The organism is Streptomyces adelaidensis, from assembly GCF_016598475.1.
Taxonomy (GTDB): domain Bacteria; phylum Actinomycetota; class Actinomycetes; order Streptomycetales; family Streptomycetaceae; genus Streptomyces; species Streptomyces adelaidensis.
On sequence record NZ_JAEMUX010000006.1, the window covers coordinates 1 to 55,102 of the forward strand.

The following is a 55,102-nucleotide window of genomic DNA, read 5'->3' on the forward strand; positions in this document are numbered from 1 at the left end:
TGTGGCTGGGGCCACCTTCCTCAAGAAGGTGGCCCCAGTCGCGTATCGACGTATCCGGATGTCAGTCGGTGATCGACGGCTTCTCGCGGCGGTCGGAGCCGCCGTCGTTCCGTCCGCCCGAGCCGCCCGAACCACCGCCCGGGTTGCCGAAGTTGCCGAAGTTGCCCATGGCGCCGGAGAGGCCCTTGAGGGCGTCGCCGATTTCGCTGGGGACGATCCAGAGCTTGTTGGCGTCGCCCTCGGCGATCTTCGGGAGCATCTGGAGGTACTGGTAGGAGAGGAGCTTCTGGTCCGGGTCGCCGGCGTGGATGGCCTCGAAGACCGTGCGGACCGCCTGGGCTTCACCTTCGGCGCGCAGGGCCGCCGCCTTCGCCTCACCCTCGGCCCGCAGGATCTGGGACTGCTTCTCACCCTCGGCGGTGAGGATGGCCGCCTGGCGCGTACCTTCGGCGGTGAGGATCGCGGCACGCTTGTCACGGTCGGCGCGCATCTGCTTCTCCATCGAGTCCTGGATGGAGGTGGGCGGCTCGATCGCCTTCAGTTCGACGCGGTTGACGCGGATGCCCCACTTGCCGGTGGCCTCGTCGAGGACGCCGCGCAGGGCCGCGTTGATCTCCTCGCGGGAGGTCAGGGTCCGCTCCAGGTCCATGCCACCGATGATGTTGCGGAGCGTGGTGACGGTGAGCTGCTCGATCGCCTGGATGTAGCTGGCGACCTCGTAGGTGGCCGCGCGGGCGTCGGTGACCTGGTAGTAGATGACCGTGTCGATGTTCACGACCAGGTTGTCCTGGGTGATCACCGGCTGGGGCGGGAACGGCACGACCTGTTCGCGCAGGTCGATGCGGTTGCGGATGGAGTCGATGAACGGGACGACGATGTTGAGGCCCGCGTTGAGCGTGCGTGTGTAGCGGCCGAAGCGCTCGACGATCGCGGCGCTCGCCTGTGGGATCACCTGGATGGTCTTGATCAGGGCGATGAAGACCAACACCACCAGAATAATCAGGACGATGATGATCGGTTCCATCGTTACTCCCCGTGCCCTTCTCCGCCGTGGCGCTTCCTGAAGATCTTATGCCTGTTCGGACTGTTGAAGATCTTGCTGGTCGAGTCTGGCAGAACAGGGCCTGCCAGGTGGGTCGTTCAGTCAGTTCTTCGCATCGTCTCTCGCGGGATTCGCCGAGGTCACATGACGATCGCCGTGGCTCCCTCGATCTCCACCACGTCCACTTCCTGACCCACCTCGTAGGCGAGTCCGGTGTCGAGGGCGCGGGCCGACCAGACTTCGCCGTTGAGCTTGATACGGCCACCCGCGCCGTCGACCCGTTCCAGGACGACTGCGTGTTTGCCTTTCAACGCGTCGATCCCGGTGGCGAGTTGGGGCCGCTGGGCTCTGTGCCGGGCCGCGATGGGCCGTACGACGGCGATGAGGGCGACAGAGACGACCGCGAAGACGACCACCTGGAGTACGACACCACCACCCAGCCCCGCGGTCACCGCGCCGGCGACGGTGCCCAGGGCGAGCATTCCCAACTCGGGCATCGCGGTCACGACGAGGGCGATCCCGAGCCCGGCCGCGCCGATCAGCCACCACACCCATGCGTCGATACTGTCCACATCGTCGATGGTAGAACCGCGATCGTCCTGCCGAACAGAGCGCACGGTCAGAGATCGCGTACAGAGGGCCGCCAAGTCAGGTACGCCCGGGCCGGGTTGTGGATCAGTGGAGCCCGACCGGCGGAAGATCGGGAGAACTTGGCGATCAGGTGAGCGGCAGGCCCTGGGCGGTCCAGCGATCGCCGCGCTGCTCGACGACGAGCGGGAGGCCGAAGCAGAGGGAGAGGTTGCGCGAGGTGAGTTCGAGTTCGAGCGGGCCCGCGGCGAGGAGCTTGCCCTGGCGGATCATCAGGACGTGGGTGAAGCCCGGGGGGATCTCCTCGACATGGTGCGTGACCATGATCATGGAGGGGGCGATCGGGTCGCGGGCGAGGCGGCCGAGACGGCGTACGAGGTCCTCGCGGCCGCCGAGGTCGAGGCCGGCGGCGGGCTCGTCGAGGAGGAGCAGTTCGGGGTCGGCCATCAGGGCGCGGGCGATGAGGGTGCGCTTGCGCTCGCCCTCGGAGAGGGTGCCGAACTTACGGTCCACGTAGTCGGTCATGCCGAGGCGGTCGAGGAAGGCGCGGGCGCGCTGCTCGTCGATCTCCTCGTAGTCCTCGTTCCAGGTGGCCGTCATGCCGTACGCGGCGGTGAGCACGGTCTGCAGGACGGTCTGGCGCTTGGGGAGCTTCTCCGCCATGGCGATGCCGGCCATGCCGATGCGGGGGCGCAGTTCGAAGACGTCCACGTGGCCGAGGGTGTCGCCGAGGATCGTGGCGGTGCCCTTGCTGGGGTAGAGGTAGCTGGAGGCGATGTTCAGGAGGGTGGTCTTCCCGGCGCCGTTCGGGCCGAGGATGACCCAGCGCTCGCCCTCCTTGACCGACCAGGAGACCTGGTCCACCAGAGCCCGGCCCTCGCGGACCACGGATACGTCCTCCAGCTCCAGAACATCGCTCATGAGCGCGCTGTCTCCCCTTGCAGTGTCGGCCTGTCTCGGCTGTCGCGTACGCCTGTGGTTGGAGCCACCGCCGGGTGGGCGCAGCCCTCGAGGAAATCTACGCCACCGGTCGGGCCGTCCATTCCATCGGTCGGTCCTTAGGGTGGGGGCATGCTCTCGGAACCACGCTCAGGACGCCTTGCCGCATGGGGAAATGCCCTTTTGGCCGGACTTGTCTCGCCGGATGACGCGGTGGTCGCCGTCGTCGGGGAGGACGCGGTGCACCGGGTGGAGGGGTTGCCCGGCGAGTCGGGGCCCGTCGGGCTGACGCTCGCGCTGGGGCGGCTGCGGGCGCTCGGGGTCACCGGGCTGCGGGTGGCTCTGCCGGCGCCGGGGCATCCGCTGGGGCTCAGCGGGCCGCCGGAGTTCAACAAGCGGGCACTGGAGGCGGAGGAGGCGGTCGTCTGCCACGGGGGTGCGCTGGGGCTGGTGCCGGAGGTGTATTCGGTGGGGCCCGCCGGTGATGTGCATGTCGAGGTGGTGTGGCACTGCCTGGAGGTGCGGGAGGCGCCGCCCGCCGATGTGCCGTCCCTCGGGGAGGCCGAGCGGGAGCTGGCCGAGGCGTTGCGCGAGGCCACGGCGTTGTTGTCCCGGCTGGACGTGGCGGCGTCCGGGCCCGTGACCGAGGCCGCGATCGACGCGTACCGGGCTCGGGCCGAGCAGGGGCGGGAGGTGCTGGCGCCCGGATATCCGCCGCGCGCGGTACGGGTGCTGGAGCTGGCGCAGCGGGTCGGGCTGCTTGTCTCCGTGGCCCACGAGAACGGGGAGGGTGGCGCCGTGAGCGCCTCCGAGATGGCCTCGCGGACGGCCGCGCTGCGCCCGGTGGAGCGGACTGCTCGGCGGGCGCAGGTGGCGGCGTACAACGCGTTCGTGGAGGAGCGGGAGCGGGGCTGAGGTCTTCGGCGGCGTGGAAGGGCCCCGCGAACCTCCTGGGTTCGCGGGGCCCTTGCACGGCGTGTGGTCAGTGGTGAGCCGTGACGTTGTAGGTGGGGTTGAGCAGGGCGATGAGGCTGGCGCTGAGGCCCTGGACGGTGAGGGGGACGTCGACCGGGACCTGGACGTCGAGGCCGGAGGCGACGCCCGGGGAACCCACGGCAGCGCTGTCGGCGACCGAGTCGGCGACGGCGGCGCCGGACGATGCGCCAAGCGGCGAGACCGGCGACGGTGACCGTCAGGGCGGCCTTCTTGGCGATGTTCATGAACTGCGTTCCTCCTGCGTCGTACGGGTCCGACCCGCCCGCGGGCCGTGCGCTGATCAACGCGGGGCGGACGGGTGGTGGCACGGAGGAACGGCGGGAGCTGCCTGTTCGACGCATTCCGGCGATGAGGCGATGGATCGATAGAGCGATGGGACGACGAAAGCGGGGGGATGAGGAGACGGTGACGAGCGGGAGGTGATGAGGGGAAAGGGTGCCCGGAAATACCTGACCGGCCTTCCGGAGGTGGCTGGAAGGCCGGTGGTCACTGGTGCTCCGGGGCGGGAACGTCAGTGGTTGAGCCCCAGGTTGCCGAAGGCCGGGTTCAGGATGCCGACGACGTTGACGCTGTTGCCGACCGCGTTCACGGGGATGTGGACGGGGGCCTGGACGACGTTGCCCGAGAGGACACCCGGCGAGCCGATGGCCTTGCCGTCGGCGTGCGCACCACCGTCGGTGGCGGAGGCCATGCCGGCACCGGCGGCGACGAGGCCACCGGCCACCATCGTGACAGCGGCGGCCTTCTTCAGGTTCTTCACTTTGAGCCCTTCATCGCGATCACTGCGGCGGTCGCACGCAGCACGCACTGAAGAACGCCGGAGGTCCGGCAAGGATGCGCCGTCCGGGTGACATACACCCGACGGTATGAATCTCAGTCCGGAGCGGAACCCTCCAGGTTGCCGGACAATCTGCCCATCATCCGGTCATACCGTGGCGTACGGACCACAGGGCGGCCTGGGTTCGGTCCGCCAGGTCCAGCTTCATGAGGATGTTCGAGACATGGGTCTTGACCGTCTTCTCGGACAGGACGAGCGCACGGGCGATCTCGCGGTTGGATCGGCCGTCGGCGATCAGGCCGAGCACCTCGCGCTCTCGCTCGGTGAGCGAACCGCCTCTCCCCTGACCGGAGTTGGCCCCCTCCTGGGACAGGAGCACGCCGGCGACCTCCGATTGGAGGAGGATGTGTCCGGCGTGCACCGAGCGGATGGCGCCGGCGAGCGCGTCGGGGTCGACGTCCTTGTAGACGTACCCGGCGGCGCCGGCTCGCAGGGCCGGGACGACCGTGCGCTGCTCGGTGAAGCTGGTGACGATGAGCACGCGCGCGGGGTTGTCGAGTTCGCGGAGCTTGCGGAGGGCCTCGATGCCGTCCATGCCGGGCATCTTGACGTCCATGAGGACGATGTCGGGCTTCAGCTCCTCGGCACGGGCGACGCCCTCGGCGCCGTCGGCGGCCTCTCCCACGACCTCGATGTCGTCCTGCACCTCCAGGAAGGTGCGCAGGCCTCGGCGGACCACTTGGTGGTCGTCGACGAGCAGCACTTTGATTACGTCAGCCACCGGGGACCTCCAACTCGATCGTGGTGCCCTTTCCGGGCGCCGATTCCACGGTCAGCCGGCCGCCGACCCCGCTCGCCCGGTCGCGCATGGAGACCAGGCCCAGGTGGCGGCCCGCGCGGCGTATGGCATGGGGGTCGAAGCCGCTGCCGTCGTCCGTGACCCGCAGGACGGCTCCGCCGCCGTGCCGGTCGAGGGTGACGTCGACCCGCTCGGCTCCCGAGTGCCGCAGGGCGTTGTGCAGTGCTTCCTGGGCGACGCGCAGCATGGCCTCCTCCTGGGCGGCGGGCAGCGCGCGGGCGCCGCGCCCGGAGAAGGTGACGCGGGCGCTGTGTGCCCGGTCCAGGACGTGGACCTGGGTACGCAGGGTGGCGACCAGGCCGTCCTCGTCGAGGCCCGCGGGGCGCAGCTCGACGACGGCGGCGCGCAGCTCCTCCGCGGCCTCGGCGGCGAGTGCGGCGACCTGATGGAGTTCGCCCTTGGCGCGCGAGGGGTCGCGGTCGACCAGGGTGGCTGCCGCCTGGGCGGTCAGGCGGAGGGAGAAAAGCTTCTGGCTGACGGCGTCGTGGAGTTCGTGGGCGAGACGGGAACGCTCCTCGGCGATGGTCAGCTCGCGGCTGCGCTCGTAGAGGCGGGCGTTGGTCAGGGCTATCGCGGCGTGCTGGGCGAGGATCGACAGCAGTTCCTCGTCGTCCTCGGTGAAGCCGCAGCCGCCCTGTGGCTTGGGGCACCGCTTGTTGGCGAGGAAGAGGGCGCCGATGACCTCGTCGCCGTCTCGGACGGGCAGGCCCAGGAAGTCGACCAGGTCGGGGTGGGCGCTGGGCCAGCCCTCGAAGCGGGGGTCCTCGCGTACGTCGGCCAGGCGCTCGGGGGTGGCCTCGCGGAGCATCGCGGCGAGGATGCCGTGCTGGCGCGGGAGGGGGCCGATGGCCTTCCACTGCGCGTCGCTGACGCCGTCGACCACGAACTGGGCGAAGCCGCCGTGGTCGTCGGGGACGCCGAGCGCGGCGTACTCCGCGTCGAGCAGCTCACGCGCGGAGGCGACGATGGTCTTGAGGACGTCGCGCACCTCCAGGTGCCTGCTCATGGCCAGCAACGCGGCGCTCACCGCCGCGAGGCCGGACCGTGGACCTTGACTCATGGCCTCACCGTACCGGCGGGGTCCGACAACGCGGATCGGACCGCCGGAGGCCTCGGCCGGGCCGTCGGACGTAGGCCGCAGACCTACGACCCGGACCTAGGTCTCGTGGTCCGGCCCGCGGCCTAGGGCGAAGGGACCCGGCGCTCTGCGGCCCCCGTACGAGGCGGCGGGGGCGGTGCCGTTCCTACGTTGGGATCACCGTCGGCCCGGTCGGGCGGCGGTCGCGGACGAGGGGACGGATGTCATGCCGGTGGCGATCATCACGGGGGCTTCGAAGGGGCTGGGCCGGGCGCTCGGTGCGGCTCTGGCGGAGCGTGGCTGGGATCTGGTGCTCGATGCCAGGACCGCCGAGGTCCTGGGCGAGGCGGCGAAGGAGCTGTCGGCGTACGGGACGCGGGTGGAGGCCCTGCCGGGGGATGTCACGGACGCCGGGCACCGGGCCGGGCTGGTGGCGGCGGCACGCGGGCTGGGCGGGGTCGACCTGCTGGTGAACAACGCGAGCGCGCTGGGCGCCGAGCCGCTCGTACGGCTTGAGGGGCTGGCCCTGGACGGGCTGCGGCGGGCCCTGGAGGTCAATGTGGTGGCGGCGCTGGGGCTGATCCAGGAGGCGCTGCCGCTGTTGCGGGCGTCCGGGGCGGGCGCGGTGATCGGCGTCAGCTCGGACGCGGCGGCCGAGGCGTACGAGACGTGGGGCGGGTACGGGGCCTCGAAGGCGGCGCTGGACCACATGTCGGCGGTGCTGGCGAAGGAGGAGCCGGGGCTTCGGGTGTGGGCCGTCGATCCCGGGGACATGGGCACGGATCTGTACGCGGCGGCCGTACCGGAGGACGACGATCCGCGGCCGAGCCCGGCGGGTGTGGTTCCGGCCTTTCTGCGGCTGCTCGACGAGCGGCCGGCCAGTGGGCGCTACGGGGCGCCGTCCCTGTTGGAGGGGCGATGACGACGGCGGCGGTGGAGGTACCGGAGGAGTTGCACGCGCGCGTGCCCGCCGAGCAGCGCGGGCCCGGCCTCGACCGGGACGCCGTACGGCTGCTGGTGTCGCGCGGTTCGGAGGTGTCGCATCACGCGTTCGTGGCGCTGCCGCGGTTGCTGCGGGCCGGGGATCTGCTGGTCGTCAACACCTCGCCGACGCTGGCGGCGGCGGTGGACGGGACGGTCGGGCACGCGCGCGTGGTGGTGCATTTCTCGACGCGCGGCGACGACGGACGCTGGGCCGTCGAGCTGCGGGATCCGGACGGACGGGGCACCACGCGTGCGCGTGCGGGCGGTCCGGCGGGGACGGAGGTGCGGCTGCCGGGCGGTCTGCGGCTGGTCCTGGAGGAGCCGTTGAGCGAGCGGGGTGAGCGGCTGTGGTGGGCGCGGGTGTCCGGAGGGGAGGTCGTCGGGGTGCTGGGGGAGCACGGGCGGCCCATTCGTTACTCCTACACGGAGCGGGATCAGCCGTTGGCGGTGTACCAGACGGTGTTCGCGCTGCCGTCGGCGGACGGGGCCGGGAGTGCGGAGATGCCGAGTGCGGGGCGGCCGTTCACGGCACGCCTGGTGGCGGAGCTGGTGAGCCGAGGGGTGCAGTTCGCGCCGGTCGCGCTGCATACCGGGGTGGCGTCGGCGGAGGCGCACGAGCCGCCGTATCCGGAGCGGTTCGCGGTGCCGGAGGCGTCGGCGCGGCTGATCAACGCGGCGCGGGCGAATCAGAAGAGGCGCGAAGCGCTTCCTCGGAAGGGTGGTGGTGGGAGACGGGCGGGCGGGCGGGTCGTGGCGGTGGGGACGACGGCGGTGCGGGCCGTGGAGTCGGCCACCGGGCCCGACGGCGTCGTACGGGCGCGGGAGGGCTGGACGGAGCTGGTGGTGACCCCGGAGCGCGGGGTGCGGGTGGTCGACGGGCTGCTGACCGGGCTGCACGAGCCGGAGGCCTCGCATCTGCTGATGCTGGAGGCGGTCGCGGGGCGGACGGCGATCGGCCACGCGTACGGCGAGGCGGTCGGGGGGCGCTACCTGTGGCACGAGTTCGGCGATGTGCATCTCATCCTGCCGCCGGAGGTGCCTCACACAGGGCATTGCGGCAGCAACTGCGGGTGAGCCCGCCGTCCGCGCGATGTGAGCCCACCCATAGGGTGTGCATCACTTACGAACCTCCTTAGGAGAGGCACACGGGTGGCATGAGCGGGAGTGATGGGTTGGTCTGTCCCATTTTGCCGCTTCCGGTGCAACTACCTGGGATCGTACGTCACACCTTTGCCACACGATTTTGCGGCCGCTAAGAATGGCAGCCGTCGCTCGACGCCGCGGGTTCCTCCCGCGGCGTTTGTGCTGGAAGAGCTGTGTCCCCCACCCGGCACGAGAGCGACCTCCGCCCTATTCGAAGAGGTCCCTCACTCATGTCCAAGAACGCCAGCACCCGCAGTCACAGTCTCACGCTGACCAAGGCCCACAAGCTCTCGTTCGCCTCAGTGGCCGCCTTCGGCGCCGCCGCCCTGGCGTTCTCGCTGGTGCCGGCCGAGGCTCAGACCGCCACGAAGACGGTGTCCGCGGCTCCGGCGGCGTTCAGCCAGAGCCCGGCCCAGAGCGTCAAGGCGAGCATCGCCGACCAGGCCGCCGCCGCTGAGAAGAAGGCGGCCGCGGACGCGGCTGCGAAGAAGGTCGCACAGGAGCGCGCGAAGGAGGAGGCGGCGAGCCGGTCCGCCCAGCGCGCCAAGATCGCAGCGGCGGCCAAGGCCGCCGCGGTGAAGACGTACCCGAACAACCTCGACGGCTGGATCCGTGAGTCGCTCGACATCATGAAGAAGCACAAGATCCCGGGTACGTACCAGGGCCTGCACAAGAACATCATGCGGGAGTCCTCGGGCAACCCCAAGGCCATCAACGACTGGGACATCAACGCCATCAACGGCGTCCCGTCGATCGGTCTGCTGCAGGTCATCAAGCCGACCTTCGACGCCTACCACGTCCCGGGCACGGCCTGGAGCCAGTACGACCCGGTCGCCAACCTGACGGCCGCCGCGAACTACGCGGCCGACCGCTACGGGTCGATCGACAACGTCAACAGCGCGTACTGAGGCCGGCGCGGACCTCTCGGACGTACGCCGAAGGGCGGCACCCCGGCCGGGGTGCCGCCCTTCGGCGTGTGCCGGTGGAGGCTACTTCCGCATGACCTCCGGCTCGTGGCGGCGCAGGAAGCGGGCCACGAGGACACCGCAGATCACGCCGAGCACGATCAGGGCGATCATGTCGAGGCTGTACGCGCCGGCCGTGTGGTCCCACAGCGGGTCCGTGTCGCCCTTCTCCTTGGGCGGGCTGATGTTGTTGAAGTCCAGCGTGGCGCCCGCGGCGGCGACCGCCCAGCGTGACGGCATCAGGTACGAGAACTCGTTGACGCCGGGGCTGCCGTGCAGGGCGAACAGGCACCCGGTGAACACGACCTGGACGATCGCGAACATGACCAGCAGCGGCATGGTCTTCTCGGAGGTCTTCACCAGCGAGGAGATGACCAGGCCGAACATCATCGACGTGAAGCCGAGGCCCATGATCGGGATGGAGAGTTCGAGCATGACGGCGAACTTGCCGTCCCCGAAGATCAGGCTCTCGTCGGGGATGGTCCGGCTGGCGAAGCCGATCGCGCCGACCATGGCGCCCTGCAGCACGGTGACCGCGCCGAGGACGATCACCTTGGACATCAGGTACGCCGAGCGCGACAGGCCGGTCGCCCGCTCCCGCTCGTAGATCACCCGTTCCTTGATCAGCTCACGGACGGAGTTGGCGGCGCCCGCGAAGCACGCGCCGACCGCGAGAATCAGCAGGACCGTGGTGGCCGTGCCGTTCGGCACGGGCATCTGGGACTGCGGATTGATGCCCCTGACCAGCAGGTCCTTGTCCGGGTCGATGAGCAGGCTGACCGCGCCGAGCACGGCCGGCAGGATCACCGTCAGCGCCAGGAAGCCCTTGTCGGACACGATGACTGAGACATAGCGCCGGACCAGTGTGCCGAGCTGCGAGAGCCAGCCCTGCGGCTTCGGCGGGCGCATCGACTGCGGCGGCGGCATGTGCACCGACTGCGGGGCGACGGCGTCGATGTCCGCGGCGTACATCTGGTAGTGCTGCGAGCCCTTCCAGCGGCCCGCCCAGTCGTAGTCGCGGTAGTTCTCGAAGGCGGAGAAGACGTCGGCCCAGGTCTCGTAGCCGAAGAAGTTCAGGGCCTCCTCGGGCGGGCCGAAGTACGCCACCGAGCCGCCCGGCGCCATCACCAGGAGCTTGTCGCAGATCGCCAGCTCGGCCACCGAGTGGGTGACCACGAGGACCGTACGGCCGTCGTCGGCGAGGCCGCGCAGCAGCTGCATGACGTCGCGGTCCATACCCGGGTCGAGGCCGGAGGTCGGCTCGTCCAGGAAGATCAGCGACGGCTTGGTCAGCAGCTCCAGGGCCACGGAGACGCGCTTGCGCTGGCCACCGGAGAGGGAGGTGACCTTCTTCTCCTTGTGGATGTCCAGCTTCAGCTCGCGCAGCACCTCGTCGATGCGGGCCTCGCGCTCGGCGGCCGTGGTGTCGGCCGGGAAGCGGAGCTTGGCCGCGTACTTGAGGGCCTTCTTGACGGTCAGTTCCTTGTGCAGGATGTCGTCCTGCGGGACCAGACCGATGCGCTGGCGCAGCTCGGCGAACTGCTTGTACAGGTTCCGGTTGTCGTAGAGGACGTCGCCCTGGTTGGCGGGGCGGTAGCCCGTGAGTGCCTTCAGCAGGGTCGACTTGCCGGAGCCCGAGGGGCCGATGACCGCGATGAGCGACTTCTCCGGGACACCGAAGGAGACGTCCTTCAGGATCTGCTTGCCGCCGTCGACGGTGACCGTCAAGTGGCGTGCGGAGAAGGAGACATCACCGGTGTCGACGAACTCTTCGAGACGGTCGCCGACGATGCGGAACGTCGAGTGGCCGACGCCGACGATGTCGTTCGGGCCCAGTAGTGCCGTGCCGCCCTTGGCGATCGGCATACCGTTGACGAACGTGCCGTTGTGCGAGCCGAGGTCACGGATCTCGAAGCGCCCGTCGGGCGTCGCGTGGAACTCGGCGTGGTTGCGCGACACCTGGAGGTCGGAGACGACCAGCTCGTTCTCCAGGGCACGGCCGATGCGCATGACGCGGCCGAGGGCCAGCTGGTGGAACGTGGTCGGGCTGCGGTCGCCGTAGACCGGCGGCGCCCCCGCGGCACCACCGGGGCCCTGTTGCGGGAAGCCCTGCTGTTGCGGGACCTGTGCCTGCGGCGGCTGCTGCCAGCCCGCCTGCGGCGCCTGCTGCTGCGGGACCTGAGCGGCGTATCCGGCGCTCGCGCCCTGCGCCGCGTACGGCTGCTGCTGAGGCTGCGCGACGGCCGCGGCACCGGAGAGGCTGAGTCTCGGGCCGTCGGTCGCGTTGCCCAGATGCACGGCCGAGCCGGGGCCGATCTCCAGTTGATGGATCCGCTGCCCCTGCACGAACGTGCCGTTGGTGCTGCCGTGGTCCTCGATCACCCAACTACGGCCGCTGAAGCTGATCGTGGCGTGACGCCAGGACACCCTGGCGTCGTCGAACACGATGTCCCCCTGCGGATCACGTCCGAGGGTATATGCGCTGGACGGATCGAGCGTCCAGGTTTGTCCGTTCAATTCCAGTACGAGTTCCGGCACTCCATGCCCCACTGAGTTGTCCCCCGAAATACCCCCATCGCAGGGAGTCTAGGGATGTCGAACATCGGGGGGAACTATTTCAGGCTCGGCCCCCTGACCGAAAGTCGGGCCTTGTGAAGAGTACGTACGGGGGCATCCCGCGGTCCCGTTGACGGGGTGGAAACCGGGCCGGAGAGTGGTAATCCCACACGAGGGGGACATCGACGGTGCAACGCCGCGATGCGGATCGGGGGGTCCGACCATGAGCAATCAGTACTCCGGCCATGGCAGGAGCGTGCCATGGGGGGATGTCCTGTTCTCCGCGATCGCCGCCGTGAGCTGGGCGTTGATCGGGATGGCGGGTACGGCGGCGCTCGGTCTGCATCTGCTGGAGGCGGACTCGGCGGGCGAACTCGGGTCCATGACGGCGGCTGTTGTGGCGCTCGGGGCGGGTGGTTCGGTGACGCCGTCCGGCGATGTGTCCGTCTTTGGCCTGGAAGGGGCGCAGGCGACGACCGCCATCGAGATCACGCCACTGGGTGTGGGTCTGGTGGGGGCGCTCTTGTTGTCGTGGTTCTTCCTGCGGTCCCTGCGGGGCGCGGGCGTGGTGCTCGCGCCCGCCGAACTCGGCGCGCGCGCGGGCACGGTGCTCGCGCTCTTCGTCGCGCTGATGGGCGGCCTGGCCTGGGCCGGGAACTCCGTCATCACCCTCGACGGGAGCCAGTTGGGGGTCGATGAACTGCCCGGCGGCGGTGACCTCGGCAGTGTGGAGATCCCCGGGCTCGGCGACGTCGGGGACATCGGCGGCGGGCTGCTGCCGGACCGGCTCGGGGACCTCTCCGACGCGAACGCCGCGGTCGGTTTCACCGTCGACGCCGTTCCCACCCTGCTCGGCGGCCTGCTCTGGTGCGCCGGCGTGCTGCTGATCGCCCTGTTGGCCTCGCGCCGCACTCCCCTGCCGCGCGGCCTCGACGCCGTGCACCGGGTCGTACGGCCCGCCGTGTCCGCGGTGGTCAGCGTGCTCCTGATGGCGGTCCTGGCCGGGCTCGCGGCGGCGGTGTACGCGGCGATCAGCGACCCCCACCCCAAGCGGATCGCCGGCGCCGCCCTGCTGGGGGCGCCCAACGGCGTCTGGCTGGGCGTCCCGCTCGGCCTCTTCGTCCCCTGGGACGGCAAGGCCACCGGCGCACTGGCCGACCTGCTCCCCGACCCCCTCGACGAACTGCTGCGCATCGACGCGACCGAACCCGTCACTCTCGGCCGCCTCGCCGAACTGGACGGTCGTGTCTGGCTGTTGGGCCTCGCGGCGGCGCTGATGATGTTGTACGCGGGGGTACTGACCGCCGTACGTACGCCTTTTGTACGGGAATCCGCTGCCACCGCTGCCGGGGGTGTGCCCGGTGCGGATGTACGGGGCGGGGGTGCGCTCGCCTTCCTGGGGCGCTGCGCTCTTCGGCTCGGGGTCGCGACGGCGGTGGCACTGCCGCTGCTTGTGTGGTTGACGGAGGTGTCGGTGGACGCCTCGCTGGCCGTGTTCGGAATCGACGCGTTCGACGCGGGCATCGAGTTGCGCGGGCAGGCGGCGATGGCACTGCTGCTGGGCGCGCTGTGGGGCGCGGGGGCGGGGGCCGCGGGGGCGCTGCTGGCGTGTGCGACCGGGGCGGCAGGGCGGGGGGCCTCTCCGTGGGCGTGGGGTGGGGGTGGCCTGGGGGGCGGCCCGGTGGCGTCGGCTGCCGCGAGCTCCGGGGCCGGCTTAGGAGGCGATCCGGGGGCGGGCTCCGCCTCGGGGCCGTACGCGCCGGGTGCGCCTTATCGGCCGCCGAATCCGGACACCAATCCGTATCTGCGGGTGCCGGACGAGTTGCTCAGGCGGCGGGAGCCGGGGCCCGGAGGGAGGCGGCCGCGCGATGTGCCGCCTCCCTCGCCACCGCCACCGCCGCCCCCGCCTCCGCCGCCCGGGCCGCCTCCCGGGCCCCGGAGGCGTTGAGGCACACGGTGAGGGCGCGGTCCGCGAGGAGAACGAGGAGGTCGTGGAGGGGGTGATGCGGGGGCACTCCGGGCCGTCGTACACGATCCGGGTGCGCTTAAATCGCTGGTAACCCAGTGTTCTCCGTCCGCTGGGGGGGACCTCAGGGGCAAAAGGCGCGGGGCGCCGGATACGGTTGGTCCATCATGAGCGCTTCGCAGACCTCCTCTGACGTCCCCACTCTCCTCGTCAAGATCTTCGGCAAGGACCGGCCGGGCATCACCGCCGGACTGTTCGACACCCTCGCCGCGTACTCCGTCGACGTGGTCGACATCGAGCAGGTCGTCACCCGTGGCCGGATCGTCCTGTGCGCGCTCGTGTCCGAGCCGCCCGCCGGGCAGGAGGGCGACCTGCGGGCGACCGTCCACGGCTGGGCGGAGTCGATGAAGATGCAGGCGGAGATCATCTCCGGCCTGGGCGACAACCGGCCGCGCGGCCTCGGCCGCTCGCACGTCACCGTCCTCGGCCACCCGCTGACCGCCGAGTCCACGGCCCGGATCGCCGCGCGGATCACGGCGACCGGCGGCAACATCGACCGTATCTTCCGGCTCGCCAAGTACCCGGTGACAGCGGTCGAGTTCGCGGTGTCCGGTACGGAGACGGAGACGCTGCGGACGGCGCTGGTGACCGAGTCGGTGGCGCTGGGCGTGGACGTGGCCGTGGTCGCGGCCGGGCTGCACCGGCGGGCCCAGCGGCTGGTGGTCATGGACGTGGACTCCACACTCATCCAGGACGAGGTGATCGAGCTCTTCGCCGCGCATGCCGGGTGCGAGAAGGAGGTCGCCGAGGTGACAGAGGCCGCGATGCGCGGGGAGCTGGACTTCGAGCAGTCGCTGCACGCGCGCGTGGCGCTGCTGGAGGGCCTCGACGCCTCGGTGGTGGAGAAGGTCCGCAACGAGGTGCGGCTCACTCCGGGGGCGCGCACGCTGACCCGTACGCTGAAGCGGCTCGGCTTCCAAGTCGGTGTCGTCTCGGGCGGGTTCACCCAGGTCACCGACGATCTGAAGGAGCGGCTGGGCCTCGACTTCGCGCAGGCCAACACGCTGGAGATCGTCGACGGGAAGCTCACCGGCAAGGTCGTCGGTGAGATCGTGGACCGGGCGGGCAAGGCCCGGCTGCTGCGCCGGTTCGCCGCCGAGGCGGGGGTCCCGCTGGCCCAGACCGTGGCGATCGGCGACGGCGCCAACGACCTCGACATGCTCAACGCCGCCGGTCTCGGTGTCGCCTTCAACGCCAAGCCGGTCGTCCGGGAGGCCGCGCACACCGCGGTGAACTTCCCGTTCCTCGACACCGTGCTGTACCTCCTCGGGGTGACCCGGGAAGAGGTCGAGGCGGCGGACACGCACGACGAGTAGACGAGTAGCCGACGAGCGGAGTGCGCATGCGTGTGGACGAGCGGCGGGCGCTCACCTGTGCGTGAAGGCCCGGCACCGAGGTGGTGCCGGGCCTTCGTCGTGCCGGGTGGGGGTGGGCCGTATACAGGTGAGGCCGAACGCCGTCTACGGGTGAGGCCGTGTGCCGGGTGCCGGTGGGCCCCGGCCGGACGGGGTTATTCCGTCGGCGCCCAGTAGCCGGTCAGCGTGGCCGTGCCCGGCTCCAGGCTCTTCCAGGATCCCTCGAAGGAGAGCACGGCGAAGCCGGCGGCCGGGAAGCCGAGGCGGCTCATGCGCTCGCGGGCGTCTCCCTCGGCGGTGCCGGCGAGGATCTCGGCGAGGCCCTGGATTCCGGGGTTGTGGCCGACCAGGAGGACGTTCTGCGTGTCGTCCGGGGTTTCGTTGAGCAGGGCGACCAGCTCGCCGGGCGAGGCCTCGTAGATCCGCTCCTCGTAGACGGTTTTCGGCCGCTCGGGCAGCTCGTGGACGGCCAGCTTCCAGGTCTCGCGGGTCCTGACCGCGGTGGAGCAGAGGGCAAGGTCGAAGGGGATGCCTGAGTCGGCCAGCTTGCGTCCGGCGACGGCGGCGTCCATACGGCCCCGGTCGGCGAGCGGCCGCTCGTGGTCGGAAACCTGGGGCCAGTCGGCCTTCGCATGCCGGAAGAGGACAATCCTGCGGGGTTCTGCGACGCTCATGCGTCCCAGCTTCGCACGAAACAGGCCATGGGGCGCAGGGAGTTGAAGTGCGGATATCCGAGAGCGGTACACGCGCTTCCGAGGGCCGGGGCCGGGCCGTTCGTCACTGTGTGTGGCTCAGCAGTACCTGCTGTATGCGCTCCAGCAAGTGGGCGATCGTAAGATCACCGCTCACCGCCTGGGCTTGCGCGGGATCGAGGATCAGCAGCAGGAGAGTGACGAACCCGAGGGTGGGCAGGGCGAGTGCCCACCAGGGCAGCCGCATGTCGGCACCGCTCGTGGTCGCCGGGTGGGGCCGGGGGTGCGTACGGGCCGACATGCCGCCTCCGTGGTCTGCGAGTCCGTGGCCCGCCCTCCGTGGGTCCCTCGCGGGTCCGCTGCGGCCACATCTCGAAGTTACGGAATCCGGGCGGTCCAGCCCATCGGGTGATCCACCCACTTCACCCTGAGACCTGCCCCCTAGGGGACGGTGGGGCTATCCCCACCAAGGGCGCCGACGCTCGGCTCGGCGGCGGTCGGCAGGGCAGGCAGCGGCCGGTTGGGCAGCAGCCGACCGGGCAGTGGTCGGCGGGCGGAGCGTCACGGTGACGCGATGGCCGCGATGATGCCGATGACGATGAAGATGGCGAGGAACGAGCCGAAGACCAGGAGCATCTTCTTCTGGCCGTTCTGGGGGTTCGGGTCGAGCACTGGCATACGTCCAGTCTCCCACCCGTGCCGCCTGGTGGGGCCGCCGGGGTCCGGCTCAGGGGGCCGTCTCGTCCTCCACCACGCGGTTCCGGCCCGCCAGGACGCCCGCCGCGATCTGCGGGAGCATCAGGGCGGCCATGAGGGCGAGGGGCAGGCCCCAGCCGCCGCTGTGCTGGTAGAGGACGCCGACGACGAGCGGGCCGGGGATCGAGATCAGGTAGCCGGTGCTCTGCGCGAAGGCGGACAGCTCGACCACTCCGGCGCCGGTCCGGGCCCGCATGCCAACCATGGTGAGTGCCAGCGGGAAGGAACAGTTGGCCATGCCGATCAGCAGCGCCCACGCCCAGGCGCCCTCCGCCGGGGCGAAGTGGAGGCCGCCGTAGCCGAGGAGTCCGCAGACGCCCAGCACGGCCGCGATCGGCCCCTGGTGGGGCAGCCGGATGGCGAGCCGGGGGATCACGAAGGCCAGCGGTACGCCCATCACCATCGTGACGGCCAGCAGCAGCCCCGCCGTGCCCGCCGGGACCCCCGCGTCACGGAAGATCTGCGGCATCCACCCCATCGTGATGTACGCGGCGGTCGCCTGGAGCCCGAAGAACACGGCGAGCGCCCAGGCGGTACGGCTCCGGGTGATGCGCAGCCGGGGCGCCTCCACGCGCGCGTGGGCGTCCCTGCCCGGCTCCTCCTCACGAGCCGACACCGACTCGGCCGAACCTTCCTCCCGTACGGAACCCCGCTCGGCCGCCGGCCTCGCCGCGCGGTCCCGTACGAGGGGGAGCCACGGGAGGACGGCCGCCGCGGCGAGAACGGCCCAGGCGGCGAGCCCGGTCCGCCAACTCCCGCCCAGGGCCTCGGTCATGGGCACGGTGACGGCCGCGGCGGACGAGGTGCCGAGGGCGAGGGCCATGGAGTACAGGCCCGTCATGGACCCGACCCGGTCCGGGAACCAGCGCTTGACGACGACCGGCATCAGGACGTTGCTGACGGCGATGCCCATCAGGGCGAGGGCGCTCGCGGCCAGGAAGCCCGCCGTACCGCCCGCGTACGGCCGGATCAGCAGGCCGGCGGCGATCGCGGCCATGCCGGCGCAGACGACGGCGGCCGGGCCGAAGCGGCGGGCGAGCCGGGGCGCCATGACGCCGAAGACGGCGAAGCAGAGCGGCGGTACGGAGGTGAGGAGCCCGGCGACGCTGCCGCTCATGCCGAGTCCGGCGCGCACCTCTTCGAGGAGGGCGCCGAAGCTGGTGATGGCGGGACGGAGGTTGAGGGCCGTCAGGACGATGCCCAGGACCATCAGGCGCGTCGTCCACGCACGCGGGGCCTGGACCCACGCCGGAGGCCGAGGCGCGGCCGGTTCGGGTGTGGACGTCGGCTTCGGCTTCGGCGTCGGCTTCGGCGTCAGGGTTTCCTCGCTCACCATGTACCCATCATAGAATCATGGGATGATTGGTTGTCCATGGTCCGGCTGCTCCCCGTCGGCCCGTCCGTGCGAAGGTGTGCCATGCCGCTGAACCATCCCCGCCGATCGGCGCTGTCCGAGCAGGTCATCGCCGCGCTGCGGAACCAGATCACCTCCGGCGAGTGGCCGGTCGGCTCCCGAATCCCCACCGAGCCCGAGCTGGTCGAGCAGCTGGGCGTCGCCCGGAACACGGTCCGCGAGGCCGTCCGCGCCCTCGCGCACAACGGTCTGCTCGACATCCGCCAGGGCTCCGGCACCTATGTCGTCGCGACCAGTGAGCTGGCGGGCGTGATGCACCGCCGCTTCGCGGACGCCGACCCGAAGCACATCGCCGAGCTGCGCTCCACCCTGGAGTCGAGCGCCGCGAAACTGGCCGCCGAGCGGCGCACCGAGAAGGATCTGAAGCAGCTGGACACACTCCTCGTACGACGTGAGGAGGCGTGGGCGTCGGGTGACGCGGAGGTCTTCGTGACCGCCGACGCGACCTTCCACATGGCGGTCGTGGCCGCGTCCCACAACGACGTCGTCACGGCGGTCTACGCGGACCTGGGCGAGGTGCTGCGGGACTGGCTGCGCGGTGACGTGGGCGAGGAGCTGACCCCGGAGACGTACATGGACCACGCCCGGCTGGTGGACGCGATCCGCGCGGGCGACGCGGAGACCGCGGCGGCGGAGGCGGCCGGCTATCCGTTCCACTGCCGCCCGGGGCGGGTCAGCCGGCCCGCTCCGGGCGCTGGTGGCTGAACCACACCGAGCGGACTTCCTTCCAGCAGCGCCCGGTGAGCCGTACGGTCTGCGCGGGGCCCGTCTCGACGGAGGCACTGTCACTGTCGATGTCCCACCACCGCGCGCACTCGATGTGCAGCCGGACGCGGTCGACGGCCACGTAGGGGTTGAAGCAGTGCGCGATCACCTGGGAGCCGATGACGGTGCTGCGGCAGGCCGCCCCGAAGGGATCGGGCCTGCCGGCCGGACTCGACTCGGGCGGGAGGGTGAGTACGAGTGCCAGGGCGACGACCGCTGGGGCGAAGCTGCGGGACAGGCGCACAAGGGAGACCTCCTCGGCCGAGTGGCTGGGCGGTGTACGTCCAGCCTGCGCGGCACCCGGCCCCGGCGGCCCGTCGGATGGGCCGAACGAGTGACGACGACGAACAGCTGGGGCCCGCGTCCGAGAGGGATGCGGGCCCCAGCTGCCGGTCAGGCGCAGCGGCGGCGCTCACGCGCCGATCGCGTGCAGCCCGCCGTCGACGTGGATGATCTCGCCGGTGGTCTTCGGGAACCAGTCGCTGAGCAGCGCGACGACACCGCGGCCGGCCGGCCCGGGGTCCTTGAGGTCCCACTCCAGGGGCGAGCGGTCGTCCCACACGGCGGCCAGGTCGTTGAAGCCCGGGATGGACTTGGCGGCCATGGAGGCGAGGGGACCGGCGGAGATGAGGTTGCAGCGGATGTTCTGCTTGCCCAGGTCACGGGCCATGTAGCGGCTGGTGGCCTCCAGGGCGGCCTTGGCCGGGCCCATCCAGTCGTACTGCGGCCAGGCGTACTGCGCGTCGAAGGTGAGACCGACGACCGAGCCGCCGTTCTGCATCAGCGGCAGGCAGGCCATGGTGAGCGACTTCAGGGAGTACGCCGAGACGTGCATCGCGGTGGCGACGGACTCGAACGGCGTGTTGAGGAAGTTGCCGCCGAGGGCGTCCTGCGGGGCGAAGCCGATGGAGTGGACGACGCCGTCGAGGCCGCCGAGCTCCTCACCGACGATGTCGGCCAGACGGCCGAGGTGCTCGTCGTTGGTCACGTCGAGCTCGATGACCTTGGTGGGCTTGGGGAGCTTCCGGGCGATGCGCTCGGTCAGCGTGGGCCGCGGGAACGCGGTGAGGATGATCTCGGCGCCCTGCTCCTGGGCCAGCTTGGCGGTGTGGAAGGCGATGGAGGACTCCATCAGCACACCGGTGATCAGGACGCGCTTGCCCTCGAGGATTCCGCTCATGGTGATCAGTGACCCATTCCCAGTCCGCCGTCTACGGGGATGACGGCTCCAGTGATGTACGAGGCGTCGTCCGAGGCGAGGAACCGCACCGTCGCGGCGATCTCCTCGGGCTGCGCGTACCGGCCGAGCGGCACCTGCTTCACGATGCCCGCACGCTGCTCGTCGGTGAGCACCTTGGTCATGTCGGTGTCGACGAAGCCGGGGGCGACGACGTTGAAGGTGATGTTGCGCGAGCCCAGCTCACGGGCGAGGGAGCGCGCGAAGCCGACCAGGGCGGCCTTGGAGGCGGCGTAGTTGGCCTGGCCGGGCGAGCCGTAGAGGCCCACGACCGAGGAGATGAGGACGACGCGGCCCTTCTTGGCGCGCAGCATGCCGCGGTTGGCGCGCTTGACGACGCGGAAGGTGCCGGTGAGGTTGGTGTCGATGACCGAGGTGAAGTCCTCCTCGGTCATACGCATCAGGAGCTGGTCCTTGGTGACGCCGGCGTTGGCGATCAGGATCTCGACGGGGCCGTGCTCGGCCTCAACCTCCTTGTAGGCCTGCTCCACCTGCTCGGCGTCGGTGATGTCGCACCTGACGGCGAGGCAGCCCAGTTCCGTGAGGGCGGCCGGCGGCTCACCCGAGCGGTACGTGATCGCGACCTTGTCGCCGTTGTCGGCGAACGCGCGGGCGATGGCGAGGCCGATGCCCCGGTTGCCTCCGGTGACGAGAACCGAGCGGCTCAACGGATCACCCTTTCCTTAGCGGTCTGAAACACCTGCCCGAATGCCTGGACGGCAGGCGCCTTCCTCGAAAACCTATCGGTCGGGTCCGTCCTGTGAGCATTCGGGCAGTGACAGTGGCTCGGGGCACTCGCTGTCGGGTCTCTACAGAAAGCCGCCGAAGTCCGCCGGAAAGATGTGGTCCGGCCGCCCGTGGTCGCGACATGATCGGACCCGACACACGACGACAACCGCTCGGCAGCAGGGAGACCCTCGGTGCCTCATTCCATCGACGAAGCCTTCACGGCACTACCGCTAAGGGCCCTGGCCGACGCCGCGCTCGCCCGCGCGCGTGCGCTGGGGGCCGACCACGCGGACTTCCGGTTCGAGCGGGTGCGCAGCGCGTCCTGGCGGCTGCGGGACGCGAAGCCGGCCGGGTCGTCGGACACGACGGATCTCGGGTACGCGGTGCGGGTGGTGCATGGCGGGACCTGGGGGTTCGCGTCCGGTGTGGACCTGACGATGGACGCCGCCGCGAAGGTCGCCTCGCAGGCGGTGGCGATGGCGAAGCTGTCGGCGCAGGTCATCAAGGCCGCCGGGTCCGATGAGAGGGTCGAACTGGCGGACGAGCCCGTGCACGCGGAGAAGACCTGGATCTCCTCGTACGAGATCGATCCCTTCACCGTTCCCGACGAGGAGAAGTCCGCGCTGCTGACGGACTGGAGCACGCGGCTGCTGGCGGCCGACGGGGTCAACCATGTGGACGCCTCGCTGCTCACCGTGCACGAGAACAAGTTCTACGCGGACACCGCCGGGACCGTGACCACACAGCAGCGCGTACGGCTGCATCCGGCACTGACCGCCGTGTCCGTCGACGAGTCCAGCGGTGAGTTCGACTCGATGCGGACGCTGGCGCCGCCGGCCGGGCGGGGCTGGGAGTACCTCACGGGCACCGGCTGGGACTGGGACGACGAGCTGGCCCGGGTCCCGGAGCTGCTCGCCGAGAAGATGCGGGCGCCGAGCGTCGAGGGGGGCCTCTACGACCTGGTCGTCGACCCGTCCAATCTGTGGCTGACCATTCACGAGTCCATCGGCCACGCCACCGAACTGGACCGCGCGCTCGGCTACGAGGCCGCGTACGCCGGCACCTCCTTCGCCACCTTCGACAAGCTCGGCAAGCTGCGCTACGGCTCCGAGCTGATGAACGTCACCGGCGACCGCACCGCCGAGCACGGCCTGGCGACCATCGGGTACGACGACGAGGGGGTGGAGTGCCAGAGCTGGGATCTCGTCAAGGACGGGACTCTCGTCGGCTACCAGCTCGACCGGCGCATCGCCAGGCTGACCGAGCTCGGGCGCTCCAACGGCTGTGCGTACGCCGACTCCCCCGGGCATGTGCCGGTGCAGCGCATGGCCAATGTGTCGCTGCGGCCGGACCCGGCCGGGATGTCCACCGAGGATCTGATCGGCGGGGTGGACCGCGGGATCTATGTCGTCGGGGACCGATCGTGGTCCATCGACATGCAGCGGTACAACTTCCAGTTCACCGGACAGCGGTTCTTCAAGATCGAGAACGGGCGGATCACCGGGCAGTTGCGGGACGTGGCGTACCAGGCGACGACGACCGACTTCTGGGGTTCCATGGCGGCCGTGGGCGGGCCGCAGACGTACGTCCTGGGTGGTGCCTTCAACTGTGGCAAGGCCCAGCCGGGTCAGGTCGCCTCGGTGTCGCACGGCTGCCCGTCGGCCCTCTTCAAGGGCGTCAACATTCTTAACACCACGCAGGAGGCGGGTCGATGAGCGCGCACCACGGACTCGGCTGGGGGTCCGGGGGTTACCCCCCGGGAAGGCACAGCCTGAACACCACGCAGGAGGCGGGTCGATGAGCGCGCGGAACAGCAAGGCGCACAAACCGCACGAGATCGTCGAGCGGGCACTCGGACTGTCCCGGGCCGACGGCTGTGTGGTGATCGCCGACGAGTACTCGACGGCGAACCTGCGCTGGGCGGGCAACGCGCTGACCACGAACGGGGTCACGCGCGGGCGGTCGGTGACCGTCGTCGCCACCGTCGACGGCAAGGAGGGCACCGCCTCAGGGGTCGTGTCGCGGTCCGCCGTCACCGCCGACGAGCTGGAGCCGCTGGTCCGGGCCGCCGAGGCCGCCGCGCGCGGGGCCGGTCCCGCCGAGGACGCCCAGCCGCTGGTCACGGGCGTGGAGCAGTCCGCCGACTTCACTGACGCGCCCGCCAAGACCTCCTCCGGCGTGTTCGGCGACTTCGCGCCGGCGCTCGGCGAATCGTTCGCACGCGCGCGTGCGGGCGGCCGTGAGCTGTACGGCTTCGCCAACCACGAGCTGGTCTCCAGCTATGTCGGGACCTCGACGGGGCTGCGGCTGCGGCACGACCAGCCGAACGGGACGCTGGAGCTGAACGCCAAGTCCCCGGACCGTACGCGCTCGGCGTGGGCGGGGCGCTCCACGCGGGACTTCAAGGACGTCGACCCGGCGGCCCTGGACGCGGAGCTGGCCGTACGGCTGGGCTGGGCGGAGCGGCGGGTGGCGCTGCCCGCCGGGCGGTACGAGACGCTGCTGCCGCCGACGGCCGTGGCGGACCTGCTGATCTACCAGATGTGGTCGGCGTCGGCGCGGGACGCCGCCGAGGGCCGGACGGTGTTCAGCAAGCCGGGCGGCGGTACGCGGATCGGTGAGCGGCTCACCGAGCTGCCGCTGAGCCTGCGCAGCGACCCGAACGAACCGGGTCTTGAGTCGGCGCCCTTCGTGCTCGCGCACTCCTCCGGCGGCGACACCTCGGTGTTCGACAACGGGCTGCCGCTGAAGCCGACCGAGTGGATCAGCGGGGGCGAGATCGCGCACCTGCCGACCACCCGGCACAGCGCGGCGCTGACCGGGCTGCCGGTGGTGCCGACGATCGGCAATCTGATCCTGGACGGCGGTGACGACCGCTCCCTGGAGGAGATGGTCGCCAACACCGGGCGCGGGCTGCTGCTGACCTGCCTGTGGTACATCCGCGAGGTCGACCCGGCGACGCTGCTGCTGACCGGGCTGACCCGCGACGGTGTGTACCTCGTGGAGAACGGCGAGGTCACCGGCGAGGTCAACAACTTCCGGTTCAACGAGTCCCCGGTGGGTCTGCTGGGCCGGGCCACGGAGGCGGGGCGCACGGAGAAGACGCTGCCGCGCGAGTGGAGCGACTACTTCACCAGGGCCGCGATGCCCGCGCTGCGGGTGCCGGATTTCAATATGAGTTCTGTCAGCCAGGGCGTATAACCTCGTACCTGATTACGAGCTCTACCAAGGAGACAAGAGAACCGTGACGGACATCGTCGACGAGCTGAAGTGGCGGGGGCTTTTCTCCCTGTCCACCGACGAGGACGCTTTGCGCAAGGCGCTCGCGGACGGTCCCGTCACGTTCTATTGCGGTTTCGACCCGACCGCGCCGTCCCTGCACGTCGGGCATCTGGTGCAGGTGCTCACCGTGCGCCGGCTCCAGCAGGCCGGGCACCGGCCGCTGGCGCTGGTCGGCGGCGCGACGGGGCTGATCGGCGACCCGCGCCCGACGGCGGAGCGCACACTGAACGACCCGGAGACGGTCGCCGGCTGGGTCGGCAGGCTGCGCGCCCAGATCGAGCCGTTCCTGTCCTTCGAGGGCGAGAACGCGGCCGTCATGGTCAACAACCTCGACTGGACCGAGGGCCTGTCCGCCATCGAGTTCCTGCGGGACATCGGCAAGCACTTCCGCGTCAACAAGATGCTGACGAAGGACTCCGTCGCCCGCCGCCTGGAGTCCGACCAGGGCATCAGCTACACCGAGTTCAGCTACCAGATCCTCCAGGGCATGGACTTCCTCCAGCTCTACCGGAGGTACGGCTGCACGCTCCAGCAGGGCGGCAGCGACCAGTGGGGCAACCTCACGGCCGGCCTGGACCTGATCCACCGCCTGGAGCCCGGCGTCGAGGCGCACGCGCTGGCCACGCCGCTGATGACCAAGGCGGACGGCACCAAGTTCGGCAAGACCGAGGGTGGTGCCGTCTGGCTCGACCCGGAGATGACGACGCCGTACGCGTTCTACCAGTTCTGGCTGAACGTGGACGACCGGGACATCACGCGGTACACCCGCATCCTGTCCTTCAGGTCCCGCACGGAGCTGGAGGAGCTGGAGAAGCAGACGGCGGAGCGGCCGCAGGCGCGGGCCGCGCAGCGGGCGCTGGCCGAGGAGCTGACGACGCTGGTGCACGGCGCGGACCAGACGGCCGCGGTGATCGCCGCGTCCAAGGCCCTCTTCGGGCAGGGCGAGCTGGCGGAGCTGGACGACAGGACGCTGGCCGCGGCGCTGTCCGAGGTGCCGCACGCGCGCGTCACCGAGCTGGCGCCGGTGGTCGACCTCTTCGCCGAGGTCGGTCTCGTGCCGAGCAAGTCGGCCGGGCGGCGGACCGTGAAGGAGGGCGGGGCCTACGTGAACAACGTCAAGGTCACCGCCGAGGATGCCGTGCCGGCGGCGGAGGATCTCCTTCACGGGCGGTGGCTGGTGCTGCGGCGCGGGAAGAAGAACCTGGCCGCGATCGAAGTGACCGGGGTGAGCGCCTCCGGCGAGGTGACCGGGGTCTGAGCGCCGTCGCCGTAGGGGCGTGGGTGGTCCGGCGGGTGCCGCTTCGTCGTGGCTGGTCGTGCGGTTCCCCGCGCCCCTGTCGGACTCAGGTTCGCTCTTTCCTCTTGCCCAGGGTCGCCATGTAGGCCATGTCGCCCAGGAAGACGATCACTACCGCGGCGGCCAGTTGGAGGGCGTGGCGGCCCCAGTCGATGCCTGAGGTCTCGTCGATGCCGAACGACCGGGCGAGGGCGTTGCCGACGATGGCGCCGATCATGCCGAAGATCGTCGTGAGCCAGAGCGGGCTGTGCTGCTTGCCCGGAATGATCGCCTTGGCCAGCAGGCCCAGTACGAATCCCACGATGATCGCCCACAACCAGCCCATGGCTGCCTCCTCGTACGGCTCCAAGCGAGCATTACGCCCAGTGTCGGCCCGCCTGCGGTACGACGCATGTCGGGCGCGGCCGTACGCGGTAGGGCGCATTTCGACCACTCCCGGTGGAAGGTGCCCCGGTCTCGTAGGCGGCGCAGGCGCGGCGTAACGTGGAGTTCGCCCGGACCCCGTTCCACGAGCGGGCACGGGCGGGGGCACGGGCCGGGGAGCGTCCGATACAGGCGGGTGGTGGAACGTCATGCGGAAGCAGGGCAACGTCGAGGTCTTCCGGATCACCGGGGCCCGGCAGGGGCTCGCCGACGACGTCCGCGCCCGGCAGCGGCGCTATGTCATCTCGATGTCCGTCCGCACCCTCTCGGTGATCGCCGCCGCGACCCTCTGGAACGTCGAACGGCACGTCGCGGTCGTCGCACTGGTACTCGGACTGGTGCTGCCGTACATCGCCGTGGTGATCGCCAACGCGGGCCGCGAGAACGCCCCCTCACTCCCGTCCACCTTCGTCACCGCTCCCGTACGTCCGATGCTCACGCCGCCCCGGAACGAGGACGCCTCCGGCTCGGGCGAAATGGGCGGCGAGAAGGGCTTCGCGGAATCCGTCCCGGAGGATGTCGCGGCGGACCCGGCGGACGGTCCGCGAAGTGAGCCGCGCGAGCGGGCCTGAGCACCGAATATCCGGACGAAGCGGAATCCAGCCACCCGCCAAGCTCAAGAAAAGCTCAGATCAATCATGCAGTTCCTGTGCCGGGCGGAGGCTTACCCGTGACATACTTCGTACGCGCTCCGCATCCCCCGTCGGAGCGACAGACCGACGCCGGGCAGCTCCCCCCGTGGCTGCTCGGCGTCGCCTTTTCTCCGGCTAGGGTCGACGTGTGAACATCCTCAACGTCCCCGGTTCCGACCCGTCTTCGCCGATCTGTTCCGCCAAGGGCTGTCGTGCCGACGCGGTGTGGGTGCTCGCCTGGAACAACCCGAAGTTGCACACGCCGGAGCGGCGCAAGACGTGGCTCGCGTGCGAGGAGCACCGGGAGCATCTGTCGAAGTTCCTGGGTGTGCGGGGGTTCCTGAAGGACACGGTGAAGCTGGCGGACTGGGAGGAGCCCCAGCCCGGTGAACCCGGGTCCTAGGGTTTCTCCCTTTGCCCTCAGCCCGTGCCCTTGGCCCCCGGTCTCGCCCCTTGGCCCCCGGTCTCGCCCTTAGCCGCCGATCGCCGACATCGGCCTGTCCGGCTGCACGAAGGACGGGTCGTCGAGGCCCGCGCCCGCCTTCTTGCCCCACATCGCCAGGCGCCAGATACGGGCGATCTCCTCGTCCGGGGCCCCCGAGCGGAGCGCCGCCCTGAGGTCCGTCTCCTCGCGGGCGAAGAGGCAGGTGCGGACCTGGCCGTCGGCGGTGAGGCGGGTGCGGTCGCAGGCTGAGCAGAAGGGGCGGGTGACGGAGGCTATGACACCGACACGGTGGGGGCCGCCGTCGACGAGCCAGCGCTCGGCGGGGGCGGAACCGCGCTCGTCGCTGCCCTCGGCGGTCAGGTCGAAGCGGGCGCGCAGGGACGTCAGGATGTCACCGGCCGTGACCATGCCGTCGCGCTTCCAGCCGTGCTGCGCGTCCAGCGGCATCTGCTCGATGAAACGCAGCTCGTAGTCGTGCTCGACGGCCCAGGCGAGGAGGTCCGGGGCCTCGTCCTCGTTCAGGTCCGGCATCAGGACGGAGTTGACCTTCACCGGCGTCAGGCCCGCCTCGCGGGCGGCCTGAAGGCCCTCGATAACGTCCTTGTGGCGGTCGCGGCGGGTGAGCGTCTTGAAGACGTCCGGGCGGAGGGTGTCCAGCGAGACGTTGACCCGGTCCAGACCTGCCGCCTTCAGCGCCGTGGCGGTGCGGCGCAGGCCGATGCCGTTGGTGGTGAGGGACATCTGGGGGCGGGGGGCCAGCGCCGCCACGCGCTCCACTATGCCGACCAGGCCGGGGCGCAGCAGGGGCTCGCCTCCGGTGAAGCGGACCTCGGTTATGCCGAGCGTGGAGACCGCGATGTCGATCAGGCGGACGATCTCGTCGTCCGTGAGGAGGTCGGGCTTGGCCAGCCACTGGAGGCCCTCTTCGGGCATGCAGTAGGTGCAGCGCAGGTTGCACCGGTCGGTCAGCGAGACCCTCAGGTCGGTGGCCACGCGGCCGTAGGTGTCGATGAGCATTTGGGCCCCCTCCCTCGTCATACGGTTCTCGATCGTCGTTCTCGATCGTCGTTCTCGATCGTCTCGATCGCGGATCACAGTTTCTCCGATACCTGTGAGCCTACGTGACCCCTCCGACAACAAGACAGGGCCGATCGCACGAGACGCGGCGCGGGGCCGCCGTAGAGATCTACGACGGCCCCGGGCGGGAGAGCCGGGTCAGTGGGCGCCGGTGCCGGTGAGGGACCGGACCTCCAGTTCGGCGTACTTGGCGACGTCGGGCTCCTCCTTGGAGAGGATCGTGCCGAGGAAGCCCATGAGGAAGCCGAACGGGATGGAGATGATGCCCGGGTTCTTCAGCGGGAACCAGTGGAAGTCGACGTCCGGGAACATCGCCTTCGGGTCGCCGGAGACGACGGGCGAGAACAGCACCAGGCCGACGGCGACGATCAGACCGCCGTAGATCGACCACAGCGCGCCCTGGGTGGTGAAGCGCTTCCAGAAGAGGCTGTAGAGGATCGTCGGCAGGTTGGCGGAGGCCGCGACCGCGAAGGCGAGCGCGACCAGGCCGGCCACGTTCAGGTCGCGGGCGAGGGCGCCGAGGCCGATGGAGACGATGCCGATGAAGACGGTCGCCCAGCGGGCCGCGCGGACCTCCTCGGCGCCGGAGGCCTTCCCCTTGCGGATGACGTTGGCGTAGATGTCGTGCGCGAAAGAGGAAGAGGAGGCGAGGGTGAGGCCGGCGACCACGGCGAGGATGGTCGCGAAGGCCACCGCCGAGATCGTGGCCAGCAGGATCGCGCCCCACGCCGAGTCGACGCCGCCCAGGTGCAGGGCGAGCAGCGGGGCCGCCGTGTTGCCCGACGGGTTGGAGGCGATGATCTCGTCCTGGGAGATCAGCGCGGCGGCGCCGAAGCCGAGCGCGATGGTCATCAGGTAGAAGCCGCCGATGATGCCGATCGCCCAGTTCACGGACTTACGGGCGGCCTTGGCGTTGGGCACCGTGTAGAAGCGGATCAGGATGTGCGGCAGGCCGGCGGTGCCGAGCACCAGGGCGATGCCGAGAGAGATGAAGTCCAGCTTGGAAGTGCCGGTCGCGCCGTACTGGAGGCCGGGCTCCAGGAAGGCGGCGCCCTTGCCGCTGTTCTCGGCGGCCTGGCCGAGCAGATCGGAGATGTTGAAGTTGAACTTCAGCAGCACCAGGAACGTAATGAGGATCGTGCCGGTGATGAGCAGCACGGCCTTCACCATCTGGACCCAGGTGGTGCCCTTCATGCCGCCGATGGAGACGTAGACGATCATCAGGATGCCGACGAGGGCGACGATGAGAACCTTGCCCGCGTCGGAGGTGATGCCGAGGAGCAGCGAGACGAGGACGCCCGCGCCCGCCATCTGGGCCAGCAGATAGAAGATCGAGACGACGATCGTGGACGTGCCGGCCGCGGTGCGGACCGGGCGCTGGCGCATACGGTACGCGAGGACGTCACCCATGGTGTAGCGGCCGGAGTTCCGCAGCGGCTCGGCGACCAGGAGCAGGGCGACCAGCCAGGCGACCAGGAAGCCGATGGAATAGAGGAAGCCGTCGTAGCCGAAGAGGGCGATCGCGCCCGCGATGCCGAGGAACGACGCGGCCGACATGTAGTCGCCGGAGACCGCGAGGCCGTTCTGGAAGGCGCTGAACTGCCGTCCGCCCGCGTAGAAGTCGGCGGCGTCCTTGGTCTGGCGGCCGGCCCAGACGGTGATGGCGAGCGTCGCCAGGACGAACAGCCCGAACAGGGTGATGATCAGCGGCCGGTGCTGGCTGGCCTCGTTCGCGGCGAGGAATGTCTGCTGTGCGGGGCTCATGCGCCGCCCTCCATCCGGGACTTGATGGCCTCGGCCTTGGGGTCGAGCTTCGCGGCGGCGTGCCGCGAGTACCACCAGGCGATGAGGAACGTGGTGACGAACTGGGCGATGCCGAGGACGAAGGCGACATTGATGTTGCCGAAGAGCTTGGTGCCCATGAAGTCGCCCGCGTAGTTGGAGAGCAGGACGTACAGCAGGTACCAGGCGATGAAGCCCACGGTCAGCGGGAAGGCGAACGAGCGGTAGGAGCGGCGAAGTTCGGCGAACTCGGCGCTCTCGTGGACCTCGGCGAACTCCTCTGGGGAGGGGAGGTGATGCTCTGCCTTCGCGGGGGGCGGTGCGTCGGTTGCCACGGAGTCTCCTCGCGTCTCCGCCGCGGTGGCGACGGTGGATGGGGACGATTGCGCCGTCGGATCGGGGGACGGGTCGGGTACGGACATGGAGTCGGCTCTGTTCCTCACGGTGACGGGTGCACGATCGTGCTCGGGCTCCCTGTTCAACGTCACGGCGGCGCACCAGGAGCGGTTCAACCGTGCGTGTCTCTTTCGAAAACCGATGCGGAAGCGGCCGGAAAGCGCATGGACTTCGAGGGATACCCCTCTACTTCGCCCGCTCGGCCGCGAAGTCATTGCTGGCCAGCGACGACGAGGGATAGCTTCGAGCTGCACCACCAACGTCATGTACCTGCCCAGGCGGCACTGTGCCCCGGGCCGGTTTCTCGTTTCCGGATGATGTGGAGACCCCATGGCTCATCTGCGCTCAAGACGACGGCTCACCCTCGCGGTGCCGGTCGTCATGTCGCTGACCGCCTCGCTCGGCTTCCTGCCGGGTGTCGCCTCGGCGGCGCCGCTCGCCGCGCCCGCCACGACGACCGCGGAGGGCCCGAACCTCTCGTACGTCGTGAACACCAAGAGCGACAAGCACACGATCGCCAAGGTGCAGAAGGCGATAGCCGCGGCCGGCGGCCAGGTCGTGGTCACGTACGCCAAGATCGGCGTGATCGTGGTCCACTCGACCAACCCGGAGTTCGGTGCGGCGATCCGCGCCGTGCGCGGGGTGCAGTCCGCGGGCGCCACCCGGACCTCGGCGCTGACCCCCGCCGGTACGACGGACGAGGGCGCCGTCGACTATCTGACGGACGCCGAGGCCGCGAAGGTGAAGGCCGCGTCGGCGGACATCCCCGACGCCGAGCCGCTTGAGGCCGACCAGTGGGACCTGCGGTCGATCGGCGCCGACAAGGCCGCGAAGATCAACCCGGGCAGCAAGAAGGTCACCGTCGCAGTCATCGACACCGGCGTCGACGACACCCACCCGGACATCGCGCCGAACTTCTCCGCCGCCCAGTCCGCCAACTGCGACGGCGGTGTCGCCAACACCACCGAGGGCTCCTGGCGGCCCTACACCGCGGAGGACTACCACGGCACGCATGTGGCCGGTGAGATAGCCGCGGCCCGCAACGGCATCGGTGTCGCCGGTGTCGCGCCCGGTGTGAAGGTCTCCAGCATCAATGTGACCGACCCCTCGGACGGCCTGTTCTACCCGGAGAGCGTCGTCTGCGCGTTCGTGTTCGCCGCCGACCACGGCGTGGAGATCACGAACAACAGCTACTACGTCGACCCGTGGCTCTACAACTGCCTGGACGACCCGGACCAGAGGGCGATCGTCGACGCGGTCAACCGGGCCCAGCTGTACGCCACGAAGAAGGGCACGCTGAACCTGGCCTCGGCGGGCAACTCCAACCACGACCTCGCCTCCGACGCGATCGTGGACGCCTCCAGCCCCGACGACTCCACCCCGGTCGAGCGCACCATCGACCCGAGCGAGTGCTTCGACGTGCCGACCCAGCTGCCGGGTGTCGTGACGGTGAGCGCCACGGGTGTGAAGAACGAGAAGTCGTACTACTCCACGTACGGCAACGGCGTCATCGACATCGCGGCCCCGGGTGGCGACGCGCGCTACCAGATCCCGGACACGCCGTCGAAGAACGGCCGCATCCTGTCCGCCATGCCGAACGGCGCGTACGGCTTCCTGCAGGGTACGTCGATGGCGTCGCCGCACGCCGCCGGTGTCGCCGCGCTGCTGAAGTCGACACACCCGTGGGCGAGCCCGCAGCAGTTGCAGCGGCTGCTCAAGGCTCAGGCGGACGAGCAGGCCTGCCCGGAGTCGTACGACCAGAACGGCGACGGCACTCAGGACGCGGTTTGCGAGGGTGGCTCGCAGGTCAACGGTTTCTACGGGTTCGGCATCGTCAACGCCCTGAAGGCCGTCAAGAAGTAGACCCGGCCCCCGGCGCCCGGGGAGCACCAGGACCTCGTGGGACCGGTTCCCGCACGGCTCTCAGCGGGTTCGGCTCGTAGCGGGCCGGGCTCGTAGCCGTACAGCTCGCGCCGCACGTACTGCTCGCACCACTCGTACCGCACGTTTTCGCGAACGAACTGGAGACAGCATGACTGCGCCTCACAAGCGCTCGCGCCGTCTGGTGGCGGTCCCGTTGGGGATGGCCATGGCGACAGCACTCGCCGTCGTACCGAACGCCACGGCCTCGGCCGCCGAGGCGGACGGGCGGGCGGCGGGCGATGCGACGCCGCTCAGCTATGTGGTCAATGTGCTCCCCGGGCACGCTCCGTCCGCCCGGGTGAAGAAGGCGATCACGGAGGCCGGCGGCACGATCGTGACGTCGTACGACCGGATCGGTGTCATCGTGGTCCACTCCTCCGAACCCGGCTTCGCGGCGGCGGTCCGCGGTGTGCGGGGCGTGCGGTCGGCCGGTGCCACGCGCACCGCGCCGCTGCCCGCGCAGTCGGCCACCGACGTGGGCACGCCGAGGGCGCTGACCGCCGAGGAGGTGGCGCGGGCCGAGGCGGCGGACGGGCAGGACCCGTTGGAGCCGTTGCAGTGGGACCTGCCCGCCATCAAGGCGGACAAGGCGCACGAGGTGTCGCTCGGCAGCCGGGACGTCACGGTCGCCGTCATCGACACGGGTGTCGACGACACGCATCCGGACATCGCGCCGAACTTCGACCGCGACGCGTCGGTCAACTGCGTGACGGGCAAGCCCGACACGACCGACGGCGCCTGGCGGCCGGGGCCCGCGGAGAGCCCGCACGGCACGCATGTGGCCGGTGAGATCGCGGCCGCCAAGAACGGCGTCGGCGTCACGGGCGTGGCGCCCGGTGTGAAGGTGTCCGGCATCAAGGTGTCCACCCCCGCCGGCTACTTCTACACGGAGGCCGTGGTCTGTGGCTTCATGTGGGCCGCCGAGCACGGCGTGGACGTCACCAACAACAGCTATTACACCGACCCCTGGTACTTCAACTGCGCGGACGACCCGGACCAGAGGGCCCTCGTCGAGGCCCTCACCCGGGCGACGAGGTACGCGGAGAAGAAGGGCGCGGTCAACGTCGCCGCGGCCGGCAATGAGAACTACGATCTCGCGGCCGACGAGATCACCGACCCGGTGTCCCCGAACGACTCGACACCGTCCGACCGGGTCATCGACCCTTCGGAGTGCCTCGACATCCCGACCCAGTTGCCGGGCGTCGTCACGGTCGCCTCGACCGGCGCCAAGGGCGTCAAGTCGTCCTTCTCCAACCACGGTCTGGGCGTCATCGACATCGCCGCGCCCGGCGGCGACTCGACCCGCCTCCAGACCCCGGCCCCGCCCGCGACCAGCGGCCTCGTCCTGGGCCCGCTGCCCGGCGGCGGCTGGGGCTACATGGCCGGTACGTCGATGGCGTCGCCGCATGTCGCGGGCGTCGCCGCCCTCATCAAGTCGACCCACCCGCACGCCCCGGCCGCCCTCGTGAAGGCCCTGCTGTACGCCCAGGCCGACGCCACGCCCTGCACCGACCCGTACGACCTCGACGGGGACGGCAAGGCCGACGCCGTCTGCGAGGGGCCGAGGAGCTACAACGGTTTCTACGGCTTCGGTACGGCGGACGCGCTGGACGCGGTGACCAAGTAGGACTCCGAGCAGGCTAGGACTCCCAGCACGCATGGTGCGGTGCGTAGTGCGGTCATAGTTCGGTGCATGACAGACATGGACTATGCGTGGACGGCGCTGGGCGGCGACCCCGCTCTGCTGCCGCGGGTGTCGACCGTCGTACGGGACGGGGTGCTGGGCGCCCGGCTGCCGGTACGGGAGTTGGCGCGGGCCTGCGTCGGGGTGTGCGCGCTGGCGGCGGCCGAGTTGGGGGCGCGGCGGGCCGGGCTCGCGGAGGTGCCCCGGGTACGGGTGGACGACGGGGCGGTCGCCACGGCGTTCGTGAGTGAACGGCATCTGCTGGTCGACGGGCGGGTGCCGGTCTCCTTCGCGCCGCTGTCGCGGTTCTGGCGGACGGCGGACGGGTGGGTGCGGACGCATGCGAACTATCCGCATCACCGGGAGCGGTTGCTGTCCGCGCTGGGGGTGCCCGACGGTGACGTGCCCGCCGTGGAGTCGGTGCTCGCCGAGCGGTCGGCCCTGGAGGCCGAGGAGGCCGTGTACGCGGCCGGGGGCCTCGCGGTCGCGCTGCGGACGGCGAAGGAGTGGGCGGCGCACGAGCAGGCGAGGGCGGTGGCGGCCCGGCCGCTGGTCGAGCACGAGCGGCTCGACACGGCGCACGCGCGCGTGCTTCCGCGCATCGTGGGCGAGCCGCTGCTGCCCGCCGCCGGGGTGCGCGTCCTCGACCTGACCCGGGTCATCGCGGGACCGGTCGCCACCCGGACGCTCGCGCTGCTGGGCGCGGACGTCCTGCGCGTCGACCCGCCGGGCATGCCCGAGATCCTCGACCAGCATGCCGACACGGGCTTCGGGAAGCGGTCGACGACTCTCGACCTGGGCCGCGTGGCCGACCGGCGTGTCTTCGAGGAGTTGCTGGCCGTCGCGGACGTCGTCGTCACCGGTTACCGGCCGGGTGCGCTGGACCGGTTCGGGCTGTCGCCGGACGCGCTGGCCGCCCGCCGGGCCGGGCTGGTCGTGGCGCAACTGTCGGCGTGGGGCGCGTACGGGCCGTGGGCCGGGCGGCGGGGCTTCGACAGTCTGGTGCAGGTGGCGACCGGGATCGCGGCGGCCGAGGGCTCGGTGGAACAGCCGGGCGCGCTGCCCGCGCAGGCGCTGGACCACGGGACGGGGTATCTGGTGGCGGCGGCCGTACTGCGGTCGCTGACCGAGGGATCGGCGGAGGGGGGTGGTCGGGGCGGTCGGGTCGTACGGCTGTCGCTGGCGCGTACGGCTGCCTGGCTGATGGACGGGGTCGTGCGGGGTGCGCCGCATGGGGACGGTGGCGGAGGCGGGGACGGGGTCTTGGAGGGACCGGAGGCTCGGCTCGCCGAGCGGGACAGTGGGCTCGGGCGGCTGCGGTACGTCCTGCCGCCGGTGTCCTTCGAGGGTGGGCCGGGGGACTGGGCGCGGCCGCCGGGGCTCTGGGGAGCGGACGAGGCGAGGTGGGGTTGAGCGGGCCGGGTCGCCGCCGGGGACGTACGCATCGGCCGAATACGGCGGAATACCGAACTGCCAGTTGTTTTACGTCACTTGCTCAGCCCTGGTTCGACTGGTGAACTTTTCGGGATGAGCCTGACGAGACGGACAGCTGAGGCGGAGACAGCGAAGACGGCGGAGGAAGAGGCGGCGGAGGCGGACGAGGCCTGGCGCGCGGGGGTCGGCCGGGCCGTCGTGCTGCTCCTGCTGGTGGCGTTCGGCGCGCTGATCCCGCTGTTCGGGCCGCGTGTGGCGCTGGACGGTACGGGGGAGGCCGCGGCGCCGGGAGCGGGCGGGATCGCCCTGCTGCGGGCGGTGCTGCTGGCCGCGCTGTGTGTGCCGGCGGGTGAGCTGTTCGTGGCGTGGCTGGCGCGGCGGGTGCCGGGCGCGCCCCGGGAGGCGCCGCGCGGTTGGGCGCCGTGGGCGGCGGGGGCCGGTTTCGTGGCCGCGCTGGGGCTGGCCTCGGTCGTGGCCACCGGCAATCTGGTGCCGGACTCCCCCGCTGACCTGGACGTGGGCGGTCTCTACGAGACGCGGGACGGCAAGCTCGCCCTGCTGGAGGTCAACGCGTTCGCGGCGGCCGGTCTGCTCGCGCTCTCCCGCCGCCCGGCCACCCAGGCACTGCCCCTGGCCGCGATCGTCGTCGCGGAGGCGCTGCGCGTCCACCCCACCACCGAGTACAGCCCGCTCGTCGGCACCGGCCTCACCCTGGTGCACCTGACGTGTGCGGCGCTGTGGGCGGGCGGACTGCTGCACGTCCTGCGCGTCCTGCGCACGCGCGCGTGGCGCACGGCCGAGGGAGCGGGAGCGCGGGCGGGCGCCGCGCTTCTGGGGCTCTACGCGCGCGTGGCCGCCGTACTGCTCGCCGCCATCACCGCCACCGGTGTGTGGAGCACCCTGCGCCGGATGCCGCCGGGAACCGTCCTCGACCAGTTGACGGAGACGGCGTACGGCCGCGTCCTGCTCGCCAAGGTGCTCCTCGTGGCCGCCGTCGCCGCCCTCGCCCTCCGGGCCCGGCTACAGCTGCGCCGCGCGACCGAACAGACCGAACAGACCGAACAGACCGAACCGACCGAACCGACCGAACCGCTCGACGCCTGCGCCCCCGCGCGCGCGGAGGTGGCGGTGCTGGGCGTCGTCGTCACGGTGTCGGCGCTGCTGACGGCGCTTCCGGTGCCGATCCGCTGGTGAGCGGCGTCGCGGGTCGCGCGCGGAGGGCCCGCAGGGCTCCTTGGACCAGCAGGTACTGGGCCGCCAGATAGGTGAGCATGATCCACAGGTCGGGGCGGGGAGGCTGCGGCCACTCGGCGACGCCGGTCGCGATGAGTGTGTCGGACAGCAGGAACAGGGCGCCACCGATGGCGGCGACGTTCCCGAGGCGTCCCGCCCGGTACGCCATGGCGGTGAGCAGCAGGCTGTACGCGGCCACCGGGACACGCAGCCCGGCGGGCAGGTCCGGCCACAGCAGGGCCACGACCACGACGAGGGCGACACCGTACGCACCCGCCGCCGGCCCTTCACGCGCGCGTGCCGTGCCGTACCGCCGGAAGAGCAGCAGATAGCAGACGTGGCCCGACGGCGAAGGAGCCCATCCCGGCGAGGAAGGCCGGCTCGGCGCCGGAGAGGAGCAGGACGTCTCCGCCCCAGCCGAACAGCAGCGCGGCGACCAGCGGCCGTGGAGCGCCGCGCAGATGCGCGTACGCGGCGAGCAGGGGCATGAGGAGGGGTTTGGCGACGACGTGCCCGGGAGTGAACCCGACGGCCAGGGAGCCGAGATCGACGGCGGCGGCGAGCCCGAAGGCGACAAGAAGAAGACGACATCTCTCCGGTCTCCGTCTCACGCGACGTCTCCGTGGCCGGACGCTCGCCGACGGCCGACTGCTGCTCAACGGACGACTGCTCCTCGGCGGCCGACGCCGCCTTGACGGCTGTGGACCGCCTTGACGGCTGTGGACCGCCGCCCGGCTGCCGGCCCCCAGCCGGGCCCCCGGAAGACCCGCCCCGCCCGCTCGTCCCAACTCCCCGCCCTCCTCAGGTCCCTGGCGATGGAGACGTACTCATGGGTGGCGACCTTGAGCGGGTTGTACGTGTCGATGTTCTTCGTCAGCCCGTAGACCGGCCGCTCGGTCTCCTCGGCGAACGAACCGAAGAGCCGGTCCCAGACGATGAGGATGCCGCCGAAGTTGCGGTCCAGATAGCCGCCCTGGGAGGCGTGATGGACGCGGTGGTGCGACGGCGTGTTGAACACGAACTCGAACGCCCGGGGCAGCTTCCCGATCCGCTCGGTGTGGATCCAGTACTGGTACACGAGGTTGACGGAGGAGCAGAACGCGAGCGCGGCCGGGTGCACGCCGAGGGCGATGAGGGGGACGTGGAAGGGCCAGACGGTCCAGGTGGTCCAGGGCTGCCGCAGGGCGGTCGTCAGGTTGAACTTCCGGCTTGAGTGGTGCACCACATGGCAGGCCCACAGGACGCGGATCACATGGTGCCCGCGGTGCGACCAGTAGGAGAAGAAGTCCTGCGCGAGCAGCATCAGCGGGATCGTCCACCACAGGACGGGCACGCGCAGCGGGGTCAGTTCGTGGATCGCCGTGTAGATCGCCACGATCGGGATCTTCCAGAGGAGGTCGAAGGCGAGACTCCCGAGCCCCATGCCGACGCTCGTCGCGGCGTCCTTCGTCTCGTAGCCCGCGGCATCCTCGTCCGGACGGATCCGGACACTGATCACCTCGATCACGGTGAGCAGCACGAAGGCGGGTATCGACCACAGCACGGCATCGGGCAGGTTCGGCATGTGGGCACGGTAGAACCGCTGGTCGGCGGGGGCTAGACGTTGTTACTGACAAGTATTTCCGGTGGTACGCGCTTGCTTCTTGGAGTCCTCCACCAATCGGCTGGAATTCGGAACTCCTCTCCGCCGGGCGGGGCTTCATCGCCCGCGCGGACAGTCCCGGGGCACTCGTCGAACCGCTCGGCCGGGTAACACGCTGTCAGTCGTGGCCCGTATCCTCATTGACCATGCTCGAAGACCACACGACCGCAGCGTCCCAGGCGCCTTGGCCGACCGCGTATCCGCAGGGGTACGCGGTCGTCGACGTGGAGACGACCGGGCTGGCCCGGGACGACCGGATAATCTCGGCGGCCGTGTACAGACTGGACGCGCGGGGCGAGGTCGAGGACCACTGGTACACGCTGGTCAATCCGGAGCGGGATCCGGGGCCGGTGTGGATCCACGGTCTGACGAGCGACGTGCTCGAAGGGGCGCCGCTTTTCGGGGAGATCGCGCAGGAGTTCTCGTCACGGCTCGCGGACCGCGTGCTCGTCGCGCACAACGCGGTGTTCGACTGGTCGATGATCGCCCGGGAGTACGCGCGCGCGAAGAGCGAGGCGCCGGTGCGGCAGCGGCTGTGCACGATCGCGCTGTCGAAGGAGCTGGGGCTGCCGCTGCCGAACCACAAGCTGGAGTCGCTGGCCGCGCACTTCGGGGTCGTGCAGCAGCGGGCGCACCACGCGTTGGACGACGCGCGGGTGCTGGCGGAGGCGTTCCGGCCGAGTCTGCACGCGGCGGCCGGTCGGGGCGTACGGCTGCCGCTGCTGGAGTGCCGGCCGCTCACGGAGTGGTCCGGCTCGACGACGATCGGGCGGCAGGCGTCCGGTGGTTATCCGTCCTCCGGCGGCTATCAGTCGTCCGGGGGCTATCAGCCGGGCAGTTGGCGGCCCTCGCGCAAGCGGACCCCGTGCCCTTATCCCAACCCCGGCCGGTACAAAGACGGCAAACCTCTCAAGCAGGGCATGCGGGTCGCCTTCTCGGGCGACACGTCGGTGGACCGTGAGCTGCTGGAGGACCGGGCGGTGGAGGCCGGGCTGCATGTGGCGACGAGTCTGTCCCGCGTGACCAGTCTGCTCGTCACCAACGACCCGGACTCGGGTACGTCGAAGACGGTGAAGGCCCGGCAGTTCGGGACGCCGGTGATCGACGAGGCGGCGTTCGGGCAGCTGCTGCGCGATGTGGAGCCCGCCAGGTCTCCTGCGGACGGAGCCTGACGGGCGTACGGGTGATTGGCGGGCGACTCGCCCGCCGTCCGCTCGCCCGTGCCGCGTCGGCGCCGCACCCTGTGGCGCATGGCACGTTGCGAAGTCTGCGGAAACGACTACGGCATGACGTTCGAGGTGCACGCGCAGGGCGCGGTGCACGTCTTCGACTGTTTCTCCTGCGCGATCCACCGCATGGCCCCCATCTGCGAGCACTGCCGGGTGCAGATCATCGGCCAGGGCGTCGAGGTCGAGGGGCACTGGTACTGCGGCGCCCACTGCGCCCGCGCCGAGGGGAAGGCGGGAATCGTCGACAAAGCCTGACCCCACTCCCCCACCGGCCCCGGGCCCTCCCCCACGAGCCCCCAGCACACACCCGCCCGAACACACCCCACGACCGAGTTGTACGGTCGTGGGGTGTACCGCTTCCTCTTGTCCCGGCAGTGGGTGATCCTCACTCTGCTCGCACTCCTCCTGATCCCGACCATGGTCAGGCTGGGCATTTGGCAGATGCATCGCTATGAGGAGCGCAGCGCGCGGAACCAGCTCGTCGCCGACGCGCTGGCCGCGGAGCCGGAGCCCGTGGAGCGGCTGACGTCCCCCGGGCACACCGTCACCAGCGCCGATCGCTACCGGAGCGTGACCGCGAAGGGCCGCTTCGACACCGATGACGAGGTCGTCGTCCGCCGCCGTACGAACTCCGACGACGAGGTCGGCTTCCATGTACTGACCCCGTTCGTCCTCGACGACGGCAAGGTCCTGCTCGTCAACCGCGGCTGGATCCCGGCGGACGGTCCGAGCCAGACCGCGTTCCCCGAGATCCCCGCACCGCCCGCCGGAGAGGTCACCGTCACCGGCCGGCTGATGCCCGACGAGACGACCGAGGCGAGCGGCATCAAGGACCTCAAGGGGCTGCCGGACCGCCAGATCATGCTGATCAACAGCGAGCGGGAGGCCGAGCGTCTCGGCGGTCAGGTGCTCGGCGGCTACCTCGCTCTCAAGGCGCCCGAGCCGAAGGGCGACACCCCGGAACTGCTCGGCAGCCCCGGCGACGAGAACGCCGCGCTGAACTACGCGTACGCCCTTCAGTGGTGGCTCTTCGCCACCGCGGTCCCCGTCGGCTGGGTGATCCTGGTCCGCCGCGAGCGCCGCGACCGCGAGGAGGCGGCCGGCGCCGAGGAGGAAGAGCGGGAGACCGCGCCGACTCCGGCGTAGCGGGCCTCATGTCCGGCCACGGCCGGTCGCCCTGTCCCGCCAGTAGGCGAACGTGCGTTCCGGCTCGGGCAGCAGGTCCCACGGGTGGCGGGTCATATGGCGGCCGAGGCGGCAAAAGACGAGGGCGGCCTCGGGCGGGCGGTGGGCGCGGGTCAGCGCGAAGGCGAGGACGTTGAGGTCGGTGACGGCTTCGGCGTGCGGTACGGCGTCGAGGTCGAACCAGCTCTTCAGCGCCATGTCGATCTCGGCGACGGCTCTCGGCTCGTTCCAGTTGCCGCCCGAGCCGAGGGCCTCCAGAGGCGTCACCCCTCGGCGATGGGCCATGAGTTCGACGCGGGCCGCGACAGGCAGCGCGGCGAGCGGTGAACCGTGCGGTGCGCGGGCGGCGGCCTGCCAGGCGAAGTCCATCATGTCGGGGACGGTGCCGTGGCCGCGCGGCGACAGGTAGCGCAGCAGCCGGTGGTAGGACGTCCGGAGCCAGGGCGCCCGGTCGACGGCCTCGGTCCACACGGGCACGGCGTCCTTGACCGGCACGGCGCAGGAGTACATCAGGGACAGCAGCGCCAGCCAGGGCATGGGGTCCTCGGGACAGGCCTCGGCGGCGCGGAGGCAGGACTGTTCGGCGCGGCGGACGGCGGTGTGCCCGTCGGCCGGTGCCCGGCCGGACTCGACGAAGGCCCGCAGTACGAGGGCGTCACCGTCCCCCGGCCGGTCGGCGGCCCACCGCTGCGAGACGGCGGCGGGCAGACACCGCGCCAGTACGGCGACCCGGTGCGCCCGGCGGTCCCAGTCCCGTCCGGTGGCCCGCAGCAGTTCGGCCACCGGTTCCCACGGGGGGCGGGTGCGGCCCGCGCCGAGGCCGTGGAGCTGCTGGGCGGGCCGGAGTTCGGCCAGGGTCCTGTGCAGGAGGTCGTCGTCGAGTTCGGGGCGGGTCAGCAGGGAGGATCGGCGTCTCAGCATCTGGGTCTCCCCGGGACGAATGACGGGTGGAGGGGCGCTGTGCGGGAGGGTCGGCAACCGCTCTGCGGATGCCGGCCCTCCCGGCCCGGGATCAGCGGCTCAGCAGCAGCGGCCCTGCGGATGCGCCTCCCGGTGCAGGGTCCGCAGCACGTCGTACTCCCGTCGGCTCGGCACCGGGGCCTGCGGGTGGTGGCGTCGGTGCCGCTCGCAGTAGCGGTCGTACTCCGCCTCCCCGGTCAGCTCGCGCAGGTACCAGAGCACGGTCCGCGCCCAGCGCCGGGCGTGCCGGGCGGTCACCGGCCGGCCCCCACCAGCGCCTCGTCGGACTGTTCCGGCAGGTCGATGCGGGACTCGACGTACGGGGCCTCGGTGGACGGCAGCGGGACCGGGGAGCGTACGGCTCGGACGCACACCACGGCGCAGTTGACCAGGACCGTGAGGACCAGGAGCAGGAAGACGGCCATGAGCACGCCGTCCACGGTGTTGTTGAGCACGATGGTGTGCATGTCGTCCACGTTCGTGGCGCCCGGCAGGAGTTCGCCCTTGTCGATGGCCTCGGCGTACGTGTCCCGCAGGGCGAAGAAGCCGATCTTCGGGTCGGCGGAGAAGATCTTCTGCCAGCCGGCGGTGAAGGTGACGGCCACGTCCCAGACGAGCGGGATGCCGGTGACCCAGGCCCAGCGCAGTTTGCCGGACTTGATCAGCAGGGTGGTGGTGACGGCGAGGGCCACGGCGGCGAGCAGCTGGTTGGCGATGCCGAAGAGCGGGAAGAGCTGCTTGATTCCACCCAGCGGGTCGGTGACGCCGGCGTAGAGGAAGTAGCCCCAGGCGCCGACGACCAGGGCGCTGGTGATCCAGATGCCGGGCTTCCAGGTGACGCGGCCGATCGGCTTCCAGACGTTGCCGAGCATGTCCTGGAGCATGAAGCGGCCCACGCGGGTGCCGGCGTCCACCGTCGTCAGGATGAACAGGGCCTCGAACATGATCGCGAAGTGGTACCAGAAGGCCTTCATCCCGGCGCCGCCGAACACTCCGGCGAAGATCTCCGACATGCCGACGGCCAGGGTGGGGGCGCCCCCGGAGCGCCCCACGAGCGTCTGCTCCTCGACGGCCTTGGCCGCCGCCGTCAGCTGGTCCGGGGTGATGGTGAAACCGAGGTTCTTGACCGCTTCCGACGCGGTCTCCACGGTCGGGCCGAGCAGCGCGGCCGGGGAGTTCATCGCGTAGTACAGGCCCGGTTCGAGGACGCACGCGGCGATCAGCGCCATCACGGCGACGAAGGACTCCGTGAGCATGGAGCCGTAGCCGATCAGCCGGACCTGGGACTCCTTCTGGATCAGCTTCGGGGTCGTACCGGAGGAGACCAGCGCGTGGAAGCCGGACAGGGCGCCGCAGGCGATGGTGATGAAGAGGAAGGGGAAGAGGGAGCCGGCGAAGACCGGTCCGGCGCCCGTGGAGGCGAATTCGGTCACCGACTCGGCCTTCATGGTCGGGGCGGCGATCACGACGCCCACGGCCATCAGGGCGATGGTGCCGACCTTCATGAATGTCGACAAGTAGTCACGGGGGGCCAGCAGCATCCACACCGGGAGCACGGAGGCGACGAAGCCGTAGCCGACCAGGCAGAAGACCAGGGTCTCGGGGCTCCAGACGAAGTACTCGGCGAGCGAGGAGTCCTGGATCCAGCCGCCGCCGAGGATGGCGAGCAGCAGCAGGCCCACGCCGATGAAGCTGGTCTCCACGACCTGGCCGGGCCGCAGATAGCGCAGATAGAAGCCCATGAACAGGGCGATGGGGATGGTCATGGTGACCGAGAAGGTGCCCCAGGCGGACTCGGCGAGGGCGTTCACGACGACCATCGCCAGCACCGCGAGCAGGATGATCATGATGGCGAAGACACCGATCAGCGCGGCCGCGCCGCCCACCTTGCCGATCTCGTCCCGCACCATCTGACCGAGGCTCTTGCCGTCCCGGCGCATGGACAGGAACAGCACGATCATGTCCTGCACCGCACCGGCGAAGATCACGCCCGCGATGATCCAGACCGTGCCCGGCAGATAGCCCATCTGCGCGGCGAGCACCGGGCCGACCAGCGGGCCGGCGCCGGCGATGGCCGCGAAGTGGTGGCCGAACAGCACCCGGCGGTCGGTGGGGTGGTAGTCGACGCCGTCCTCGAGCCGTTCGGCCGGGGTGGCGCGGGTGTCGTCGAGCTCCAGGACCCGGCGGGCGATGAACCGCGAGTAGAAGCGGTAGGCGATCGCGTACGAGCCGAGGGCCGCCATGACCAGCCAGACGGCCGAGATCTCCTCACCCCGGGACAGGGCGAGCACGGCCCAGCCGATCGCGCCGACGAGGGCGACGGCGGTCCAGAGCGCGATCGATTTCGGCGACATACGGGACTTTTCCGGCGCCCCGCGACCGGATTCGGGCATGGCTGATGTAGGCATGGCGGCTCCTGATCTCAATGGGTGTTACGGCAGGACAAGAAAGGGGTGTGGCTCAGCGATGTCGGTCCCGCTCCGTCAGCGCGTACGCGGCGAGCAGGCACAGACCGCATCCCGGGACCCAGGCGAGCTGGTACCAGTAGAAGAACGGTGTGCCCGCCAGCCGTGGCTCCGCGCCGGCGTACCAGGGGACCCACAGCAGGCCCGCGGCGGGCGCGAGGAGCAGTACGGCGATCGCGACGCGCCGTAGCCGGTGATGACCGGTCCGTGTCATGACCTGTGCTCCTCTCCCGCTTCCTGTGGGTCTGTGCAAGAGTTGCCCACCCGCTGGATCTGGTTGACAGCGAATTTCCAGAACATTTCTGCCGGTTCCGTGTCCTCCGAACCGGCCGGTCGCGCAACCACCAGGCGAGGGCTCAGGCACACCAAGGACGGTGACCCATGGCTGACGTTGCCATGACCGCGACGTTTCTCGCCGTGATCGGCGGGGCGTCGCTGCTCGCCGTCACCGCGCGCCGGCTGCGCCCCAGCGACCGGCTGCCGTCCCTGGAGGGCTGGGCGCTGGCCGACCGGAGCCTCGGCCCGGTGTGGACCTGGCTGCTGCTCGGCGGCACGATCTTCACCGCGTACACCTTCACGGCCGTACCGGGACTGGCGTACGGCAACGGGGCGCCCGCCTTCTTCGCGGTGCCGTACACGGTGATCGTCTGCCCGCTCGCCTTCGTGCTGCTGACCCGGCTGTGGGAGGTGGCCCGGCGCCACGGGTATGTGACGGCCGGGGACTTCGTGCGCGGGCGGTACGGTTCGGCGCCGCTCGCCCTGGTGGTGGCGCTGACCGGGATCCTCGCGACGATGCCGTATCTGGCGCTGCAGCTGCTCGGCATCCGGGCGGTGCTGACGGCCGGGGGCGTGTATCCGCGGGGCGTGGCCGGTGATCTGGTGATGGTGGCGCTGTTCGCGGGGCTGGCGGTGGCGACGTACCGGCACGGGCTGCGGGCGCCCGCGGTGATCTCGGCGCTGAAGGCGGTGGCCGTCTTCGTGTCGCTGACCGCCGTGTGCTGGCTGGTGCTGAGGCGGTTCGGCGGTCCGGGCGCGGTCTTCGAAGGGGCCGCCGCGCGGCTGAGCGGAACCGGCGTCGAAGGGTCCGCCCTGCTGCTGGCCCCCGAACAGCAGCCCGCCTACGCGACCCTCGCGCTCGGCTCGGCGCTGGCCCTGCTGATGTACCCGCACGTCCTCACGGCCGGGTTCGCCGCCGACGGGCCCCGCACGGTCCGCAAGGTCGCGGTGGCGCTGCCCGCCTGGACCGCACTGCTCGCGCTGTTCGGCTTCCTCGGTGTCGCGGCGCTCGCCTCCGGGGTGCGGGCGCCCGAGGGCGGTGCCGAGGCGGCCGTACCGATGCTGGTGGACCGGCTGATGCCGGGACCGCTGGCCGGACTGGTGTTCGGCGCGATCACCGTGGGCGCACTGGTCCCGGCGGCGGTGATGTCGATCGCGGCCGCCACCGGCTTCGTCCGCAATGTGTACGTCGAGTACTTCCAGCCCACGGCCACGCCGAAGCGGCAGGTGCGCATCGCCAAAATGGTGTCGCTGACCGCGAAGGTGGGGGCGGTGGCGTTCGTGTTCGGGCTGCGCGACCAGGACGCCATCAACCTCCAGCTCCTCGGCGGGGTGTGGATCCTGCAGATCTTCCCGGCCGTGGCGGTCGGCCTGTTCACCGGGCGACTGCATCCGCGGGCGCTGCTCGCCGGGTGGGGCGTGGGCATGGTGACCGGCACGTTCCTGGTGGTGCGCGAGGGCTTCTCGTCGATCGTGCTCCTGGGCGGCGGCTCGCTGGAGATCTACGCCGGTCTGCTCGCCCTCTTCCTCAATCTGACCGTCGCCGTCCTCGGCACCACGGTCCTCGAACGGCTCGGCGTCCCGCGCGGCGCCGACGCGACCGACCTACCGTCCCGCCTGACCGTCAGGCGGCGCCCCGAGACGGGAGCGAGCAACTCGTGAGACGCAGACAGCACATACGCGTGCCGGTGCCCCCGGCGGCTCCGGCATCCGTCACCGCCGCCGAGCCGCCGGCCGGCTTGCGGTCCCCTCCGGCCGCCGAGCCGCTGGGCGGTGTGCCCGCTCCGGCCGCCGAGCCGCTGATTCCGAACCCCGCGCTCCCGCCGGGCGCCCTCGGCGATCCGGCCGATGTGGAGCGCGAGGCCGGTGTCGCCCGGCTGTTCGAGCTGCACTACTCCTCGATGCTGCGACTCGCGGTGCTCCTTGGCGCCGACGATCCCGAGAACGTGGTGGCCGAGGCGTACTACCAGATCTACCGCAAGTGGCGGCGCCTCAGGGACGCCGAGGCGGCGGAGGCGTATCTCCGCTCCACGGTCTGCAACCTCACCCGGATGCGGATACGGCATCTCCAGGTCGCCCGCAAGCATGTGGAGACCCCGGCGGTGCACGAGCCGGTCGCCTCCGCCGAGAGCACCGCGCTGCTCCACGACGACCAGCGGATGCTGATCGTCGCGCTCCAGCAACTGCCCGCGCGGCAGCGGGAGGCGCTCGTGCTGCGCCACTGGCTGGGGCTGAAGGAGAGCGAGATCGCGGCCGCGATGGACATCTCCTGCGGCTCGGTCAAGACCCACACCGCACGCGGCCTCGCCGCCCTGACCCAGGCGATGGAGGCCCGGCGATGAACGACACCACCGGTAACGACACCGGGCAGGAGCGCACCGAGCGGGAGTTGGCCGAGGCCCTCGCCGCGCTGGCCGGCGGTGTCCATGCCGCCCCCGACGCCTACCGCACGGCCCGCGGCGACTGGCTCCGCCGCGAGCGCCGCCGCCGCCTCGTCCTCGCCGTACTCGTCCTGCTCGTCTTCGCCCTCGCCACCCTGCTCGGCCTCTGGGTCCTCAACCAGGCCCCGTCCGGGACAGGGGTGATCTTCTCGGGGGTGGGCGGAACGACAGCGGGGACCGGACCGGGCTGATCGACGGGTTCCCGGACTGATCACCGCCCACCCAGGGAACCCGTCCCCCGTGCACCCCCCTATCGAGGACTACGCGCTGATCGGCGATCACCAGACGTCCGCTCTGGTGAGCCGCCGCGGTTCCATCGACTGGCTCTGCCTGCCCCGGTTCGACTCGGCCGCCTGCTTCGCCGCGCTGCTCGGCGACGAGGAGAACGGCCACTGGCGGTTGGCACCCAGAGGGGCAAAGGCCTGTGCGAGGCGGGCGTACCGGCACGACACGCTCGTCCTCGACACCGAGTGGGAGACGGACGAGGGTGCGGTGCGGGTGACGGACCTGATGCCGCAGCGCGACCGGGCGCCCGATGTCGTCCGGATCGTGGAGGGCCTGTCCGGCCGGGTGACCGTGCGCAGCACCCTCCGGCTGCGCTTCGACTACGGCTCGGTCGTGCCGTGGATGCGCAGGTCGGACGGTCACCGGGTGGCGGTCGCCGGCCCGGACGCGGTGTGGCTGCGCAGCGAACCCGGGGTGCGGACCTGGAGCGAGGACCGCGCCACGTACGCCGAGTTCACGGTGGAGCCGGGCGAGAAGGTCGCGTTCGTGCTGACCTGGCACCCCTCGCACGAACCCCGCCCGGGCCTCGTCGACCCGCACGAGGCGCTGCGGTCGAGCGTCCACGACTGGCGGGCCTGGGCGGGGCGCTGCCGGTACGACGGCCCGTACCGGGATGCCGTGGTCCGCTCCCTGATCACCCTCAAGGCCCTCATCTACGCCCCGACCGGCGGCATCGTCGCGGCCGCCACCACCTCGCTCCCCGAGGAGATCGGCGGGGTCCGCAACTGGGACTACCGGCACTGCTGGCTGCGCGACTCCACCCTCACCCTCGGCGCGCTGCTGTCCTGCGGCTACCAGGAGGAGGCCGAGGCCTGGCGTGACTGGCTGCTGCGCGCGATCGCGGGCGACCCGGCGGACCTGCAGATCATGTACGGCCTGGCCGGTGAGCGGCGCCTCCCCGAGTGCGAGCTGCCGTGGCTGGCCGGCTACGCGGACTCGCGACCGGTCCGGGTCGGCAACGACGCCGTACGGCAGTTGCAGCTGGACGTGTACGGCGAGGTCATCGACTCCCTGTTCCTGTCCCGGCGTTCGGGACTGCCCGGCAAGCCGCACATGTGGCGCATGCAGTGCGCGCTGATGGACTATCTGCGGTCGGCCTGGCGGAAGCAGGACGAGGGGCTGTGGGAGGTGCGTGGGCCGCGCCGGCACTTCACGCACTCCAAGGTGATGACCTGGGTCGCCGCCGACCGGGCCATCCGCACTCTGGAGGGCGACCCGAAGCTGACCCGCGGCGACCTCGACGCCTGGCGCGCCCTGCGCGACGAGGTCCACCGCGAGGTGTGCGAACGCGGCTTCGACGCCGACCGCAACACCTTCACCCAGTCCTACGGCTCCCGCGAACTCGACGCCGCGCTGCTGCTCATCCCCCGGGTGGGCTTCCTGCCGCCGGACGATCCCCGTGTCGTCGGCACGGTCGACGCGATCCGCGAGGAGCTGAGCCACGACGGATTCGTCCGCCGCTACAGCGCCGACCACCTCGGGGCCAGGACCACCCCCGTCGACGGGCTGCCGGGCGGCGAGGGCACGTTCCTCGTCTGCTCGTTCTGGCTGGCGGACGCACTCCATCTGACGGGCCGTACGACGGAGGCGCGCGAGCTGTTCGAACGGCTGGTGGGGCTGGTCAACGACGTGGGGCTGCTCGCGGAGGAGTACGACCCGGTCGCGGGCCGGCAGCTGGGAAACTTCCCGCAGGCGTTCAGCCATGTCGGTCTCGTGGGCACCGCCCTCGCCCTCTTCGACGGGGAAGAGGCAGGATAGGGACCATGGATCTTGGGCTGAAGGACCGTGTCTACATCATCACCGGAGCGACCCGCGGGCTGGGCAACGCGGTCGCGCGCGAACTCGTCGACGACGGCGCGAAGGTGGTCGTCACGGGCCGCGAGGAGAAGACCACGGCCGAGGCGGCGGCCGCGCTCGGGCCGAACGCCGTGGGGGTCGCCGCGGACAACGCCGACCCGGAGGCCGCCGGCCGGCTGATCGCCGCCGCCCATGAGCACTTCGGGGGCTTCGACGGCATCCTGGTCAGCGTGGGCGGGCCGACGCCCGGCTTCGTCGCCGACAACACGGACGAGCAGTGGACCGCCGCGTTCGAGTCGGTGTTCCTGGGCGCGGTCCGCCTGGCGCGGGCCGCCGCGGAATCGCTCCGTGAGGGCGGCGTCATCGGGTTCGTGCTCTCCGGGTCCGTGCACGAGCCGATTCCGGGGCTGAGCATCTCGAACGGGCTGCGTCCCGGCCTCGCGGGCTTCGCCAAGTCGCTCTCCGACGAGCTGGGCCCGCGTGGGATTCGGGTGGTCGGGGTACTGCCGGCTCGTATCGACACGGACCGCGTACGCGAGCTGGACGGGTTGTCCGCCGATCCGGCGGCGACGCGGACCGCGCACGAGTCGCGGATTCCGTTGCGGCGGTACGGGCGGCCGGAGGAGTTCGGGCGTGCGGCGGCTTTCCTGCTGTCTCCGGCCGCGTCCTATCTGACGGGTGTGATGCTGCCGGTGGATGGTGGGATGCGGCACGGGTTCTGAGGAGCCGTTCTTCGGCCGCGGCTTGTGGGTGGGTCGCTCACGCGGTTCCCCGCGCCCCTGAAGGGCGCTCAGCTCACCCTTTGCGCACGGTGCTTGGCCCCCCGCAGGCGTACCTCCGTCGGCAACTCCGCCAGGCCCGCCGAGTTCTGGGCGTTGGTGATCGCCTCCGTGGTGAGGTGGTGGAGGGCGTCGCCGGGGTTCACATGGGGCTGGAGCATCAGGCGGACCCTGGCCTCGGGGGCGTTGCGTCGGCCGGTGAGGCGGGCCCGGGCGCGTGCGACGCCGTCCGACCCGGTCGCCTCCGTGGTGAGTACGCTTTCCAGGGCACGCCCTCGCAGCAGCGCGCCGTCGCCGTCGCCGGTGTCGACGAGCACCTCGCTGAGCCGGTGGCGGCGCAGCACGGCGGTCAGCCACCACAGGGCGAGCAGGACCAGGAGGGCGAGTACGGCGATGACGGTAGGCCACCACCAGCCGTCGTCGCGCCACCGGGTGCGCTCGGCGGTGCTGAGCAGCACGTCGTGCCGGTCGTCGTGCGGCCACCAGGAGGGCGGGTCCGCGCCGAGTCCCACGGCGAGGACGGCGCCGCCGCCCACGACGAGCAGAACCCCGACGGTCCCGAGCAGCACCCTGTTGACGATTCTCAGCATCGCGTCTCACCCCTTCCGGCCGGGCCGGCGTACATGCACCGACAGGGCGGGGGGCCGGGCCAGGCCCAGCCCCCGGATGCCGTCGGCGAGCGTGACGTCCAGGTCGGCCCGTACCTCGTCGAGTTCCCGGAAGTGGGCGACCGCGCGGACGTCGGCTTTCTTCCGTCCCATCCGGACCCGTACGGACTGCACACCGGAGACCTCCATGGCCCGGTCGCGCAGGGCGAGCGCGGCGGCGCCCCGGTGCAGTCCGGCCCGTACGTGGGGGTGCACGCGCCGCATCGGCAGGACGTCGCGCAGCCCGGGGGTGGCGGCGAGCACGAGCAGCCAGAGGCCGAGGAGTACGACCACCGCGGCGCCGCCGAGCACCCAGGCGTCGTCGAGGGGCCGCTCGGCGAGCTGCCGGGCCAGCGAACGGCGCCACTCCATGCCGGGCCGGTCGGCGCGGACGGCGGCGACGTCGTACAGGAAGAACCCCGCGCCGCCGAGGAGGACGACCGCGACGATGCCCGCGGGGACTCTGCGTGCGGACCAGAAGCGCTTCTCCCCGCCGCCGTTCTCGCCCTCGAGGACGGGCGGCGGGTCGTAGGCGGCGGCGGACGCCGACTGATCCGGCGGGTCCCTCGGATCCCTCGGGTCCCGCTGGTCCGGATCGGGGTCGGTCGTCCCGTCGGCCTTCTCCATGACCGGTAGTCGTCGAGTGGTGCCTTCGGAGCGCTGGGGTTCGCTCATCGCGTCCTCCCCTGTGCCACGTCGTGTGCGTGCGCCAGGTGCAGCCGTTCCACTTGGACGGCCACGTCCGATACATGCATTCCCGCCAACGTCCCTACCCGCTCGGCGACATGGCGACGCACCGCAGCGCATTGGCCACCGATGTCCGAGGGGTAGGGGAGTTCGAGACTGACGCGGACGCGCGCGGTCTCACGCGAAATGACGACGGTGGCGTACGGGGGCGCGGAGTCCGGCGGCAACGCTTGAAGTGCCTCGCGCGCCGCCTGCCCGGCGATCTTCGCGACCACCCGGTCAGCGATCCGGGTCGCCCCGCGCTCACCGGACGCGACGGCCTGCGTCCCCGTACGACGGCCGCTGCCCTCGGGGTTCATCGGCGCCGGTCGTCACGCGGGCGGAAGAAGTCGCCCAGGTCCAGGTCCCCCTCCAGGAACCGGCCGACGACGAAGCCGACGGCGCCCAGCGCGGCCACCAGCAGAAAGGCACCGAATCCGCCGAAGTACCCGGCGAAGCCCAGCGCCATTCCGGCGATCATGCCGATCACGGCCAGACTCATGCTGTGCTCCTAGGGGCTCGGACACTCCTGCCGCACTCTTCTGGGGCCTTGACTCCGCTCATTGCAGCCGGGACTCCGGTTCCTCGTCCTCCTCGTCCGGCAGCTTCACATCGCTGACGGCGATATTGACCTCGACGACCTCCAGGCCCGTCATCCGCTCGACAGCCGAGACGACGTTCTCGCGCACGGCCCGGGCGACATCGGCGATGGACACGCCGTAGTCGACGACGATCTCCAGGTCCAGGGCGGTCTGCACCTCGCCGACCTCGGCCTTCACACCCCGGGTCACGGACTTGGTGGAGCCGCCGGGCACCCGGTCGCGTACGGCCCCGAAGGTCCGGGACAGCCCGCTGCCCATGGCGTGCACACCGAGCACGTCGCGCGCGGCGAGCCCGGCGATCTTCTCCACGACACCGTCGGCGATCGTGGTGCGCCCCCGGGTCGCCGGATCGCCGCCACCGCGCCGGGTGGCCTTGCGCCCGACCTGCACCGACTCCTTGGTGGTGTCGGGTTCCTCCGTCCGGTTCCGCTCCGTCATGCCAGTCATGGCACACCCCTTCCGTTTGTCCTCCTTCGCCCACATTAAGCTCGCTTGCACCGCCGCGCGCCGGGGATGCGGCAAGCTGGAGCAATGACGGCGGACAACTGGACGAAGGCGGTACGACGGCAGCTCGGCCTCGGCCGCGTACTCCCCCTGGGCGGCGCGGGGGACGGCGCGTGGATCACGGAGAGCGCGACCGAAGCGGTACTGCGCCGCACGGCCGCCTCGGTGCGCGGGATCGGCCTCGGCCCGCTCCGTATCTCGCTCGCCGACCCGGAGGGGCCGTACGACGATCCCGGCGTGCCGCCTCCCCCGAGCGCCCTCCCGCCCGGCCCTCTGCGCATCACCGCCGACTTCACGGCCTTGGCGGGCCCGGCCGCCGAGCCCTTCCCGGCGACGGCGACCCGGCTGCGCACAGCGCTGACCGCCTCCGCCACTGAACGGCTCGGACTGCTGGTGACAGAGGTGGACCTGCGGGTGACGGACCTGCGGGAAGACGAGGAGGAGCCCCCCGGCGCGGCCCCCGAGCCCCCGCCCGCCGGGCCGTCCCTGCCCACCGGCGACGACGAGGAGTCCCGGGTGCTCGCCGCGGCCGTGTCCGTCCCGGGCGTCATCCGCCTGACCGGCGCACTCGGCGGCCCGGGCCGCGCGATCCACATCGACACGGGGCCCGCCCTCCCCCGCCGCCATGTCCGTGTGGAGCTGGCGGTGACAGAGGGGAGGCGGGCCCTGGACGTGGCACGCGAGGTGCGCACAGCGGTGAGCGCGGCACTACCGGACCATCCGTCGGTGGCGGTACTCGTCACCGATGTCGAATGAACGTCGCCGCCACTCGTCCCGTCGGCTGAACGCCGGCTACTCCCCGACGCCCGCCAGATCCCGCAGCCGCCGAGCCTGCGCGGCTCGCTCCGCCGCCCGCTGCTCGTCGTACGAACGGCCCGACGCCCCGCTCAGCAACGCCTTCGTCTCGATCACCGCGGCCCGCGGCGCGGCCACCAGCGCGGCCGTCAAGTCCCGTACTGTGTCGTCGAGTTGGTCCCCGGGCACGGCAAGGTTCGCGAGGCCGATGCGCTGGGCCTCGTCCGCCTGGACGAAGCGGCCGGTGAGGCAGATCTCCAGTGCGCGGGCGTAGCCGACGAGGCTCACCAGCGGATGCGTCCCGGTGAGGTCGGGGACGAGCCCGAGGCTGGTTTCGAGCATGGCGAACTGCACGTCGTCGGCGACGACGCGCAGATCACAGGCGAGGGCGAGTTGGAAGCCCGCACCGACGGCATGCCCCTGGACGGCGGCGATGGACACGATGTCGCTCCGCCGCCACCAGGCGAACGCCTCCTGGTACTCGGCGATGGTCGAGTCGAGCTCGGCGTCGTCACGGCGCGCGAGATCGATGAACGACGGCTCCCCTTCGATGCCTTCGGGCGTGAACATCTGCCGGTTGAGGCCGGCGGAGAACGATTTGCCCTCGGCCCGCAGCACGACCACACGGACGGAGCCCGGCACCGACCGCCCGGCCTCGGTGAGCGCCCGCCACAGAGCGGGGCTCTGTACGTTGCGCTTGGCCGGATTGGTCAGCGTCACCGTGGCGATCGCGTCGTCGACGGTGAGCCGTACGCCATCCTTGTCGAGCAGCGGTTCGAGCGAAGCCATGGGGCGCCTCCGATGAGTGCGGTCAGCAGAGCGATGGAGCATTGCTAAGTGACTGCACAGTAACCACCCGGTCGATCAGCTGACCGACCGGGTGGCCACCATCGAAGCCGATGGGCCGCCCGGCGTCAGGCCGATGCGGCCTTCTTGCCCCGCGTCGCCCCGCCACGCCCTCGAAGCGTGACGCCCGATTCGCTGAGCATCCGGTGTACGAAGCCATACGAGCGGCCGGTTTCCTCGGCCAGTGCTCGAATGCTCGCACCGGAGTCGTACTTCTTCTTCAGGTCTGCCGCGAGCTTGTCGCGCGCGGCGCCGGTAACCCGGCTGCCCTTCTTCAGAGTCTCGGCCACCCGGTCCTCCTCATGGGAAGTGCGCTCTGGTCTCCTCATGATCACCCCTCCGGGGCGTGATGGCCACCCATTCGGCAAGGTCCGTGGGACAAGGTTTTGACGACAGGAGCGCGTCCCCACGAGTGGAATCTGTGATTCCGCCCAGCGGCGTCCGTACGGCCGAACGGGTTGTTCCGCGAAGTGCCAGGTCAGAGACGCACGACGGCCGAGCCCCGCACACAGTGGGGCTCGGCCGTGAAATCGGTGTAGGACACACCTCGGTACGAGGAGATCTCACACAGATGATGGATCACGGATGGGCCGAATGATCCATAGGCAGTTGATCAACCCATTCGATCAAGGTGCCTGATCGAATGGGCGGCCTCAGGCGAGCGCGACGAGGTCCGCGTAGTCCGCGCCCCACAGGTCCTCGACGCCGTCCGGCAGCAGGATGATCCGCTCCGGCTGGAGCGCCTCGACGGCGCCCTCGTCGTGGGTGACCAGGACGACCGCGCCCTTGTAGGTGCGCAGCGCGCCGAGGATCTCCTCGCGGCTGGCGGGGTCGAGGTTGTTCGTCGGCTCGTCGAGCAAGAGGACGTTCGCCGACGACACCACCAGGGTCGCGAGCGCGAGACGGGTCTTCTCGCCGCCGGAGAGGACACTGGCCGGCTTGTCGACGTCGTCACCGGAGAACAGGAACGAGCCGAGGGTTTTGCGGACCTCGACGAGGTCCAGGTCGGGCGCGGCCGAGCGCATGTTCTCCAGGACCGTGCGGTCCGGGTCGAGGGTCTCGTGCTCCTGCGCGTAATAGCCGAGTTTGAGGCCGTGGCCCTCGACGACCTCGCCGGTGTCGGGCTTCTCGGCGCCCCCGAGGAGGCGCAGGAGCGTGGTCTTGCCGGCGCCGTTGAGGCCGAGGATGACGACCCGGGAGCCCTTGTCGATGGCCAGGTCGACGTCGGTGAAGATCTCCAGCGAGCCGTACGACTTCGACAGGCCCTCGGCGGTGAGCGGGGTCTTGCCGCAGGGCGCGGGCTCGGGGAAGCGCAGCTTGGCGACCTTGTCGGAGACCCGTACGGCGTCCAGGCCGGCGAGCAGCCGGTCGGCGCGCTTCGCCATGTTCTGGGCGGCGACGGTCTTGGTGGCC

Annotated in this window: 57 protein-coding genes and 1 pseudogene (1 of these 58 cut by a window edge); 25 read left to right on the forward strand and 33 right to left on the reverse strand. The window is 71.0% G+C overall.

What is annotated here, in order from left to right; translation table 11 throughout:
* Positions 1–61: 61 nt before the first annotated feature.
* From I8N67_RS04605 to I8N67_RS04615, 3 genes are all read right to left on the reverse strand, one after another.
* On the reverse strand, positions 62–1,024 hold the full coding sequence (locus tag I8N67_RS04605) for an SPFH domain-containing protein (protein ID WP_200301275.1): 963 nt from the start codon (positions 1,022–1,024) through the stop codon (positions 62–64).
* Positions 1,025–1,182: 158 nt separating this feature from the next.
* Positions 1,183–1,614, reverse strand: coding sequence for an NfeD family protein (locus I8N67_RS04610; RefSeq protein ID WP_200301276.1), 432 nt, complete (start codon positions 1,612–1,614; stop codon positions 1,183–1,185).
* A gap of 145 nt (positions 1,615–1,759) precedes the next feature.
* A complete protein-coding gene (locus tag I8N67_RS04615) occupies positions 1,760–2,551 on the reverse strand; it encodes an ABC transporter ATP-binding protein (RefSeq protein ID WP_200301277.1) in 792 nt (263 codons plus the stop codon).
* A 150-nt stretch (positions 2,552–2,701) separates the two neighbouring features.
* Here I8N67_RS04615 and I8N67_RS04620 point away from each other — a divergent pair, with 150 nt between their 5' ends.
* On the forward strand, positions 2,702–3,484 hold the full coding sequence (locus I8N67_RS04620; protein WP_200301278.1) for an Rv1486c family protein: 783 nt from the start codon (positions 2,702–2,704) through the stop codon (positions 3,482–3,484).
* Between the two features lie 67 nt (positions 3,485–3,551).
* Here the strand turns inward: I8N67_RS04620 and I8N67_RS43730 are convergent, their stop codons facing one another.
* The 4 genes from I8N67_RS43730 to I8N67_RS04640 all read right to left on the reverse strand — a co-directional run bounded on the left by I8N67_RS43730 (position 3,552) and on the right by I8N67_RS04640 (position 6,262).
* A complete protein-coding gene (locus I8N67_RS43730) occupies positions 3,552–3,683 on the reverse strand; it encodes a chaplin (protein WP_307835152.1) in 132 nt (43 codons plus the stop codon).
* A 393-nt stretch (positions 3,684–4,076) separates the two neighbouring features.
* Positions 4,077–4,325 carry a chaplin ChpE gene (gene chpE, locus I8N67_RS04630; RefSeq protein WP_200301279.1) on the reverse strand — a complete coding sequence of 83 codons (249 nt, stop codon included), beginning with the start codon at positions 4,323–4,325 and terminating at the stop codon, positions 4,077–4,079.
* A gap of 157 nt (positions 4,326–4,482) precedes the next feature.
* Entirely contained in the window at positions 4,483–5,124 is a 642-nt protein-coding gene (locus I8N67_RS04635; RefSeq protein ID WP_200301280.1) for a response regulator, read from the reverse strand.
* Positions 5,117–6,262 (reverse strand): GAF domain-containing sensor histidine kinase, encoded by a 1,146-nt coding sequence (locus I8N67_RS04640; protein WP_200301281.1) that lies wholly within the window; start codon positions 6,260–6,262, stop codon positions 5,117–5,119. Before I8N67_RS04640 ends, I8N67_RS04635 begins: the two co-directional genes overlap by 8 nt.
* 244 nt (positions 6,263–6,506) lie before the next feature.
* On the opposite strand from I8N67_RS04640, the gene I8N67_RS04645 reads away from it, so the two are divergent.
* The 3 genes from I8N67_RS04645 to I8N67_RS04655 all read left to right on the forward strand — a co-directional run bounded on the left by I8N67_RS04645 (position 6,507) and on the right by I8N67_RS04655 (position 9,315).
* Entirely contained in the window at positions 6,507–7,202 is a 696-nt protein-coding gene (locus I8N67_RS04645; protein ID WP_200301282.1) for an SDR family NAD(P)-dependent oxidoreductase, read from the forward strand.
* Positions 7,199–8,338: an S-adenosylmethionine:tRNA ribosyltransferase-isomerase gene (locus I8N67_RS04650; RefSeq protein WP_200301283.1), complete on the forward strand. Its 1,140-nt coding sequence runs from the start codon at positions 7,199–7,201 to the stop codon at positions 8,336–8,338. The genes I8N67_RS04645 and I8N67_RS04650 overlap by 4 nt, the downstream gene beginning before the upstream one ends.
* Positions 8,339–8,637: 299 nt before the next feature.
* Positions 8,638–9,315, forward strand: a complete 678-nt coding sequence (locus I8N67_RS04655; RefSeq protein ID WP_200301284.1) for a transglycosylase SLT domain-containing protein — start codon at positions 8,638–8,640, stop codon at positions 9,313–9,315.
* Positions 9,316–9,396: 81 nt separating this feature from the next.
* On the opposite strand, the gene I8N67_RS04660 is transcribed toward I8N67_RS04655, so the two are convergent.
* The gene (locus I8N67_RS04660; protein ID WP_200301285.1) at positions 9,397–11,910 is read right to left on the reverse strand and encodes an ABC transporter ATP-binding protein/permease; all 2,514 of its coding nucleotides are present in this window, start codon (positions 11,908–11,910) and stop codon (positions 9,397–9,399) included.
* A gap of 241 nt (positions 11,911–12,151) precedes the next feature.
* Here I8N67_RS04660 and I8N67_RS04665 point away from each other — a divergent pair, with 241 nt between their 5' ends.
* Both I8N67_RS04665 and serB read left to right on the forward strand, forming a co-directional pair.
* Positions 12,152–13,876 (forward strand): streptophobe family protein, encoded by a 1,725-nt coding sequence (locus I8N67_RS04665; protein WP_200301286.1) that lies wholly within the window; start codon positions 12,152–12,154, stop codon positions 13,874–13,876.
* Between the two features lie 185 nt (positions 13,877–14,061).
* Complete coding sequence (serB, locus tag I8N67_RS04670; protein WP_200301287.1) at positions 14,062–15,270, forward strand: phosphoserine phosphatase SerB; 1,209 nt, start codon at positions 14,062–14,064, stop codon at positions 15,268–15,270.
* A gap of 194 nt (positions 15,271–15,464) precedes the next feature.
* On the opposite strand, the gene I8N67_RS04675 is transcribed toward serB, so the two are convergent.
* From I8N67_RS04675 to I8N67_RS04685, 4 genes are all read right to left on the reverse strand, one after another.
* Entirely contained in the window at positions 15,465–15,983 is a 519-nt protein-coding gene (locus I8N67_RS04675; RefSeq protein WP_200301288.1) for a SixA phosphatase family protein, read from the reverse strand.
* Between the two features lie 103 nt (positions 15,984–16,086).
* The gene (locus tag I8N67_RS04680; protein ID WP_200301289.1) at positions 16,087–16,302 is read right to left on the reverse strand and encodes a hypothetical protein; all 216 of its coding nucleotides are present in this window, start codon (positions 16,300–16,302) and stop codon (positions 16,087–16,089) included.
* Positions 16,303–16,562: 260 nt separating this feature from the next.
* Complete coding sequence (locus I8N67_RS43735; protein WP_267912658.1) at positions 16,563–16,679, reverse strand: SGM_5486 family transporter-associated protein; 117 nt, start codon at positions 16,677–16,679, stop codon at positions 16,563–16,565.
* Between the two features lie 49 nt (positions 16,680–16,728).
* Positions 16,729–18,093: a CynX/NimT family MFS transporter gene (locus I8N67_RS04685; protein WP_200301290.1), complete on the reverse strand. Its 1,365-nt coding sequence runs from the start codon at positions 18,091–18,093 to the stop codon at positions 16,729–16,731.
* An 81-nt stretch (positions 18,094–18,174) separates the two neighbouring features.
* On the opposite strand from I8N67_RS04685, the gene I8N67_RS04690 reads away from it, so the two are divergent.
* On the forward strand, positions 18,175–18,876 hold the full coding sequence (locus I8N67_RS04690; RefSeq protein ID WP_200301291.1) for a FadR/GntR family transcriptional regulator: 702 nt from the start codon (positions 18,175–18,177) through the stop codon (positions 18,874–18,876).
* Here the strand turns inward: I8N67_RS04690 and I8N67_RS04695 are convergent.
* From I8N67_RS04695 to fabG, 3 genes are all read right to left on the reverse strand, one after another.
* Positions 18,845–19,180, reverse strand: a complete 336-nt coding sequence (locus I8N67_RS04695) for a hypothetical protein (protein WP_200301292.1) — start codon at positions 19,178–19,180, stop codon at positions 18,845–18,847. The genes I8N67_RS04690 and I8N67_RS04695 overlap by 32 nt on opposite strands.
* A 168-nt stretch (positions 19,181–19,348) precedes the next feature.
* Complete coding sequence (gene fabI, locus I8N67_RS04700; RefSeq protein WP_200301293.1) at positions 19,349–20,116, reverse strand: enoyl-ACP reductase FabI; 768 nt, start codon at positions 20,114–20,116, stop codon at positions 19,349–19,351.
* 5 nt (positions 20,117–20,121) lie between these two features.
* Entirely contained in the window at positions 20,122–20,841 is a 720-nt protein-coding gene (gene fabG, locus I8N67_RS04705) for a 3-oxoacyl-[acyl-carrier-protein] reductase (protein ID WP_200301294.1), read from the reverse strand.
* Between the two features lie 252 nt (positions 20,842–21,093).
* Between fabG and I8N67_RS04710 the strand changes: the two genes are divergently transcribed.
* The 3 genes from I8N67_RS04710 to tyrS all read left to right on the forward strand — a co-directional run bounded on the left by I8N67_RS04710 (position 21,094) and on the right by tyrS (position 25,442).
* Positions 21,094–22,617 carry a TldD/PmbA family protein gene (locus I8N67_RS04710; protein ID WP_200301295.1) on the forward strand — a complete coding sequence of 508 codons (1,524 nt, stop codon included), beginning with the start codon at positions 21,094–21,096 and terminating at the stop codon, positions 22,615–22,617.
* An 82-nt stretch (positions 22,618–22,699) separates the two neighbouring features.
* Positions 22,700–24,103: a metallopeptidase TldD-related protein gene (locus tag I8N67_RS04715; RefSeq protein ID WP_200301296.1), complete on the forward strand. Its 1,404-nt coding sequence runs from the start codon at positions 22,700–22,702 to the stop codon at positions 24,101–24,103.
* A 43-nt stretch (positions 24,104–24,146) separates the two neighbouring features.
* The gene (tyrS, locus tag I8N67_RS04720) at positions 24,147–25,442 is read left to right on the forward strand and encodes a tyrosine--tRNA ligase (protein ID WP_200301297.1); all 1,296 of its coding nucleotides are present in this window, start codon (positions 24,147–24,149) and stop codon (positions 25,440–25,442) included.
* A gap of 85 nt (positions 25,443–25,527) precedes the next feature.
* Here tyrS and I8N67_RS04725 read toward each other — a convergent pair whose 3' ends face one another.
* A complete protein-coding gene (locus tag I8N67_RS04725) occupies positions 25,528–25,806 on the reverse strand; it encodes a GlsB/YeaQ/YmgE family stress response membrane protein (protein ID WP_200301298.1) in 279 nt (92 codons plus the stop codon).
* 247 nt (positions 25,807–26,053) lie between these two features.
* On the opposite strand from I8N67_RS04725, the gene I8N67_RS04730 reads away from it, so the two are divergent.
* Both I8N67_RS04730 and I8N67_RS04735 read left to right on the forward strand, forming a co-directional pair.
* On the forward strand, positions 26,054–26,476 hold the full coding sequence (locus I8N67_RS04730; protein ID WP_200301299.1) for a DUF3099 domain-containing protein: 423 nt from the start codon (positions 26,054–26,056) through the stop codon (positions 26,474–26,476).
* A gap of 208 nt (positions 26,477–26,684) precedes the next feature.
* Entirely contained in the window at positions 26,685–26,939 is a 255-nt protein-coding gene (locus tag I8N67_RS04735) for a hypothetical protein (protein WP_200301300.1), read from the forward strand.
* A 69-nt stretch (positions 26,940–27,008) separates the two neighbouring features.
* Here the strand turns inward: I8N67_RS04735 and moaA are convergent, their stop codons facing one another.
* From moaA to I8N67_RS04750, 3 genes are all read right to left on the reverse strand, one after another.
* Positions 27,009–27,998, reverse strand: a complete 990-nt coding sequence (moaA, locus tag I8N67_RS04740; RefSeq protein ID WP_234045065.1) for a GTP 3',8-cyclase MoaA — start codon at positions 27,996–27,998, stop codon at positions 27,009–27,011.
* Between the two features lie 198 nt (positions 27,999–28,196).
* Positions 28,197–29,822, reverse strand: coding sequence for a monocarboxylic acid transporter (locus I8N67_RS04745; RefSeq protein ID WP_200301302.1), 1,626 nt, complete (start codon positions 29,820–29,822; stop codon positions 28,197–28,199).
* On the reverse strand, positions 29,819–30,175 hold the full coding sequence (locus tag I8N67_RS04750) for a DUF485 domain-containing protein (protein ID WP_200301303.1): 357 nt from the start codon (positions 30,173–30,175) through the stop codon (positions 29,819–29,821). The genes I8N67_RS04745 and I8N67_RS04750 overlap by 4 nt, the downstream gene beginning before the upstream one ends.
* Before the next feature lie 391 nt (positions 30,176–30,566).
* Here I8N67_RS04750 and I8N67_RS04755 point away from each other — a divergent pair, with 391 nt between their 5' ends.
* The 4 genes from I8N67_RS04755 (at position 30,567) to I8N67_RS04770 (ending at position 36,471) form a co-directional block, all read left to right on the forward strand.
* A complete protein-coding gene (locus I8N67_RS04755) occupies positions 30,567–32,099 on the forward strand; it encodes a S8 family peptidase (RefSeq protein WP_200301304.1) in 1,533 nt (510 codons plus the stop codon).
* Positions 32,100–32,268: 169 nt separating this feature from the next.
* Positions 32,269–33,786, forward strand: coding sequence for a S8 family peptidase (locus tag I8N67_RS04760; protein ID WP_200301305.1), 1,518 nt, complete (start codon positions 32,269–32,271; stop codon positions 33,784–33,786).
* 66 nt (positions 33,787–33,852) lie between these two features.
* Complete coding sequence (locus I8N67_RS04765; RefSeq protein ID WP_200301306.1) at positions 33,853–35,256, forward strand: CoA transferase; 1,404 nt, start codon at positions 33,853–33,855, stop codon at positions 35,254–35,256.
* Between the two features lie 114 nt (positions 35,257–35,370).
* Positions 35,371–36,471, forward strand: a complete 1,101-nt coding sequence (locus tag I8N67_RS04770) for a CopD family protein (protein ID WP_200301307.1) — start codon at positions 35,371–35,373, stop codon at positions 36,469–36,471.
* Here the strand turns inward: I8N67_RS04770 and I8N67_RS04775 are convergent.
* Both I8N67_RS04775 and I8N67_RS04780 read right to left on the reverse strand, forming a co-directional pair.
* Positions 36,422–37,121, reverse strand: a pseudogene (locus I8N67_RS04775) (lysoplasmalogenase). The gene I8N67_RS04770 and the pseudogene I8N67_RS04775 sit on opposite strands and share 50 nt — an antisense overlap.
* A gap of 44 nt (positions 37,122–37,165) precedes the next feature.
* Entirely contained in the window at positions 37,166–38,074 is a 909-nt protein-coding gene (locus I8N67_RS04780) for a sterol desaturase family protein (protein ID WP_234045071.1), read from the reverse strand.
* A 224-nt stretch (positions 38,075–38,298) separates the two neighbouring features.
* Here I8N67_RS04780 and I8N67_RS04785 point away from each other — a divergent pair, with 224 nt between their 5' ends.
* The 3 genes from I8N67_RS04785 (at position 38,299) to I8N67_RS04795 (ending at position 40,527) form a co-directional block, all read left to right on the forward strand.
* Entirely contained in the window at positions 38,299–39,324 is a 1,026-nt protein-coding gene (locus tag I8N67_RS04785) for a DEDDh family exonuclease (RefSeq protein ID WP_200301308.1), read from the forward strand.
* Positions 39,325–39,402: 78 nt separating this feature from the next.
* Positions 39,403–39,636, forward strand: coding sequence for a metallothionein (locus tag I8N67_RS04790; RefSeq protein WP_200301309.1), 234 nt, complete (start codon positions 39,403–39,405; stop codon positions 39,634–39,636).
* 93 nt (positions 39,637–39,729) lie between these two features.
* Entirely contained in the window at positions 39,730–40,527 is a 798-nt protein-coding gene (locus I8N67_RS04795; protein WP_200301310.1) for an SURF1 family cytochrome oxidase biogenesis protein, read from the forward strand.
* Between the two features lie 6 nt (positions 40,528–40,533).
* Here the strand turns inward: I8N67_RS04795 and I8N67_RS04800 are convergent, their stop codons facing one another.
* The 4 genes from I8N67_RS04800 to I8N67_RS04815 form a co-directional block, all read right to left on the reverse strand.
* Positions 40,534–41,487 carry a hypothetical protein gene (locus I8N67_RS04800; protein ID WP_234045075.1) on the reverse strand — a complete coding sequence of 318 codons (954 nt, stop codon included), beginning with the start codon at positions 41,485–41,487 and terminating at the stop codon, positions 40,534–40,536.
* 99 nt (positions 41,488–41,586) lie between these two features.
* Positions 41,587–41,784 carry a YbdD/YjiX family protein gene (locus I8N67_RS04805; protein ID WP_200301311.1) on the reverse strand — a complete coding sequence of 66 codons (198 nt, stop codon included), beginning with the start codon at positions 41,782–41,784 and terminating at the stop codon, positions 41,587–41,589.
* Positions 41,781–43,934 carry a carbon starvation CstA family protein gene (locus tag I8N67_RS04810; RefSeq protein WP_200301312.1) on the reverse strand — a complete coding sequence of 718 codons (2,154 nt, stop codon included), beginning with the start codon at positions 43,932–43,934 and terminating at the stop codon, positions 41,781–41,783. The genes I8N67_RS04805 and I8N67_RS04810 overlap by 4 nt, the downstream gene beginning before the upstream one ends.
* 52 nt (positions 43,935–43,986) lie before the next feature.
* Complete coding sequence (locus tag I8N67_RS04815; protein WP_200301313.1) at positions 43,987–44,205, reverse strand: DUF3311 domain-containing protein; 219 nt, start codon at positions 44,203–44,205, stop codon at positions 43,987–43,989.
* Positions 44,206–44,372: 167 nt separating this feature from the next.
* Between I8N67_RS04815 and I8N67_RS04820 the strand changes: the two genes are divergently transcribed.
* The 5 genes from I8N67_RS04820 to I8N67_RS04840 are packed head-to-tail and all read left to right on the forward strand — an operon-like array spanning position 44,373 to position 49,512.
* Positions 44,373–45,929, forward strand: a complete 1,557-nt coding sequence (locus I8N67_RS04820) for a sodium:solute symporter family protein (RefSeq protein WP_200301314.1) — start codon at positions 44,373–44,375, stop codon at positions 45,927–45,929.
* Complete coding sequence (locus I8N67_RS04825) at positions 45,926–46,609, forward strand: sigma-70 family RNA polymerase sigma factor (RefSeq protein ID WP_200301315.1); 684 nt, start codon at positions 45,926–45,928, stop codon at positions 46,607–46,609. Before I8N67_RS04820 ends, I8N67_RS04825 begins: the two co-directional genes overlap by 4 nt.
* The gene (locus I8N67_RS04830) at positions 46,606–46,899 is read left to right on the forward strand and encodes a hypothetical protein (protein WP_200301316.1); all 294 of its coding nucleotides are present in this window, start codon (positions 46,606–46,608) and stop codon (positions 46,897–46,899) included. Before I8N67_RS04825 ends, I8N67_RS04830 begins: the two co-directional genes overlap by 4 nt.
* 49 nt (positions 46,900–46,948) lie before the next feature.
* Positions 46,949–48,751, forward strand: coding sequence for a glycoside hydrolase family 15 protein (locus I8N67_RS04835; RefSeq protein WP_200301317.1), 1,803 nt, complete (start codon positions 46,949–46,951; stop codon positions 48,749–48,751).
* A 5-nt stretch (positions 48,752–48,756) separates the two neighbouring features.
* On the forward strand, positions 48,757–49,512 hold the full coding sequence (locus I8N67_RS04840; protein ID WP_200301318.1) for an SDR family oxidoreductase: 756 nt from the start codon (positions 48,757–48,759) through the stop codon (positions 49,510–49,512).
* A gap of 68 nt (positions 49,513–49,580) precedes the next feature.
* Here the strand turns inward: I8N67_RS04840 and amaP are convergent, their stop codons facing one another.
* From amaP to I8N67_RS04865, 5 genes are read right to left on the reverse strand one after another with little or no spacing between them, the layout of a single operon-like run.
* Positions 49,581–50,159, reverse strand: a complete 579-nt coding sequence (amaP, locus tag I8N67_RS04845; protein WP_200301319.1) for an alkaline shock response membrane anchor protein AmaP — start codon at positions 50,157–50,159, stop codon at positions 49,581–49,583.
* A gap of 6 nt (positions 50,160–50,165) precedes the next feature.
* On the reverse strand, positions 50,166–50,891 hold the full coding sequence (locus I8N67_RS04850; RefSeq protein WP_200301320.1) for a DUF6286 domain-containing protein: 726 nt from the start codon (positions 50,889–50,891) through the stop codon (positions 50,166–50,168).
* A complete protein-coding gene (locus I8N67_RS04855) occupies positions 50,888–51,262 on the reverse strand; it encodes an Asp23/Gls24 family envelope stress response protein (RefSeq protein WP_200301321.1) in 375 nt (124 codons plus the stop codon). The genes I8N67_RS04850 and I8N67_RS04855 overlap by 4 nt, the downstream gene beginning before the upstream one ends.
* Positions 51,259–51,444, reverse strand: a complete 186-nt coding sequence (locus tag I8N67_RS04860) for a hypothetical protein (RefSeq protein ID WP_054232254.1) — start codon at positions 51,442–51,444, stop codon at positions 51,259–51,261. Before I8N67_RS04860 ends, I8N67_RS04855 begins: the two co-directional genes overlap by 4 nt.
* Positions 51,445–51,502: 58 nt before the next feature.
* Complete coding sequence (locus I8N67_RS04865; RefSeq protein ID WP_200301322.1) at positions 51,503–51,991, reverse strand: Asp23/Gls24 family envelope stress response protein; 489 nt, start codon at positions 51,989–51,991, stop codon at positions 51,503–51,505.
* A gap of 84 nt (positions 51,992–52,075) precedes the next feature.
* Between I8N67_RS04865 and I8N67_RS04870 the strand changes: the two genes are divergently transcribed.
* A complete protein-coding gene (locus tag I8N67_RS04870; protein WP_200301323.1) occupies positions 52,076–52,804 on the forward strand; it encodes a nucleopolyhedrovirus P10 family protein in 729 nt (242 codons plus the stop codon).
* Positions 52,805–52,840: 36 nt separating this feature from the next.
* On the opposite strand, the gene I8N67_RS04875 is transcribed toward I8N67_RS04870, so the two are convergent.
* From I8N67_RS04875 to I8N67_RS04885, 3 genes are all read right to left on the reverse strand, one after another.
* Entirely contained in the window at positions 52,841–53,632 is a 792-nt protein-coding gene (locus I8N67_RS04875) for an enoyl-CoA hydratase/isomerase family protein (protein ID WP_200301324.1), read from the reverse strand.
* Positions 53,633–53,757: 125 nt separating this feature from the next.
* Positions 53,758–53,979, reverse strand: coding sequence for a helix-turn-helix domain-containing protein (locus tag I8N67_RS04880; protein WP_006123601.1), 222 nt, complete (start codon positions 53,977–53,979; stop codon positions 53,758–53,760).
* A gap of 363 nt (positions 53,980–54,342) precedes the next feature.
* On the reverse strand, positions 54,343–55,102 hold the end of the coding sequence (locus I8N67_RS04885; RefSeq protein WP_200301325.1) for an ABC-F family ATP-binding cassette domain-containing protein. Its footprint extends 839 nt past the window's final position; the window shows 760 of its 1,599 coding nt (coding positions 840–1,599); its start codon lies beyond the right edge, outside the window; its stop codon occupies positions 54,343–54,345.

Coding starts and splice junctions, on each gene's coding strand:
- I8N67_RS04605 (WP_200301275.1), bottom strand. CDS start 1,024: ATGGAACCGATCATCATCGTCCTGATTATTCTGGTGGTGTTGGTCTTC.
- I8N67_RS04615 (WP_200301277.1), bottom strand. CDS start 2,551: ATGAGCGATGTTCTGGAGCTGGAGGACGTATCCGTGGTCCGCGAGGGC.
- I8N67_RS04620 (WP_200301278.1), top strand. CDS start 2,702: ATGCTCTCGGAACCACGCTCAGGACGCCTTGCCGCATGGGGAAATGCC.
- I8N67_RS04640 (WP_200301281.1), bottom strand. CDS start 6,262: ATGAGTCAAGGTCCACGGTCCGGCCTCGCGGCGGTGAGCGCCGCGTTG.
- I8N67_RS04645 (WP_200301282.1), top strand. CDS start 6,507: ATGCCGGTGGCGATCATCACGGGGGCTTCGAAGGGGCTGGGCCGGGCG.
- I8N67_RS04650 (WP_200301283.1), top strand. CDS start 7,199: ATGACGACGGCGGCGGTGGAGGTACCGGAGGAGTTGCACGCGCGCGTG.
- I8N67_RS04655 (WP_200301284.1), top strand. CDS start 8,638: ATGTCCAAGAACGCCAGCACCCGCAGTCACAGTCTCACGCTGACCAAG.
- I8N67_RS04665 (WP_200301286.1), top strand. CDS start 12,152: ATGAGCAATCAGTACTCCGGCCATGGCAGGAGCGTGCCATGGGGGGAT.
- serB (WP_200301287.1), top strand. CDS start 14,062: ATGAGCGCTTCGCAGACCTCCTCTGACGTCCCCACTCTCCTCGTCAAG.
- I8N67_RS04675 (WP_200301288.1), bottom strand. CDS start 15,983: ATGAGCGTCGCAGAACCCCGCAGGATTGTCCTCTTCCGGCATGCGAAG.
- I8N67_RS04680 (WP_200301289.1), bottom strand. CDS start 16,302: ATGTCGGCCCGTACGCACCCCCGGCCCCACCCGGCGACCACGAGCGGT.
- I8N67_RS43735 (WP_267912658.1), bottom strand. CDS start 16,679: ATGCCAGTGCTCGACCCGAACCCCCAGAACGGCCAGAAGAAGATGCTC.
- I8N67_RS04685 (WP_200301290.1), bottom strand. CDS start 18,093: ATGGTGAGCGAGGAAACCCTGACGCCGAAGCCGACGCCGAAGCCGAAG.
- I8N67_RS04690 (WP_200301291.1), top strand. CDS start 18,175: ATGCCGCTGAACCATCCCCGCCGATCGGCGCTGTCCGAGCAGGTCATC.
- fabI (WP_200301293.1), bottom strand. CDS start 20,116: ATGAGCGGAATCCTCGAGGGCAAGCGCGTCCTGATCACCGGTGTGCTG.
- I8N67_RS04715 (WP_200301296.1), top strand. CDS start 22,700: ATGAGCGCGCGGAACAGCAAGGCGCACAAACCGCACGAGATCGTCGAG.
- I8N67_RS04725 (WP_200301298.1), bottom strand. CDS start 25,806: ATGGGCTGGTTGTGGGCGATCATCGTGGGATTCGTACTGGGCCTGCTG.
- I8N67_RS04730 (WP_200301299.1), top strand. CDS start 26,054: ATGCGGAAGCAGGGCAACGTCGAGGTCTTCCGGATCACCGGGGCCCGG.
- moaA (WP_234045065.1), bottom strand. CDS start 27,998: ATGCTCATCGACACCTACGGCCGCGTGGCCACCGACCTGAGGGTCTCG.
- I8N67_RS04745 (WP_200301302.1), bottom strand. CDS start 29,822: ATGAGCCCCGCACAGCAGACATTCCTCGCCGCGAACGAGGCCAGCCAG.
- I8N67_RS04755 (WP_200301304.1), top strand. CDS start 30,567: ATGGCTCATCTGCGCTCAAGACGACGGCTCACCCTCGCGGTGCCGGTC.
- I8N67_RS04760 (WP_200301305.1), top strand. CDS start 32,269: ATGACTGCGCCTCACAAGCGCTCGCGCCGTCTGGTGGCGGTCCCGTTG.
- I8N67_RS04765 (WP_200301306.1), top strand. CDS start 33,853: ATGACAGACATGGACTATGCGTGGACGGCGCTGGGCGGCGACCCCGCT.
- I8N67_RS04770 (WP_200301307.1), top strand. CDS start 35,371: ATGAGCCTGACGAGACGGACAGCTGAGGCGGAGACAGCGAAGACGGCG.
- I8N67_RS04780 (WP_234045071.1), bottom strand. CDS start 38,074: ATGCCGAACCTGCCCGATGCCGTGCTGTGGTCGATACCCGCCTTCGTG.
- I8N67_RS04785 (WP_200301308.1), top strand. CDS start 38,299: ATGCTCGAAGACCACACGACCGCAGCGTCCCAGGCGCCTTGGCCGACC.
- I8N67_RS04790 (WP_200301309.1), top strand. CDS start 39,403: ATGGCACGTTGCGAAGTCTGCGGAAACGACTACGGCATGACGTTCGAG.
- I8N67_RS04800 (WP_234045075.1), bottom strand. CDS start 41,487: ATGCTGAGACGCCGATCCTCCCTGCTGACCCGCCCCGAACTCGACGAC.
- I8N67_RS04810 (WP_200301312.1), bottom strand. CDS start 43,934: ATGCCTACATCAGCCATGCCCGAATCCGGTCGCGGGGCGCCGGAAAAG.
- I8N67_RS04815 (WP_200301313.1), bottom strand. CDS start 44,205: ATGACACGGACCGGTCATCACCGGCTACGGCGCGTCGCGATCGCCGTA.
- I8N67_RS04820 (WP_200301314.1), top strand. CDS start 44,373: ATGGCTGACGTTGCCATGACCGCGACGTTTCTCGCCGTGATCGGCGGG.
- I8N67_RS04830 (WP_200301316.1), top strand. CDS start 46,606: ATGAACGACACCACCGGTAACGACACCGGGCAGGAGCGCACCGAGCGG.
- I8N67_RS04840 (WP_200301318.1), top strand. CDS start 48,757: ATGGATCTTGGGCTGAAGGACCGTGTCTACATCATCACCGGAGCGACC.
- amaP (WP_200301319.1), bottom strand. CDS start 50,159: ATGCTGAGAATCGTCAACAGGGTGCTGCTCGGGACCGTCGGGGTTCTG.
- I8N67_RS04850 (WP_200301320.1), bottom strand. CDS start 50,891: ATGAGCGAACCCCAGCGCTCCGAAGGCACCACTCGACGACTACCGGTC.
- I8N67_RS04855 (WP_200301321.1), bottom strand. CDS start 51,262: ATGAACCCCGAGGGCAGCGGCCGTCGTACGGGGACGCAGGCCGTCGCG.
- I8N67_RS04860 (WP_054232254.1), bottom strand. CDS start 51,444: ATGAGTCTGGCCGTGATCGGCATGATCGCCGGAATGGCGCTGGGCTTC.
- I8N67_RS04865 (WP_200301322.1), bottom strand. CDS start 51,991: ATGACTGGCATGACGGAGCGGAACCGGACGGAGGAACCCGACACCACC.
- I8N67_RS04870 (WP_200301323.1), top strand. CDS start 52,076: ATGACGGCGGACAACTGGACGAAGGCGGTACGACGGCAGCTCGGCCTC.
- I8N67_RS04875 (WP_200301324.1), bottom strand. CDS start 53,632: ATGGCTTCGCTCGAACCGCTGCTCGACAAGGATGGCGTACGGCTCACC.